At 40.7% G+C, this 57,671-nt stretch carries 49 protein-coding genes, 2 tRNA genes and 3 pseudogenes; 38 read left to right on the forward strand and 16 right to left on the reverse strand.

Features of this window, described 5'->3' with window-relative positions; all coding sequences use genetic code 11:
• Positions 1-123 precede the first annotated feature (123 nt).
• The 3 genes from BUB77_RS04795 (at position 124) to BUB77_RS04805 (ending at position 2,760) form a co-directional block, all read left to right on the forward strand.
• Positions 124-1,062: an ABC transporter substrate-binding protein gene (locus tag BUB77_RS04795; RefSeq protein WP_073273454.1), complete on the forward strand. Its 939-nt coding sequence runs from the start codon at positions 124-126 to the stop codon at positions 1,060-1,062.
• Positions 1,063-1,137: 75 nt separating this feature from the next.
• On the forward strand, positions 1,138-1,887 hold the full coding sequence (locus BUB77_RS04800) for an ATP-binding cassette domain-containing protein (protein ID WP_073273456.1): 750 nt from the start codon (positions 1,138-1,140) through the stop codon (positions 1,885-1,887).
• Positions 1,888-1,998: 111 nt separating this feature from the next.
• On the forward strand, positions 1,999-2,760 hold the full coding sequence (locus tag BUB77_RS04805; protein WP_073273458.1) for an ABC transporter permease: 762 nt from the start codon (positions 1,999-2,001) through the stop codon (positions 2,758-2,760).
• Here the strand turns inward: BUB77_RS04805 and BUB77_RS04810 are convergent.
• Both BUB77_RS04810 and BUB77_RS04815 read right to left on the reverse strand, forming a co-directional pair.
• A pseudogene (locus BUB77_RS04810) lies at positions 2,752-3,117 on the reverse strand (ABC transporter permease); the annotation flags it as partial. The gene BUB77_RS04805 and the pseudogene BUB77_RS04810 overlap by 9 nt on opposite strands.
• Positions 3,118-3,133: 16 nt before the next feature.
• On the reverse strand, positions 3,134-4,474 hold the full coding sequence (locus tag BUB77_RS04815; protein WP_073273460.1) for a recombinase family protein: 1,341 nt from the start codon (positions 4,472-4,474) through the stop codon (positions 3,134-3,136).
• A gap of 641 nt (positions 4,475-5,115) precedes the next feature.
• On the opposite strand from BUB77_RS04815, the gene BUB77_RS29770 reads away from it, so the two are divergent.
• From BUB77_RS29770 to BUB77_RS04825, 3 genes are all read left to right on the forward strand, one after another.
• Positions 5,116-5,262: a hypothetical protein gene (locus BUB77_RS29770; protein WP_170866579.1), complete on the forward strand. Its 147-nt coding sequence runs from the start codon at positions 5,116-5,118 to the stop codon at positions 5,260-5,262.
• Between the two features lie 126 nt (positions 5,263-5,388).
• Positions 5,389-5,643, forward strand: a complete 255-nt coding sequence (locus BUB77_RS04820; protein ID WP_073273462.1) for a hypothetical protein — start codon at positions 5,389-5,391, stop codon at positions 5,641-5,643.
• 125 nt (positions 5,644-5,768) lie between these two features.
• Positions 5,769-6,419 carry a lysozyme gene (locus tag BUB77_RS04825; protein ID WP_073273463.1) on the forward strand — a complete coding sequence of 217 codons (651 nt, stop codon included), beginning with the start codon at positions 5,769-5,771 and terminating at the stop codon, positions 6,417-6,419.
• Positions 6,420-6,499: 80 nt separating this feature from the next.
• Here BUB77_RS04825 and BUB77_RS04830 read toward each other — a convergent pair whose 3' ends face one another.
• From BUB77_RS04830 to BUB77_RS04835, 3 genes are read right to left on the reverse strand one after another with little or no spacing between them, the layout of a single operon-like run.
• A complete protein-coding gene (locus tag BUB77_RS04830) occupies positions 6,500-6,979 on the reverse strand; it encodes an ABC transporter permease (RefSeq protein ID WP_073273465.1) in 480 nt (159 codons plus the stop codon).
• On the reverse strand, positions 6,960-7,133 hold the full coding sequence (locus BUB77_RS29775; RefSeq protein WP_170866580.1) for a hypothetical protein: 174 nt from the start codon (positions 7,131-7,133) through the stop codon (positions 6,960-6,962). The genes BUB77_RS04830 and BUB77_RS29775 overlap by 20 nt, the downstream gene beginning before the upstream one ends.
• A 31-nt stretch (positions 7,134-7,164) precedes the next feature.
• The gene (locus BUB77_RS04835; protein ID WP_073273467.1) at positions 7,165-8,802 is read right to left on the reverse strand and encodes a recombinase family protein; all 1,638 of its coding nucleotides are present in this window, start codon (positions 8,800-8,802) and stop codon (positions 7,165-7,167) included.
• A gap of 224 nt (positions 8,803-9,026) precedes the next feature.
• Here BUB77_RS04835 and BUB77_RS29780 point away from each other — a divergent pair, with 224 nt between their 5' ends.
• Complete coding sequence (locus BUB77_RS29780) at positions 9,027-9,203, forward strand: hypothetical protein (protein ID WP_170866581.1); 177 nt, start codon at positions 9,027-9,029, stop codon at positions 9,201-9,203.
• 90 nt (positions 9,204-9,293) lie between these two features.
• On the opposite strand, the gene BUB77_RS29785 is transcribed toward BUB77_RS29780, so the two are convergent.
• Positions 9,294-9,590: a hypothetical protein gene (locus tag BUB77_RS29785; RefSeq protein ID WP_170866582.1), complete on the reverse strand. Its 297-nt coding sequence runs from the start codon at positions 9,588-9,590 to the stop codon at positions 9,294-9,296.
• 116 nt (positions 9,591-9,706) lie between these two features.
• Positions 9,707-10,306 (reverse strand): annotated as a pseudogene (locus BUB77_RS04845) (ATP-binding cassette domain-containing protein); the annotation flags it as partial.
• A gap of 388 nt (positions 10,307-10,694) precedes the next feature.
• Between BUB77_RS04845 and BUB77_RS04850 the strand changes: the two are divergent.
• Entirely contained in the window at positions 10,695-11,570 is an 876-nt protein-coding gene (locus BUB77_RS04850) for a DegV family protein (RefSeq protein WP_073273917.1), read from the forward strand.
• Between the two features lie 104 nt (positions 11,571-11,674).
• On the opposite strand, the gene BUB77_RS04855 is transcribed toward BUB77_RS04850, so the two are convergent.
• Positions 11,675-12,973, reverse strand: a complete 1,299-nt coding sequence (locus tag BUB77_RS04855) for a LysM peptidoglycan-binding domain-containing protein (RefSeq protein ID WP_073273471.1) — start codon at positions 12,971-12,973, stop codon at positions 11,675-11,677.
• A 164-nt stretch (positions 12,974-13,137) separates the two neighbouring features.
• Here BUB77_RS04855 and BUB77_RS04860 point away from each other — a divergent pair.
• Both BUB77_RS04860 and BUB77_RS04865 read left to right on the forward strand, forming a co-directional pair.
• A tRNA-Pro gene (locus BUB77_RS04860) sits at positions 13,138-13,211 on the forward strand.
• Positions 13,212-13,221: 10 nt separating this feature from the next.
• Positions 13,222-13,294: transfer RNA gene (locus BUB77_RS04865), tRNA-Thr, on the forward strand.
• A gap of 706 nt (positions 13,295-14,000) precedes the next feature.
• Here the strand turns inward: BUB77_RS04865 and BUB77_RS04870 are convergent.
• The 4 genes from BUB77_RS04870 to BUB77_RS04885 form a co-directional block, all read right to left on the reverse strand.
• Complete coding sequence (locus tag BUB77_RS04870) at positions 14,001-14,210, reverse strand: hypothetical protein (RefSeq protein ID WP_073273472.1); 210 nt, start codon at positions 14,208-14,210, stop codon at positions 14,001-14,003.
• A 191-nt stretch (positions 14,211-14,401) separates the two neighbouring features.
• On the reverse strand, positions 14,402-14,839 hold the full coding sequence (locus tag BUB77_RS04875) for a DUF3888 domain-containing protein (RefSeq protein ID WP_073273474.1): 438 nt from the start codon (positions 14,837-14,839) through the stop codon (positions 14,402-14,404).
• A gap of 794 nt (positions 14,840-15,633) precedes the next feature.
• Positions 15,634-16,068: a hypothetical protein gene (locus BUB77_RS04880; protein ID WP_073273475.1), complete on the reverse strand. Its 435-nt coding sequence runs from the start codon at positions 16,066-16,068 to the stop codon at positions 15,634-15,636.
• Between the two features lie 391 nt (positions 16,069-16,459).
• Entirely contained in the window at positions 16,460-17,104 is a 645-nt protein-coding gene (locus BUB77_RS04885) for an Ig-like domain-containing protein (RefSeq protein ID WP_073273477.1), read from the reverse strand.
• A 569-nt stretch (positions 17,105-17,673) separates the two neighbouring features.
• Between BUB77_RS04885 and BUB77_RS04890 the strand changes: the two genes are divergently transcribed.
• From BUB77_RS04890 to BUB77_RS04915, 6 genes are all read left to right on the forward strand, one after another.
• Positions 17,674-19,599, forward strand: coding sequence for an ABC transporter substrate-binding protein (locus tag BUB77_RS04890; protein ID WP_073273479.1), 1,926 nt, complete (start codon positions 17,674-17,676; stop codon positions 19,597-19,599).
• A gap of 257 nt (positions 19,600-19,856) precedes the next feature.
• A complete protein-coding gene (locus BUB77_RS04895; RefSeq protein WP_073273481.1) occupies positions 19,857-20,843 on the forward strand; it encodes an ABC transporter permease in 987 nt (328 codons plus the stop codon).
• A 14-nt stretch (positions 20,844-20,857) separates the two neighbouring features.
• Positions 20,858-22,684 (forward strand): ABC transporter permease subunit, encoded by a 1,827-nt coding sequence (locus BUB77_RS04900; RefSeq protein WP_073273483.1) that lies wholly within the window; start codon positions 20,858-20,860, stop codon positions 22,682-22,684.
• An 11-nt stretch (positions 22,685-22,695) separates the two neighbouring features.
• Entirely contained in the window at positions 22,696-23,691 is a 996-nt protein-coding gene (locus tag BUB77_RS04905) for an ABC transporter ATP-binding protein (RefSeq protein WP_073273485.1), read from the forward strand.
• Positions 23,681-25,228 carry an oligopeptide/dipeptide ABC transporter ATP-binding protein gene (locus tag BUB77_RS04910; protein ID WP_073273487.1) on the forward strand — a complete coding sequence of 516 codons (1,548 nt, stop codon included), beginning with the start codon at positions 23,681-23,683 and terminating at the stop codon, positions 25,226-25,228. Before BUB77_RS04905 ends, BUB77_RS04910 begins: the two co-directional genes overlap by 11 nt.
• A 17-nt stretch (positions 25,229-25,245) precedes the next feature.
• Positions 25,246-25,560 carry a hypothetical protein gene (locus tag BUB77_RS04915; protein ID WP_073273489.1) on the forward strand — a complete coding sequence of 105 codons (315 nt, stop codon included), beginning with the start codon at positions 25,246-25,248 and terminating at the stop codon, positions 25,558-25,560.
• A gap of 256 nt (positions 25,561-25,816) precedes the next feature.
• On the opposite strand, the gene BUB77_RS04920 is transcribed toward BUB77_RS04915, so the two are convergent.
• Positions 25,817-26,440 (reverse strand): response regulator transcription factor, encoded by a 624-nt coding sequence (locus tag BUB77_RS04920; RefSeq protein ID WP_073273491.1) that lies wholly within the window; start codon positions 26,438-26,440, stop codon positions 25,817-25,819.
• Between the two features lie 31 nt (positions 26,441-26,471).
• Positions 26,472-27,596 (reverse strand): sensor histidine kinase, encoded by a 1,125-nt coding sequence (locus tag BUB77_RS04925; RefSeq protein ID WP_242962375.1) that lies wholly within the window; start codon positions 27,594-27,596, stop codon positions 26,472-26,474.
• A 136-nt stretch (positions 27,597-27,732) separates the two neighbouring features.
• Here BUB77_RS04925 and BUB77_RS04930 point away from each other — a divergent pair, with 136 nt between their 5' ends.
• The 6 genes from BUB77_RS04930 (at position 27,733) to BUB77_RS04955 (ending at position 34,006) form a co-directional block, all read left to right on the forward strand.
• Positions 27,733-28,665 carry an ABC transporter ATP-binding protein gene (locus tag BUB77_RS04930; RefSeq protein WP_170866583.1) on the forward strand — a complete coding sequence of 311 codons (933 nt, stop codon included), beginning with the start codon at positions 27,733-27,735 and terminating at the stop codon, positions 28,663-28,665.
• A gap of 2 nt (positions 28,666-28,667) precedes the next feature.
• Entirely contained in the window at positions 28,668-29,792 is a 1,125-nt protein-coding gene (locus BUB77_RS04935; protein ID WP_073273493.1) for an ABC transporter permease, read from the forward strand.
• Positions 29,793-29,817: 25 nt separating this feature from the next.
• Positions 29,818-30,960, forward strand: a complete 1,143-nt coding sequence (locus tag BUB77_RS04940) for an ABC transporter permease (RefSeq protein WP_073273495.1) — start codon at positions 29,818-29,820, stop codon at positions 30,958-30,960.
• Between the two features lie 89 nt (positions 30,961-31,049).
• Positions 31,050-32,639 (forward strand): putative DNA modification/repair radical SAM protein, encoded by a 1,590-nt coding sequence (locus tag BUB77_RS04945; RefSeq protein WP_073273925.1) that lies wholly within the window; start codon positions 31,050-31,052, stop codon positions 32,637-32,639.
• A complete protein-coding gene (locus BUB77_RS04950) occupies positions 32,636-33,421 on the forward strand; it encodes a TIGR03915 family putative DNA repair protein (protein WP_084123924.1) in 786 nt (261 codons plus the stop codon). The genes BUB77_RS04945 and BUB77_RS04950 overlap by 4 nt, the downstream gene beginning before the upstream one ends.
• Before the next feature lie 60 nt (positions 33,422-33,481).
• Positions 33,482-34,006 (forward strand): hypothetical protein, encoded by a 525-nt coding sequence (locus tag BUB77_RS04955; protein WP_073273497.1) that lies wholly within the window; start codon positions 33,482-33,484, stop codon positions 34,004-34,006.
• Between the two features lie 94 nt (positions 34,007-34,100).
• Here the strand turns inward: BUB77_RS04955 and BUB77_RS04960 are convergent, their stop codons facing one another.
• Positions 34,101-35,297, reverse strand: coding sequence for a GNAT family N-acetyltransferase (locus BUB77_RS04960; RefSeq protein ID WP_073273498.1), 1,197 nt, complete (start codon positions 35,295-35,297; stop codon positions 34,101-34,103).
• 386 nt (positions 35,298-35,683) lie between these two features.
• On the opposite strand from BUB77_RS04960, the gene BUB77_RS04965 reads away from it, so the two are divergent.
• Entirely contained in the window at positions 35,684-36,712 is a 1,029-nt protein-coding gene (locus BUB77_RS04965; protein ID WP_073273499.1) for a LacI family DNA-binding transcriptional regulator, read from the forward strand.
• A 143-nt stretch (positions 36,713-36,855) separates the two neighbouring features.
• Positions 36,856-38,928 (forward strand): beta-galactosidase, encoded by a 2,073-nt coding sequence (locus tag BUB77_RS04970; protein ID WP_073273500.1) that lies wholly within the window; start codon positions 36,856-36,858, stop codon positions 38,926-38,928.
• 100 nt (positions 38,929-39,028) lie between these two features.
• Here BUB77_RS04970 and BUB77_RS30970 read toward each other — a convergent pair.
• Positions 39,029-39,112 (reverse strand): annotated as a pseudogene (locus tag BUB77_RS30970) (transcriptional regulator); the annotation flags it as partial.
• Between the two features lie 395 nt (positions 39,113-39,507).
• Between BUB77_RS30970 and BUB77_RS04980 the strand changes: the two are divergent.
• From BUB77_RS04980 to BUB77_RS05050, 14 genes are all read left to right on the forward strand, one after another.
• Positions 39,508-40,443 carry an ABC transporter permease gene (locus tag BUB77_RS04980; RefSeq protein ID WP_073273502.1) on the forward strand — a complete coding sequence of 312 codons (936 nt, stop codon included), beginning with the start codon at positions 39,508-39,510 and terminating at the stop codon, positions 40,441-40,443.
• Between the two features lie 11 nt (positions 40,444-40,454).
• Positions 40,455-41,372 (forward strand): carbohydrate ABC transporter permease, encoded by a 918-nt coding sequence (locus BUB77_RS04985; RefSeq protein ID WP_242962377.1) that lies wholly within the window; start codon positions 40,455-40,457, stop codon positions 41,370-41,372.
• A gap of 101 nt (positions 41,373-41,473) precedes the next feature.
• Positions 41,474-43,045 (forward strand): ABC transporter substrate-binding protein, encoded by a 1,572-nt coding sequence (locus tag BUB77_RS04990; protein ID WP_073273503.1) that lies wholly within the window; start codon positions 41,474-41,476, stop codon positions 43,043-43,045.
• Positions 43,046-43,170: 125 nt separating this feature from the next.
• A complete protein-coding gene (locus BUB77_RS04995; RefSeq protein ID WP_073273504.1) occupies positions 43,171-44,148 on the forward strand; it encodes a LacI family DNA-binding transcriptional regulator in 978 nt (325 codons plus the stop codon).
• Between the two features lie 78 nt (positions 44,149-44,226).
• Entirely contained in the window at positions 44,227-46,254 is a 2,028-nt protein-coding gene (locus BUB77_RS05000; protein ID WP_073273506.1) for a beta-galactosidase, read from the forward strand.
• Between the two features lie 443 nt (positions 46,255-46,697).
• On the forward strand, positions 46,698-48,047 hold the full coding sequence (locus BUB77_RS05010) for a glycoside hydrolase family 53 protein (RefSeq protein ID WP_073273510.1): 1,350 nt from the start codon (positions 46,698-46,700) through the stop codon (positions 48,045-48,047).
• Positions 48,048-48,176: 129 nt separating this feature from the next.
• Complete coding sequence (locus BUB77_RS05015; protein WP_073273512.1) at positions 48,177-49,511, forward strand: arabinogalactan endo-1,4-beta-galactosidase; 1,335 nt, start codon at positions 48,177-48,179, stop codon at positions 49,509-49,511.
• A gap of 830 nt (positions 49,512-50,341) precedes the next feature.
• On the forward strand, positions 50,342-51,544 hold the full coding sequence (locus BUB77_RS05020; RefSeq protein ID WP_073273513.1) for a class I SAM-dependent rRNA methyltransferase: 1,203 nt from the start codon (positions 50,342-50,344) through the stop codon (positions 51,542-51,544).
• A gap of 1 nt (position 51,545) precedes the next feature.
• Entirely contained in the window at positions 51,546-52,907 is a 1,362-nt protein-coding gene (locus BUB77_RS05025; RefSeq protein WP_073273515.1) for a bifunctional folylpolyglutamate synthase/dihydrofolate synthase, read from the forward strand.
• A gap of 84 nt (positions 52,908-52,991) precedes the next feature.
• Positions 52,992-54,119, forward strand: coding sequence for a prephenate dehydratase (gene pheA, locus BUB77_RS05030; protein ID WP_073273517.1), 1,128 nt, complete (start codon positions 52,992-52,994; stop codon positions 54,117-54,119).
• Positions 54,120-54,242: 123 nt separating this feature from the next.
• Complete coding sequence (locus tag BUB77_RS05035) at positions 54,243-55,535, forward strand: S1C family serine protease (RefSeq protein WP_170866584.1); 1,293 nt, start codon at positions 54,243-54,245, stop codon at positions 55,533-55,535.
• Between the two features lie 454 nt (positions 55,536-55,989).
• Positions 55,990-56,418 carry a hypothetical protein gene (locus BUB77_RS05040; RefSeq protein ID WP_073273519.1) on the forward strand — a complete coding sequence of 143 codons (429 nt, stop codon included), beginning with the start codon at positions 55,990-55,992 and terminating at the stop codon, positions 56,416-56,418.
• A gap of 128 nt (positions 56,419-56,546) precedes the next feature.
• Positions 56,547-57,323 (forward strand): hypothetical protein, encoded by a 777-nt coding sequence (locus BUB77_RS05045; protein ID WP_073273521.1) that lies wholly within the window; start codon positions 56,547-56,549, stop codon positions 57,321-57,323.
• 16 nt (positions 57,324-57,339) lie between these two features.
• Positions 57,340-57,564, forward strand: a complete 225-nt coding sequence (locus BUB77_RS05050) for a hypothetical protein (RefSeq protein WP_073273522.1) — start codon at positions 57,340-57,342, stop codon at positions 57,562-57,564.
• Positions 57,565-57,671 lie beyond the last annotated feature (107 nt).

Consider the following 57,671-nt stretch of genomic DNA (forward strand, 5'->3'; position numbering starts at 1 on the left):
AGGCAGTACCGCAGACAAGCCTGCGGTATGCAATGGGAGCAAGTGTGAAAGAAAGGAGCTTTTCACACTCTATTATTTAAGGCAGTACCGCAGACTAGTCTGCGGTATGCAATGGGAGCAAGTATGAAAAAAAGGTTCTTTATTATAATGGTAATAGCAGGACTGCTCTTGACCGGCTGCGAGAAGGTCAAAAACAGTGAAAAGGATACGGAGCAGACGACCCTGCGGATTGGTATGATGTCTTCCCTTGATGTTATACCCTATGAATTGATTAAGGAAAAGAAGCTGGATGAAAAATATGGCTTTCAGCTGGAGCTGGAAGTTTTTACTGCGGCAAAGGACAGGGATGCGGCTTTTACGGCCGGCGAACTGGACGGCGTGCTGTCAGATTACATCGGAGTCTGTATGTACCAGAATGGAGGCTTTGACGTCAGGATAACCGGCATAACGGACGGGGACTATCTGCTGCTGGCAGGAAAAAATGCCGGAATTAAGGATGTCAGCGGAATAAAGGGAAGAAGCGTGGCAATATCGGAAAATACATTAATTGAATATACCCTGGACAGCATACTTGGGAATAACGGTCTACAGCCGGAGGAGGTCAAAAAGGAGGCAATACCCAGAATTCCGGACAGACTGGAAATGCTAAGGAATGATAAGATTGACCTTGTACTTCTGCCGGAACCCTTTGCGACCCTTGCCTTAAATGACGGGGCTGTGTACCTGGGCAGTGCCAACGAGTACGGCCTGTACCCTGCGGTATCAGCCTTTTCCAAGAAAGCCCTTGGAGAAAAGGAAGAGTCTGTCAGAAGCTTATATAAGGCTTATAATGAAATGGTGGATTATATCAACGGGACTGATGTATCAGAATATGAGGATGCCGTAATAAAAGCGGCGGGCTATCCGGAAGAAATGAAAGGACACATTGAGATAAAACAATTTCGTACCAGCAAGCTTCCGGAAAAAGGGGAAGTTGAGGCAGCGATAGCCTGGGCGTCGGATAAAGGCTTATGCTCGAAGGAGCTTACCTATGATAAGGTCGTATATGACGTATATAAATAGTCCTGATTGCAATCGTTAAATAGTATCCGGGCATAGGATAGTGATTACCTGTGGACTGGAAAGGCAGGTGGTAGGATGTTGGTCCTGGAAGATGCCTCCCTGGGGTATCAAAGCAAAAAGAATAAAAAGATAGTGATACATAACCTGACGCTGCAGATAGAGGATGGAGAGTGCCTGGCAATTCTGGGCCCGTCAGGCTGCGGTAAGTCCACCCTTGTAAATGCCCTGGCCGGTATGCTGCCCTTTGATTCCGGCGGCGCCTTTTATGAAAAAGACGGGCTAAAGGAAGTACTGTCTCCCAAATTACATAGAATTGGAGTGATACCTCAGGGCAGCGGTTTGCTGCCCTGGAAAACTGTCAGGGAAAACTGTCTGCTGCCTCTTAAAATAAGGAAAGAGGATAGGGACAGGGAAGGTATAAAGGAGCTTGAGGAGATTAGCAAAGCACTGCATATAGAGGAGCTTTTAGACCGCTATCCGGGAAGCTTAAGCGGAGGACAGGCTCAAAGAGCTGCCATTGCCAGGGCTTTTCTGCGAAAGCCCGATCTGCTGTTAATGGATGAACCCTTTTCCAGTCTGGATGCCATAACGGCAGAGGAGGCAAAGAAACTGTATCTGTCCCTATGGGAAAAATACAGGGTTACAGTTCTGCTTGTAACACACAATATCGAAGAGGCTTTATATTTGGGCAACAGAATTGGGGTAATGAGCAGGGAAAGAGGCAGCATTCAATATTTGGAGAGTAATCCTTATTTTGGAAGTGTTGTAAAAAGCAACGATGAGTATGATAAAACAAAGGATATTCTAATGAAGCATTTATTATAAATTACCGGTTAATTTATAAGTGCTGCATAATGAAATACCGATAAATTTATAAGTGCTGCATATAAAATGCCGATAGATTCGTAAGTGCTGCAAAGAGAGGGGGATAAGGGAATGAAGACGATAGGAAAACAATGCCTGACATTTCTGAAGGGCTTTCTGGTTCTGAATATTATCTGGCTGATTTTTTCATATTGGATGGATACAGCTGTTGTTCCCAGCCCCTTTAAGGTGTATGGGAATTTTATTACTGTATTTTCCGACGGCATATTCCTTCATATCTATTACAGTCTGAGAAGGATATTTATCGGGCTGGCGCTTTCTCTTATCATTGGGCTTCCCACCGGAATACTGATGGCCTATTCGGAAAAAGCAAATTCTTTTCTCTATCCCCTGGTATACTTTGGATACCCGGTACCAAAAACCGCCCTGCTCCCCATTGCTATGCTGCTTTGGGGAATGCGGGACGGTTCCAAGATTGCCATTATCTTTTTTATTATTGTATTTCAGGTGATAGTCTCTGTCAGGGACAGTGTCGTAAATATTGACAATTCCCTTTATCAGACGGTAATCAGCTCGGGAGGAGGGCGCTTCCAGATAATCAGGCATATTACCCTGCCCGCCATTCTGCCCCAGTTGTTCACCAGCATAAGAGTTTCCCTTGGTACTGCTGTTTCTATTCTTATCTTTATCGAAGGCTATGGAACCGGCTATGGTATGGGATATTATATCCTGGATGCCTGGTCACGCATTAACTATATCCAGATGTATATGGGGATTCTTGTGATATCTTTCGTCGGCTTTGCTCTCTTTGTTTCGGCGGATATCCTTATCAGAAGCTTATGTCCCTGGCTAAAAGGGAATGAGCTACAGTAGCTTATATCTCTTTTCAAAATGGGTAAGCAGCTGGTACAGAAGAGTTGCCAGTATGCAGAGAAGGACAATTGACATAATTACATAATCCAGCTTAAATATCTGGCTTCCATAAATAATCAGGTAACCCAGGCCCGCTTTTGCCGCCAGGAATTCTCCGATTATGACACCCACCAGAGATAAGCCTATATTCACCTTCATAATGCTGATGATTTGCGGGATATTGCCAGGGATAACAACCTTCAGCAGGACATCCTTTTTCTTTCCGCCTAAGGTTAATATCAGCTTTTTCTTATCTTCCTCCACATTAATGAAATTGGTATAGAGAGTGATAATAGTACTGAATACGGCAACTGCGAGTGTAGGAAAAGTACAATTATTCCTGCAGAAAGAAATCGATGCGGTTCTCTTTATCAATCACAATCCGGTCAACAATTCCCAGCCAGAAAATCTTGCGTTCCTCGGGGGACATCTCCTGGTAAAGACTATTGATATCCTGCTCGAGATATATACCGCACTTTTCGGAAGGGGCCGGCTCCACAGGAGCGGTAGAATCCAATTGGGCGGTGAGCAGCTTATATTCCTGTTTATAAGAATCCTTGTCTATCAAATCATCCAGGTAGAGGTCTTTTAGTTTTTCCAGCTGCTTCTTAATCTTAGCGGTATCAATTCTTCTGTTCCTAACGGAGAGGTGCCGCTTTTTAATGACCACTAAGGTTTCTCCCATTTCACGTTTAATACTATCAAGGAGATAGCGCTCCAGGGCTTCTTCATTCATGCGCTTTCTGTGGCAGCAGGTGTGGTTGACAACTGCTTCACGGCAGCGGTAATAGTGGAATTCCTTCGGGCCGTGCTTCTGCTGCTGGATGGAGAAGCCGGCTGTCATAGCATGCCGGCATTCCTCACAGAGTATGAGGGCAGAAAAGAGATAGGTCCTACCGGCTGCCAGCTGGTTTTTAAATTCTCTGACGTTCCTGTAGTTTTGTATCCGGTAAAATAAATCCTTATCCACAAGAGGTTCACAAAAGCCTTCATAACCTCTGAATTCGCCTATGTAAATGGTGTTTGCAAACATCCTCCGGATAGAGTAATCATATATTTTATAGCCATATTTTTCTCTGGCAAGACGGACACAGCCAAGGACGGAATGGTGGGTATCATAATACTCAAAGATATCCAGGGAAATCTGGCGGGTATCTTCCTCTATCAGCAGCCTGGAATTCTCTATTTTGTATCCGAGAGGAGCTCTGTTAGACGGCGTTTCTCCCTTGGACCGTTTATTTTCAAATACTGCCTTTATACGTTCGCTGGTGCGGTCCGCCTCATCCTGGGCAATGGAGAGCATAATATTGATATGTAGCCTGCCATTGGCCGTTGAGGTATCATAGCTTTCAAGGACGGTTTTCCAGTTGACCTTATAGTCATCCAGTCTTTCCTGAACCTTATAATAATCGGCTATATTACGGAACCAGCGGTCAAGCTTTGTAAAGATAATCAGGTCAATTAATCCCTTTTGGGCATCTTCCAGGAGCCGGAGGAGCTCCTTCCTGTGGGAGAGCTTCTTTCTGGCGGTCAGTCCGGCATCAATGTAATAACCTACGATTTCCAGGTCGTTTTTTCTGGCATAGTCTGTCAGGACATTTCTTTGTGTCTCTACGGATAAGCCGTTGATTTTCTGTTCCTCTGTGGAAACGCGGATATAAATGGCAGCTCTCATACTAATCCCCATGCATATCGCAAGTCCGCTTGCGATATTGCTTAATTAGAAATCTGAAAAATGAAACGCGTTTTTCAAACTAATTCCTATGCATATCCCAAGCTTGCATGGGATACTGCTTAAATAGAAATTTGAAAAATGCAACACATTTTTCAAATTATTACCCTTTCTCTGCAATCTATGATTTTCAGGCATAAAAAATGCACCTGTAGGGGTGCAGAGATTAGTGTGAAAATTAAAAAAGCAATTTTCACACACAAGATTGCGCCTGCGAAATCCTTGGTACGATCTTGCGGCACGCTGGGAAGTGGATAGCAGATTTTTTATTGCCAGACTTTGACGGGAAGTCCGGCAATATCTTTGAAGGCTCCGGCTAATATAAGGATGAAGTCAACCACCAGACCCAGGCCAAAACATCCAAAGGTAAAGAAATACAGTATTCCCTCTTTCTTATGTGTGTTTTATAATAATTTATACTAATGATGTAACTTTCACAAGTTACCATATGGGATAAAATAGTATAATTAAGGAGTGAATAGATTGAACTCAGCAGCCCTGGATAATGAAAAACAGGAAAATAAAAAAATCTGCAAAAAGTCCAAACAGTAACAATATCAATATAGAAAGGGAGGTTAATTGGCATGATGTATGGAAAGCTTAATTCAGACAGAATTTGCAGGGTCATAGAACAGATTTTGAAAGCCAGGGAAGGCAATGTTGAAGTTAGTGTAAGCTTAATTCCCAGGGAAGAATCAAAAGGCAGGAAACAGCAGGATAAAACTGCTTAGGCGGTCTGGGATGAAGGACAGAAATAAATTTAATCAATTGACGGACATTGGAAGCTGAAAATGTTGATAGTTGCCTGAAAATAAGTTATGCTATAAACAAATACTGGTTTGCAAAGGAGCGTACATATGAAAAAGAAAAAGTTGTTTATTGTTTTAATGATTCTGGGTATCCTGTTACTTATTCCGGTTAGTTTTACTATAATCGATAAAATCCGTTATGATAATGGGAAAAGTGCGATATTTGTTAAGGAATCGGGTGGATGCGAAGAAATTATATATGCTGGCGTCTTCTACTCCATTCATTACTCCGTTCCCCAAATCGGGCCAGAGGATGATTCTGGGGGAGACAATTCCAGTTGGGTCTGGTTCTGGGAACATTAAAAGGAATACACCCCGTCTTTTTATAAAATAGGATATCAGGGCTCTTATCATGGCAGAAGCTTTCGTTATGGCATATATTGTTGGGGTAGGGCTTGTTGATAAGGGGAATAGGACGGTGGTCAGCTATGAGTAAAAAGACATCAAAGGCCGGAATAGCACTTCTAAAACAGTTTGAGGGCTGCCGGCTGAAAGCATACAAAGCCCTGGCAACTGAAAAATATTACACTATCGGTTATGGCCACTATGGGGCTGACGTAAAGCCAGGCATGACAATCACCCTTGCTCAGGCAGAAGCTATGCTGAAGAATGATCTAAAAAGCTACGAAAGGACAGTAAATAACTACGTGATAGTTGAGATCACCCAGAATATGTTTGACTCCTTAGTGAGTTTTTCGTATAACTGCGGAGGGGCGGCACTAACGAAAAGCACACTGTTAGCGAAGCTCAATAGCAAGGATTATATTGGAGCTGCCGATCAGTTCATGGAATGGAATAAATCCGGAGGGAATGTGGTTCCGGGCTTGACAGAGCGCAGGGCAAAAGAAAGGGAGCTTTTCCTGAAAGGTTTCTGTGATAAACCGAAAGCCCGGATAACAAAAACTACAGCTAAGCCCTCAGAAGTGCGATGGATACAGTGGAAGCTTGGGGAGAAATCGGACGGAGTATGGGGGGAAAAGACTGCTGCCGCCGTCCGGGCAAAAAGAAAATCCCTGGGATGGGCAGAAACAAGTGGATATATCTGTACTCTTAACCTGATAAAGAAGTTAGAAAAATAAGGACTGTTTCAAAAGGTATCCAACAGCCCCCTTATACAGGATCCCTGTATGGCAGGAGTTAATTTCTCTGTTATACAGGGTTATTGTATTTTTACAGCAGCCACAACTGACACCGCAGCCACAATAATTGTTTTAACATTATTTCCGAGCCATACAATAAATACCGGGGCAAGGGCGGATTTTGGAAGGCTGTTCAGCACTACCAGATAAGGCTCCAGCACTTTGGCAAGCCTGTCATTCCACCATAGCAATATGGCAATTGCAATACCGAAAATATTTACTATGGCGAAGCTGACAAAGGTCTCAAGGAGAGTAATACCGGTGTGATAGAAGATAGTACCGTCAGCTGCCATAGTAAGAAAAGTCCCTGCCACCCTGGAGGGACTGCTGAATATAAAGGAATCCACCCATCCAATTCGGGTAGTAATTTCCCAAAGTGCCATAAAAATTATAATAATAAGAAGCTGCAGGATACGGATGGAACGTTTTCTGCGGTAATATTGTTTCAGGAATTTCTGGTGGGAAGGAGAGTAAGTGCTGTTAGCTGCTGATTTTGCCATGACTTAACTCCTTCCAGATCAGATTGAAATAGTCTTTGAATTCCGGAGCACTTCTGGCTTTAAAGGGGGTTCGTTCATCCAGGGTAAGATCCACATCTATCTCACATTTTATGGATGCCGGGCGGCAGCCGAACACAATGATACGGTCAGCCATAGAGACAGCTTCCCCTATCAATACCATAATGCTAAATGTCCGGTGTCCGAAAGCTTATATAGGCTGCCTTTCCGTTCCATTCCACTGAGTCGAGCATTGCATTGATAACCATTTTTTTACTATTAATACTTGCTTTGTCCAGGATGGAGCTTAACTTTTCCTTATTATGAATAAAGAAAGGACTTCCCTCTATTTGCCCATCCCCGCCTGAGGAGTATGAAAGCTTCGTGATTTTCTGGTCTAACAGGCTTATCCGCCGATCTAATTCTTCAAGCCTTGGCAGAAGATACTTCTTCAGAAGAGGAGAGGAATCTTTGGACAATTGCTCTATTATAGTATTTATTTCATTCCGGTATTCTTCCTTTTCTTCTTTTAACGCTGCAGGAGCAGTGGTATTGCCGTATACTTCAAACACTGCCGGTATGTTTTTTTGCTCCAAAAATTTTAATATTTTACGGTAGTCAACAGAGTCTTCCAGATAGCTCCATAAAACATTTGTCAGAGCTTTATCGAATTCCTTCCCATTGATATTTGAAATCGTACATTTACTGCCCTTTGACAGTACTTTCATTTCGCAGGCATAGCTAAAATGAGTGCAGCCATTGCTATTTCGAATGTTTTTTATCCGCATTTTGGAACCGCAGTTTTGACATTTTATTTTGCCTGAGACCAGGGAAAAGGAGGAGGTATCCTTTCTGGGAGAGGCTTTTTCTTTATTTTGCTTTAATTTTTTTTGAACCTTAACATAGCTCTCCCCGGTAATTATTCCCTTATGCTTGCCTAAGGCGACTATCCATTGATCAGGAGGGCGCCTTTTGCGGCAGGACTTTGTCTGCTGGTTGGTACGGTTATAGCAGAGAATGCCTTTACTTCCGTCAAATTCATTTTTAGAAGATGTTACGCAGCAGCCAAGCTCTGAAAAATAATGATAGGATGTTTCATCTCCCATGCAATAGGTGGGATTTTCAAGAATCTGGGCAATACTGCTCTTATTAAAGAAACAGTTTTTTTGAGATTTGATATCATGAGTCAGGCAATAGCTTTCAACAGCAGAAAGGCTGCCAACTTCCAGGTACTTTTTAAAGAGAAGGGAGACGGTTCGTAATTCCTCTTCCCGGGGTACAAGCTGATACAGCTTTCTTTCTCTGAGTTCAGAATCCAGATAAATGACTTCACTGGAAGAGAAGCCAAGAGGAGTAAGACCTCCCAGCCACCTGCCGGTTTTGGACAGAGCAAGCATATTGTCCCGGACTCTCTCGGCAATGGTTTCCCTTTCCAGCTGTGCAAAAACAGATGCGATGTATATCATAGCCTTACCCATTGGTGTGGAGGTATCAAAATTTTCAGTGGCAGATATGAATCCCACATTCATTTTCTCCAATAGCTCCAGAGTTTTCGAAAAGTCCGATACCTTTCTGGTAATACGGTCAAGGCGGTAACACATTAGCAGCTGTATTTTTCCGCTCTTAATGTCCACTAAAAGCTTTTGAAATTGTGGGCGCATGGAAGTGGCTGCAGAGAAGCCTTCATCTTCGTAAGTAAAGAAAATCTTCTCAGGGATATTTATTAAATGAGTATCGGCATAAGCTTTACAGTATTGGATCTGATTCTCTACGGATTCGCCCTTTTCGGAAAATTTGGACTTTCTGCTGTATATGGCAATGTTCATCGTATTCACCCCCTGACTAATGTATATCCTAAAGCAGGGGCCAACATGACGTATTCTTACATAAATCAGAAGGTGCGGGAATAATCTGTGATAATTAAAGCAACCGGGAATATATAAGCTGAATTCAGTTTTCAGATTTCTATCAGTTATAAAAAAGCTATATATTTCAGCCTTTTTATAGCTGAAGGAGGATAAAACTAAAATTCAATTTATATAAAGAGAATATGGAGATTGTTATTAATAATCCGGAGGATGGGAGGCGGCTGGCTGCTGAAATCGGTAATCAGCTTATAGCAGAAATTCTTTATCAGATGGTATTAAGTGAACCGGAACCGGACAGATGCAAAATTTATGAACAGCTGATAAAATATATGGAGGAATTATGTGAAAGGCATATGTAAAATGAAGATATATTAAATGAGGATATATAAAAGAGCTGTTACATAGTTTCCTTATTTAACAGGCTATATAACAGCTCCTTATTTCTTAAATCAAATGCAAACGTTTTTTGAAGTTTCGTTCAAGAATGCACTTTTGCAGAATATATGATTAACGCCCCCATGGGCCGGGACCCCATGGACCAAATTTTCCGGGAGGTCTGCCAGGACCCCATGGACCAGGTCCATGGCCCCAGGAACCAGGACCAGGACCCCAGGAACCAGGTCCAGGTCCCCATGAGCCAGGCCCAGGCCCCCAGGAACCACGACCGGGTCCCCATGGACCAGGGCCGGGACCCCAGCGGTTCGGCCAACCGTCACCGCAGCTGGGACAGCCTGCCTGCTTAACATCTTTATCGTCTTCATTATAAGACATATTGAATTCACTCCTTTACTTTTTTATTAATATATGAAAGAAGTAGAAAAAAGGTGAATTATGTTGAAAATAGAAATAGCAGTTTGGTTGGCATTGCTTCTGATATGTCGTGGGTAATGAGAATAGCAGTTTTATGCTCTTTTCTTATAATTCCCCATATATCATCAGAGACTTCAATTCGAGTTTGGTAATCCAGAGCGGAAAAGGGTTCGTCTAACAGAAGAATATCAGGCTCCAGCAGAAGTGTCCTTATAAGGGCAGCCCGTTGTCTCATGCCGCCGGACAGGGAAGAAGGTTTAGAGTTACGAAAGGTTATAAGACCATAGGTAGAAAGCATTTCATTGATACAGACATAGCTGCTGTCGGTCAGCTTATGCTGGATTTCCAGGCCAAGAGTCAGATTTTTCTGCGTGGAACGCCACTCCAGCAAGTGGTCCTTTTGCAGCATATATCCGATATTTTTACCGGATGATTTTAAATTCTTCCCATCTATTAGAATTTCACCGGTATCAGGGGAAATCAACCCTGCTATCAGTGAAAGTAAAGTAGATTTACCGCATCCACTTGGCCCGACTATTGCGAGAAATTCACCGTCATTCACGTGAAAAGAAATATCTTTTAGAGCCGTTGTTTCTCCGTCTAAACTATGATAGGTATAGCCTACATTATTTATTTTTAATAATTCGCCCATGGGCTCCTCCGATTTTATTATACTGTATTATATGAAAATATGACGAATTGTGTGAAATAAAAGTCGTTTGAAAAATAATTCTTATGTTAATTTGTCAAAATGCAAGATTTTAAATTATCTGGTGTATAGGTAGGAAGAAAAGGGAGGGTATACGTGGGAAAGCTGGTATTCACATATGACACTTAAATCGATGTTAAATAATTACATATAATGCTATACACCAAAGCACCTATCGGGTATAATATAATTGAATGTTTACATAACACAAGAGGGAGATGAAGGTTGAGAGAAAATTTAAAAATGAAAGGATGCCATGCTGCAATTCTTTCAACCGGTTTTATTTATGGCAGTACCGCAGATTAATCAGTGGTATGCAAAGGGTGTAAGGATGAAAGATTTTGTTATAACAACAGATTCAAATTGTGATTTATTACCCGGTTACATTAAGGAAAAAAGGGTAGGAATCATTCCCCATTATTACGAGTTGAATAATACGGTGTATGGAGAAGAAGTCAATCTTACGCCAAAAGAATTTTATGACAGCATGAGGAATGGATTAATGCCTACTACCATGGCTAGCAATCCGGCTGTGATTCATTCCACCTTTTTAGAATATATAAAAGAAGGAAAGGATATTTTGCATATAAGCTTTTCCTCTGCATTAAGCGGCGGGTGTAATAATGTGGAAGCAGGTGCGAGGGAATTATGCGAAGAATATACGGATGCTGAAATTGTAGTATTTGATACATTAAATGCCTCCCTGGGACAGGGACTTATGGTAATGAAAGCAGTGGAGCTGAAGGAAGAAGGAAAGAGCCTTAAGGAGATAGCGGCATGGCTTGAGAAGCACCGCCATAACTTTTGCTTACAGTTTACGGTAGATAATTTATTTCATTTGCAAAGAGGCGGAAGAGTTTCCAAGATGACTGCTATTGTTGGTACCATGATCAGTATCAAGCCTATTCTTATTATTAATAATGAAGGAAAATTAATTTCTTCAGGTACCGTAAGAGGGCGCAAGAAATCTTTGTCAACCATTGTATCCAATATGGTAAAGCAGATGGGGAGCTACCTTGGCAATCCGGGCACTATTTGCGTTGTTCATGGTGATGCACTTGAAGATGCCGAGTATGCCGTTAAGCTTATAAAAGAAGAAGTGAAAGATGCCAGCGTAATAGTAAATGTCATAAGCCCAAGCATCGGAGCACATTCCGGGCCCGGGGCAATTGGCATCTGCTTCTGGGGAGAGAACAGAGCAAACTAGAGATATAGTTTATATATTAATAAGAAGGAATCCAGGTTGTACTGCAGCTTAGATTCCTTCTTAGCATTATAACCCGCTTTTTGTCAGCAGGTTTTAAATTGTAGTTATATACTGTCAAAAGGACCGATGATTTCATATTGGGTATTAATGATAAACCACATTTGGTTAAAAAAGTGCATGATATTCCAGATTGCTGCTCCGGAAAGACTGTATTCCTGTATTAATCCAAATAGGACATCGATACTTCTGGCATCCTTAAACCATACGATATGATTAACTTCCATGTTATTATCTCTGCTGGTATAGGTGAAAAAAGGTGCCATAGCATCGGAGTCAAACTGGATAACGGCTCCGACATCGGAAGCCAGTAAAATTGCTGCGTCAGAAGTCAGGGCATAAGCTACGGCATATTCAGCTTGCTCTGTGAAATGCCAGTCATATCCAATAGTTGGTACCCCTAAAAATATCTTGTGGGCTGGAATCTGAGTGACAGCATAAATTAAGTTTCTCCTTACAATATTGACCGGCGTCACAGCGGCAGGCGGGCCGTAGGTATATCCCCAGCTATAAGAGAGCAGGAGAATATAATCCACAAGTTCAGCCAGGACACTATAATCCACATTCAGATAAGTGACACCCGGAGGAAGTTCAAATATTTCAGGGGTAAGTGTCAGCATAAGGGTAAAGCCTATTTCTTTTAAAATTGCGGAAAAAGCTTTAAGGTTTGCAGTAAGCACTTCCAGCGTTTCTTCTGTTATTTTTTGTACATAAATATTGACACCAAGATACCCCTTCTCAATCATTTTTTCAATGATGGCTGTGAAGGTGGTCCTGTTGAATTCGTCTGAATTCGTTTGAGTAAAATAGGAAGCTGTTCCGCTGCCATCCGTAGAATTGTAGGAGCTTAGTACCATAATCGGAGCAACCCCATAAAGCTTTGCCATGTTAATAAGAGGTTCGTCTTCATCCCCGGTCAATGTGCCATCGGGAGAGAGCCTGTATTCAAATATGGTAAGAAAGCTAAGATAGGGCAAAGTCTTTTTTAAAATGTCACTGTCGATAAAGTGATAGGCATAGCCATTGGTTTTTAAACGTCCTTTGTTGTTATTATACTTTATGGCCAGTTGTTCACCGGGATAGAGGTAACTTCTGTCTGACAATTGCGGGTTATTTCGCAAGAGCGTAAGGGGCGTGACACCGGTAGATGCAGCTATGCTATATAAAGAATCTCCCTTGACAACAGTATAGACTTCCTGTGGATATACGATTACAATAGTCTGACCGACTACTAAATTAGTATAGTTTATAATTCCATTATCACGGATGAGAGTTTCCGGTGATATTTTATAGGCTTCAGCAATAGAATATATAGTATCGCCCGGTTGTACCACATAAATTGTCATAAGAGACCTCAAATACAAGTTTCTAATTAAATATATATTCCGCATTCTTAAAGTAATACATATAATTACAGTATTATTTGGCAAAATATATTATTTTTAGCTTGACTTTTTGCTCTCAAAGTAGCATAATAGTTTGGCGAGATTAATTTAGAAGTATGCTATAACGAGGTGTGGCTCAGATTGGTAGAGCGCTGCGTTCGGGACGCAGAGGCCGTGGGTTCGAATCCCGTCACCTCGATTTTTTATTTGCTGGAATAACTCAGTTGGTAGAGTACCTCACTCGTAATGAGGAAGTCGTGGGTTCGAGTCCCATTTCCAGCTTATGAAAAACTTTGGAAAATCAAAGGTTAGAGAGTTTGAAAGAAAAAGTCAAGGCACCTGGAAGGGTGCTTTTTTCATGCTGTTGTGACTTTTTTGTGAATGTTTAACTAAAAAAATACCAGGGCACACTATTTTGCGTCCCAGCCTGGCCGATACTGTTTTGATATCATTGTTATCTGGCAGCCTATCCTCTTCAAAACTACTAATTCACCTTTTCGTATTCCACCAAACAATGCAAGATTAAGTATTTAAAAAGCAAATAAACTTGTTCCAAAGTAAAATGCTTTACCTCGGTTGTCATTTTATTATCCTTTGGAGGAGATACCCGGTCACAGGGATTCGATTCTATAAGCTGCTATTATATCAAACATTTTAACACGTTGACTCTTTAGTACTAAAGTTGTATAATATACTTAGCAAGACAGCCGGAGGATAGATGAAGCCTATCCGTCTCGGCGAAAACTAAGAACTTATAAAAATAGTCGCCCTAACTTTTGCAGAGACTGGGACGGCTATTTTTTGTGCTTGTCATTACTGACAAGTGTTATTATAGCTACAATCATAATTACAAAGGTGAATAAATCACTATATGTAATGTACATAAGCACCACCCCTTTCGCAAGACTCGAAACGGATGGCATGACCGTCCTACCGGCTGCCTGGGTAAGTATATTATTTTGTCAACGAACAGTGCCATTTTTTTATTTTAACTCATTGTATAATCAGCGTTCAGCATACCAAGGCATTCTATTTCGCCCCTCCTATAGGATGTTCCAGCCACATAATGATTTTCTATTTTATTATTTTTAGACTCATTATTCGGATTTATTTTATTGTGAGCATCACCATTTGGGATGGATTTTGCGTCTTGATTTGCTAACCAAACTCCGATAAAGATTTTAATTCCTTTATTCATATAACCCTCCTGATAGTAAAGTTATACTATCAGTATGAAACTTTTGTTATATTATGTCAATATAAGAACCTTATTGAATGCACTTATTCGCCGGCTTTTCCGTCACCATCTCTATCCGTGTGTTATTTTTAGTAGCAGACTATATAATATGTATTAAAGTATTGCATTATATATTTACGAATAATTATCTTTCAATGTAAATATAGATCCTTATAACGCTCTGGCAATGGATGGTCTTCTACATGTTCAAATTTTAGTATTTCAGGTATTCCAGGGTATGAAAGATTTATTGAAATCTTGTCTTTACCCACCGTTATGTGTGGTCCGATAAATGGTTCAACTTCTATATTAATGATAAAGTGCGAAGTACGATTGCCATTTGGTCGTTCAATATTCAAAATTTTTATAAATGAACTATCATAACCTGGTAAATAACTCAAAACATTTTTATAATATTCGTCTATTGCTTTATCAATCGTAGGAGCAAGAGCAGTAATGATAACATCCTGATATAATATAGTCTGATCTTCTTCGGCTTGCTTTGCCGTAGTATTAACAAAAGTATTTTTTGTAGTGATGGCAACTACAATTAAAATAAATATGGTTACCAAAATTCTCTTTTTTTTCACAAACTAAATCCATTTCACTGTTTCCTTTTATGTGGTATAATAATACAAAATTAGAAATAGACCAATATTAACGCTATAATATTAAACGCAAACTACTCCAACAACACAACAACTGTCCAAGGGTTTATTGCCAACCCCAGATGATTTTGGCTTACCTTTCGTAATTTTCTATTGAGGAGTTCCCTAATGACACTTAAATGGCAGCAGCTGTTCCTAGGTAAAATTATACCACTGTCTGAGCTCACAGCCCCACACAAAAACAACCTTCCAGCGAGTTTGGTATAATTTCACCTGCCAGGAACAGCTGCCGGCATTTTAGTGGAATTCGGAACCCCGAACGAGAAAATCACGAAAGGTAAGCCAAAATCATCGTCCATTCCCAATCCCCCTTATTACAATCTGTGGAGGTTCCTATAACATTGACATGCACTTAATGTTAGTGTATTATATGTTTAGCAAGACAGCCGGAGGATAGATCGCACCTATCCGCTTCGGCGAATGATTATGGACTAAAATAGCCGCCCTAAACTTTACCAGAGAGCAGGGCGGCTATTTTTTGTACCTGTCATTTCTGACAAGTGTTATTATAGCTGCAAGCATAATTACAAAGGTGAATAGATCACTATATGTAATATACATAAGCACCACCCCTTTCGCAGGACTCGAAACGGATGGCGTGACCGCCCTACCGGCTGCCTGGTTAAGCATATTATATTATAATAGTATATACGAACACTTAGGCAGAAGACGGTCTTAGGGGTAGAGGTCCTATGGATAGAAGATTAAGGAAGATATTAAAAGACGCATGATATGCCGGAAATATTCGAAAGTGGTATAAAAACATATACAGGGAATGGGGAAGGGAGTTGATTAATCCATAAAAATCCCATGAATCCAAAGGTACTTGCACCTGTCAGAAAAAAGTAAAAGGGGTACGGGCCGGGAGGAGCCGGAGGCATGGCTGTTAAATTGATAACGGACCAGCTATTTAGCAGGCAGTTATACAACTGAGTATTTTCTTTTTCTGAATTTAATTGCGGTACGGACGGCGGCAGCGGAATTAATAAATCAGCAGGGATTTGAGAGAGTAATGCTCCATATTGGTATACTATTTGCTGCAATTCGGGAAACGTGTAATTCTGACCAATTTCATTCGTTGTCTCACTTAAATAGCTGGGAGGATAAGCACCAATTGGACATACTTTTTCTAGCTGGCTGGCATGTATCATTTAAGGCCTCGAAATTGGTTTTAATATAATATATAGAGAATTTTTATTATTGTTACAAGGGGGAATAAGTGACATAAAATGCTTGTAAGCAATTTTACAAAGGAGGAGCCAGCAGGATAACCTGCTGGCTATTTATGAAAAAAGTTTATATTAGCAAGGTGGGGAACCTTGTTGTTATCTTATGAACTTAGTATATCGTTCATATGTGTACCAGGTATGAAGGTTTATTGAAAAGATTGTGAACAGTATAAGGGATAGGCTCATCTGTGACAGGCAGGTATCTTATGGACAAGAAAATAAAAAATACCCAGCCATAGCAAGCCAGGTATTCCTTCTATAAATATTATAATCTAATTACAGCAATCCCATTCCTGCATTTACAGGGCATTTATTACTCAAGCTTAGTCTGGGACTTGCTATAGAGCTTATCATTTGTAAAAATAACAATTGCTTTTGAAATTCCGTCTTTACCATACCAAACATAAGAGATTGTTGTTTTATCACCACTTCCAACAGTGGATAATACACTTCCTTCTGCTCCGATTATCTTAACGGCATCAGCATAGCTGATTCCATCACTGAGAGAATTGTATTTACTTAAGGAAATATAAGTAACACTTGAATTGCCTGAATTATCGCCTGGCTTACTGCCTGAATTATCATCTGGCTTACTGCCGGAATTATCGTCTGGTTTACTGCCGGAATTATCACCTGCCTTTAAAATAGCGTGGGTACTCCCCGTTACCTTAATATTACATTCATATTTAATCTTATTGTAGATTCCGGTAATAGTTGCTTTTCCCTTTGACTTTGCAGTGACCTTTCCGCTAACAGTAACTGCGGCAACCTTTTTATTACTGCTTATCCACTTGACTTTTGCTTTTATCGGCTCGTTATACTTAAGAATATTTAATTGTACGGTCTCTTTTGGAAAAAGAGCGTAATTTTCTGAACTTATAGTATATACAGTTGCTGCGTTTACCTTAATTGGCAATATCAATGCTAACGCTATTAATAATGTCATTAATTTTTTCACAAAAGCACCCCCTTATAGCCTTATTATACCATAAATAAACAAAATTGCCACTTACATTTTATTACGATTTGTTTACAATTAAGGAAGTGAATACAGCTTAAAATAATGTAAAAATTATTTTAAGCATTTTAACAATTTTTTAAGTAAATAAAAGTTATTTGTTGGTGAAATCCCTAAAATTCTATTGCATAATATTTCAAAAATCGATAAGTAATCACTTGGATTGTATTTTTCTACATAGAGAATACAGAAAAATTAATGAAATACAATGTGAAATATGTATAAATATAGATAAATGCAGCGATTGTAAAGATTCGTTGACAATCATGTAATTGTATTATATAATACAACTTGTGATGACGACTAAAGTCGTAGTGATATAGACCTATAAAAATTTGTTTGCGATGTTGCTTTTCTGAATCATTCCTTAGGAGTGAAGAAAGGCTTTTTTTGTATAACGTTTTAACAATTTAATGCTTTAATAGCTTAAATTGAAAATGTACATAATACAGCCGCAAGACAAATAGGATATAGGGAGATTATCAAGCAAATATTAAGGAGGAAATTTTATGCAAAAAAGAGTGTTAGCATTATTGCTGACCCTGGTCATGGTATTTTCCCTTGCAGGCTGCAAAGGAAAAAATGACACGGGAATATCAACAGAGCCAACTACAGCGCCTGCTGATAAAGATGACACAACAGCCACAGCAACTCCCACAGAAACATCCAGTGAACCTTCCGGACAGATTGTTATCGGAGACACAACAGAAATCAGCGGTGAATTTATTCCTTTCTTTCAAAATAATGCAGCCGACAATGTTATCTATACATTAACAAATGCTTATCCTACTGTTGATGTTACATCTACCGGTGAGTTTACCGTAAACAATACAGTTGTGACAGATAAAAAAGTTACAGATAATTCTGACGGTTCAAAGACCTATACCTGGACAATTAAAAAAGACCTTGTCTGGAATGATGGTTCTCCTATAACAGCAAAGGATTACGTTGCATCAGCACTTTTATGGTCCTCTAAATTAGTTGGTGATATGGGAGCCGATACTACGCAGGTTGCTAAATATTTAAAAGGCTATCAGGATTATTCCACCGGAAAATCCAAGGTGTTTACAGGCGTTAACTTAATTAGTGATGACAGCTTTTCAGTTACCATTGATAAACAATATCTGCCTTCCTTCTATGAATTATATTTTGCAAGCCTTCAGCCTGTTAAATTATCATTTTTCACAGATGATGCTGTAACCATTGCAGATGATGGCAAGGGTGCATATCTGTCCGACAACTTTACAAAGGCAAACTATGAAAAGAAGATCAATGCTGCCAGAACCAAGGTGCCTGCTATTACCTGCGGACCTTACAATGCAGTAAAATTTGATACTTCTACCAAAGAAGCAGTTATTGAAGTAAATCCTAAGTTTGTAGGAGATTACCAGGGTCAGACTGCTCATATTAAGACAATTGTTTATAAAAAGGTTGTTTCTGAAACTGCAATGGATGAGTTAAGAACAGGTTCTGTAGACTTATTGGCACAAATGACAACAGGAGATGAAATTAATGCCGGTCTTGATTTAGTAGATAAGGGTGGATTTGCTTATACTGCTTATGACCGTAACGGATATGGTAAATTACAGTTTTCCTGCGATTTCGGACCTACACAGTTCGTTGAAGTACGTCAGGCAATTGCCCATCTGTTAGACCGTAATGATTTCGCCAAATCCTACACAGGTGGTTTTGGTTCAGCTGTAAACGGACCTTATGGACCTGCAATGTGGATGTACCAGGATACAAAGGATGAACTTGATGGAAAATTAGACTCTTATCCTTACAGCCTTGATGATGCAGTCAAATTACTGGAAGACGGCGGCTGGGTATATGACAAGAACGGCAAGCCTTATTCTTCCGGTATCCGTTACAAGAAATTAGACGACGGAAAGTTAATGCCTCTTACAATTGAATGGGCTTCTTCCGAGCAGAACCCTGTATCAGAATTACTTGTAGTTAAATTACAGCAGAATCCCGATGTTGCTGCTGCCGGTATTAAGATTAACCAGACAGTAATGACATTCCCTGAATTACTGAACTATATATACAGAGATGGCTCAACTGATAAGAAGTATGGAGTGCCTACCTACCATATGTTCAACCTGGCAACCGGCTTTACACCTGTTTATGACATGGCTTCAACCTATACAACTGATCCTGAACAGTTTAAAGCGGGTACAAATTCTAATTATATCAAGGATGATGAGCTTGCAAAGCTTTCACAGGATATGCTTTTAGTTGAACCTTCTGATAAAGCTGGATTTGAGAAGAATTTTGTTTCCTTCATTGAAAGATGGAATAAGTTACTTCCTGATCTGCCTCTGTATTCCAATAATTATCATGATTTCTATAACGCTAAGTTAAAGAACTATAATCCGAATGGTATCTGGGATATGAGATATGCACTTTTATATGCTAATGTAGAAGAACAATAAAAATAAGTTTAAATATTGAATGATTGACGAAATAGGGTATGTTAAATACCCTATTTCTCATGATTAAAAACTGTTTATTGATTTAAACAAGTAAAGTCTTTCTGTGAGAATAGGATTCTTCACTGTGCTTAGAGGCGGACATTGCATGCTAAACGCAGTGAAGAAGCCTATTTATTCTTGATAGGAAATGTTCTGATAATCAGCATTGTAGAAGCAATTGTAAGACAAGTCAGTTAATTATTGTAGGAGGAATAAGGATGTTAAAGTATATTGGTAAGAGAGTGCTTTACATGGTGTTTGTATTCTTAATCATGTCTCTTGTTATGTTCTTTTTATATAACTTGATACCAGGAGATCCAGCGAGAGCTGAATTGGAACCCGCTAAGGCTACCCTGTCGGCGGAGCAGTATCAGCAGAGGTATCAGCAGTTAAGAAAACAGATGGGTCTTGATGATCCGATTATTGTAAAATACGGAAAGTGGATCGGTGGTATATTAAAGGGTGATCTGGGTATGTCAACGAGGCATAAAAAGCCGGTTGCCGACCTTATTAAAGCGCCTATGGGCAATACCATATTCATCAATATCTTTGCTACCATTTTAGCACTTGGTATATCAATTCCCCTTGGGATTATTTGTGCTGTGAAGCGCAATTCGGTTATGGACAATGTGGTACAGGTATTAACCATTGTGGGATATAGCTTGCCAATATTTATTATTACGCTAGTCAGTATTTTTATATTTGCAGTAACGTTGGGGTGGTTCCCCGTCAGCGGTATGAATTCACCTAATTTTCACGGCACTGGCATAGCCTTCTTTCTGGATAGGATGCATTATCTTGCATTACCTTTAATTGTTATGACTATTGGTTCCCTCGGCGGTATGACCAGATATGTCCGCGCAGCTATGATTGAATCACTTCGTATGGATTATATCAGGACTGCCAGAGCAAAAGGATTAAAAGAAAAAGTTGTTATCTATTCCCATGCCTGGAGAAATGCTCTTCTTCCGGTAATCACCTTAATTATTGGCTGGTTCATTAATATATTTGCAGGTTCTCTTGTTATTGAGCAGATGTTCAACTTAAACGGTATGGGTAAGTTCTATATGGATGCACTTATGAATCAGGATTATAATGTTGCACTTGCGGTACAGATGTTTTACATGGTAGTCGCATTAGTTGGTAACTTAATTATAGACTTAAGCTATGGTTTTGTAGATCCCCGTGTCCGGGTTAACCGTTAGAAGGAGGCAAAGTGATGGAAAATAAGAATACTCCCAAAAAGAAAAAAAGTTTTTTTAGCCTTCTTCTTATAAATACCTTTGGTGCCGGGAAGAAGAAGTTATCTGTCTTGGAAGAGGAACAGATGCAGGGACCTGTAAAGACCATTATTAAAAATTTCACCAGTAACAAGCTGTCAATGACAGGCTTGATTTTATTCCTGCTGATATTTGCCGTAGTTATAATCGGACCCTTCTTTATGAAGCTGGATTTATCCTATACGGAAACCAGTCAGCAGAATGTGGCACCGGGATTGGATTTAATGAAGGTGCCTTCCTCCTTAGAGGGAAAGGCTGCGGATATTTCTGTAGGACCTACCTATACCATTGCTGTTTCAGATAGCGGACAGCTGTATATGTGGGGAAAGACAAAGGTTACAAATGTACTGAACTTAAAATATGTTCCTTCCGATATGGGTAAAATCAAACGTGTATCAGCGGGCTTTGACCATATTCTGGCCTTAAATGAAGAGGGCAAGGTCTTTGCCTGGGGAAGTGACAGGCAAAAGCAGTGTGACATCCCGGATAAGGTCCAGCAGCTTACCAATATTGTGGATGTTATTGCCGGCTATCAATGTTCAATTGTATTAACCGCTGATGGACATACCTATTTCTTTGGCAATGATTCAAATAATGATTATAAGAATACACATGATTACCAGGGACAGATTGTTAAGGTCGCGGTAACCTCGGATGCTGTATTGGGCCTTACAAAGGATGGCAAGGCAGTATATCTTGGAAAACAGACCAATGGGTATACCCGTGTGCCTGAGAATATGGGGAAGGTTGTTGATATAGCGGCAACTGCTTCTACCATGGCAGCCGTAAACAGTGACGGCAAAGTATTCGTATGGGGCAACCTTTCCGAAAGAGGAGAAGGTAAAATACCTGAATTCAAAAGTAAGGTTGTGGGACTCAGCAACGGCAGATATCATTATACCGGAATTACGGAAGATGGAAAAGTGGTAGCATGGGGCTTTGACAATTTTAAACAGACCCAGGTACCTGCTTCGGTAAACAGCAGTAAGATTGTCAAAGTATATACGGGCTATTATCAGAACTATGCGATAACGGACACCGGAAAGATTCTGACCTGGGGCCTTAAGGGCTATATCTTAGGCTCCGACGATTTGGGAAGAGATATTTTGAATCGACTGATCAACGGCGGTAAGATGTCCATGACCATCGGAGCAATTGCAGTTGTAATTTCAACGATTATCGGTGTAATTATCGGAGGTGTCTCAGGATTTTTCGGCGGAAAAGTTGATATTATCCTACAGCGTGTGGTTGAAATTGTATCAGGACTTCCCTTCCTTCCCTTTGCCATGATTCTTTCGGCTTTGCTGGGTAATTCCCTTTCTTCCAATCAGCGTATCTATTTAATGATGATTATATTGGGATTATTGCAATGGCCAAGTCTTTCCCGTCTGGTTCGTGCCCAGGTGCTTTCCGAACGTGAGAAGGAATTTGTAACGGCAGCCAAAGCAGTTGGTGTAAAGCAACTTTCCATTGTATTTAAACATATATTGCCAAATGTTATTTCGGTCATTATCGTTACTGCAACACTTGATTTTGCAACCTGTATGTTAACAGAAGCAACTCTGTCCTATTTGGGATTCGGTGTTCCAGCTCCTCAGCCAACATGGGGCAACATGCTTTATAACAGCAATAACAGTATTGTTATACAGAATTACTGGTGGAGATGGGTATTTACGTCCATTGTACTTGGTATCTGTGTAATCTGCATAAATCTGACCGGTGATGGACTGCGTGATGCAATCGATCCGAAATCTCAGGAACGTTAGGAGGAAATACAATGGCATTACTGGAATTAAGAGACCTACACACATTCTTTACTACAAAAAAGGGAATAATAAAGGCAGTCAATGGTGTTTCTTACAAGGTTGAAGCAGGAAAGACTCTTGGTGTTGTTGGAGAGAGCGGAAGCGGTAAGAGCGTATCTGCCATGAGTATTATAAAGCTGTTGGACGGTAACGGTTATATTGACAGCGGGGAAGTAATCTTTGACGGAAAGGATCTTGCCGATGTTTCCGTTAAGGATATGAGCAAAATAAGAGGAAATGATATCTCTGTTATCTTTCAGGAACCAATGACCTCCCTGAATCCGGTATTTACCGTAGAGAGACAGGTTTCCGAACCTTTTATCATCCATCAGCGCATGAATAAAAAAGCAGCGGCTAAAAAAGTGGTGGAAATGCTAAAACAGGTTAATATACCCAATCCGGAGGCTGTGGCAAAGCAATATCCCCACCAGTTATCCGGCGGTATGAGGCAGCGTGTTATGATTGCCATGGCACTTGCCTGCAAGCCTAAGCTTCTGATTGCCGATGAGCCTACCACAGCCCTTGATGTTACCATTCAGGCTCAGATACTAAAGCTTATGAATGCTTTAAAGAAGGAAAACGGAACTTCCATCCTGTTCATCACCCATGATCTTGGAGTTATCAATGAAATGGCAGATGATGTGGCTGTTATGTACTGCGGACAGGTGGTGGAGATGGCTCCTGCCAAAGTTATCTTTGGCAAAGAAAACAACTACTCCCATCCTTATACGGAGGGACTTATGTATTCCATTCCCAGGCTTGATACACCTGCCGGAGTCCGCTTGGAGGCAATTCCGGGATCGGTACCTCATCCCCTGGATTTGCCCAAGGGCTGTAAATTTGCCCCCAGATGCAAATATGCAACGGATAAATGCCGTAACGAGGAGCCCCCTTTAGCAGAAGTGGAAAAAGGTCATCCTATTCGTTGTTTTTATCCGGAGAAAGGAGTGAGGGCAAATGGCAAATAAGGACAGAAAAGTATTAATACGTGTTCAGAATTTAAAACAATATTTTCCCATAAAGAAGAGCTTCGTTCAGAAAGAAAAGCTCTTTGTACGGGCTAATGATGATATAACCCTTGACATCTATGAGGGAGAGACCCTTGGATTGGTTGGAGAGAGCGGCTGCGGAAAATCCACCCTTGGCCGTACACTGCTGCAGCTTTATACCCAGACAGACGGAAGAACCATGTACTATGGAAGAGATGTGGATGAGATAGCACCTGCTTATGTGCTGGATATTCTGAAGTCCCTTGCAGAAAGAAAAAAAGAATACTTTAATCTGAAAGAAAAAGCGGACAGTGTCAAAAAGCAATATGATGCCTTGCCTGACGGTGATGAAAAGTATGCACTCAGAGCACACCTTCTGGAAACAGAAAAGCATGCCAGAGACAGCTTTTTGGATATTGTACAGTTAATCGGCGGTTTCTTTGTGGCAGATGACCTGGATCCCGTATCCGATATTCTGGTAAAGGAATACAAGGCAGGAGTTGAATGCAGCAGATTAAAGGAAAAACTGAATAATGCCCGTGTTGTATATGAAGGACAGCGTTCTTCCTTAAAAGAAAAAGGAAAAACAGCTAATCAGATTGATGATGCAACACAAAATGCTTTACAGCAGATAAAAAAGCAGGAAGAAATCATTAAGATAAAAGAAAGAGAACTGGAAGAAATCCGCTCAGAAATTTATAAGCTCATGAAGAAATATGAGGGCAATCCGGATTTTGCAAAGTATGAGGTATACAGGGATAAAGGAATTAATCTGGCCAGGTTAAGTGAAGAGGAAAGCCGTAAGCTCCGTAAAGACCTGCAATTAATCTTCCAGGACCCTTACTCCTCCTTAAATCCCAGAATGACAGTAGGGCAAATTATCTCAGAGGGCCTGCTGGCTCATAAGTATTTTGATAAAAATGATGATAAGCTTCAGAATTATGTTATGGAAGTTATGGAAAAATGCGGTCTTGCACCTTATTTCATCCACCGCTATCCCCACCAGTTTTCAGGAGGCCAGCGTCAGCGTATCGGAATTGCCCGTTCACTGGCACTGAAACCGAAATTTGTAGTGTGTGACGAGGCGGTATCTGCGCTGGATGTTTCCATTCAGTCACAGATTATCAATCTTTTATTGGACTTAAAGGAACAGGAGAACTTAACCTACCTTTTTATATCCCATGATTTGAGTGTTATTAAATATATCAGTGACAGAGTAGGTGTTATGTATCTTGGAAACATTGTAGAGCTTGCAGCAACAGAAGAGCTTTTTGCCCATCCCACCCATCCTTATACGGAAGCGCTGTTATCGGCTATTCCTACAACGGATGTAGATAATAAGAAGGAAGCAATTATTCTGGAAGGAGACATACCAAGTCCCATAAATCCCCCTTCAGGCTGCAAATTCCATACCCGCTGCCGCTATGCAACCGACATCTGCAAGAAAGTGGTTCCTGATTTTGAAGAAGTAAGGCCGGATCACTTTGTGGCATGCCACCATAAGATTAATCTTTAAACCGAAAGGAAGGTGAAATGGTGTTTTTTCAAAAGAAAAATGACAGGGCTATGAACTGGCTGAAAGAGCAGAATGAAATAGAGCTACAGAAGGAAAAGGATTTAACACCATCTTCACCGGAAGATGAAGAAGATATTATTGGAAGTGAAAATGCCACGGAGGAACCTCTGGCAGAAATGCAGGAAGGCAGACCAAGAAAGAAAAGGAAGAAGGGCATGGAGCTGGAAAGGCATGATATGACTGCATTATTCCTTTCAGCCATCCTAATATTTATGCCGGTAGCTATTCTGATATTAGGGCTGTTTGCATTAATTGCCTGGCTTTTCTTCTAATTAGCAGTATGGATTAGATTGATAAATGCAATTTAATCTGTTTAACAGTATCGCAAGTGGGCTTGCGATATGGATGGAATTAGATTGAATAATTTCACTATTTATAAATAATAAAAGAAGCCTCAAATCTTTCAAATGAGATATTACTTAGCAGTAATACCAGAAAGATTCGAGGCTTCTTTTAAGGCTCTGTGTCAAATAGTTGGGAGTATGTTATTTACACACCCAAATATTTATTATAGAACCTCTTTTAATATCAGGAATTCTTATAATAAAAAATCGCAATCTGTGTACGGTCCCGCAAAGAGAGCTTTTCAAGAATCAGACTGATATAATTTCTTACGGTACCTTCACTTAAGAACAGCAATTCCGCAATTTCTTTGTTTGACAAGCCGTCTGCTATTTTACATATGATTTCGTATTCCTTATCGGTTATTCCATAGTTTTCATAGTCCAGTCTGTTGCCAGGCTGCTGCAATAAGCTGGGCAGCTTTGTTATGATTTCATTTCCATAGACATTCTGTCCTTTGTGAACTGCATACAGGGCAGGAAGGATACTTTCAAAATCCTGTTTTAGCATATATCCTTTTGCTCCGATATTAAGAGCCTTGATGATATAGTCATCATCCAGAAAGGTAGTAAGATAAAGAATCTTTGCTTCCGGATGCTGGTTTAGTATATTTTCGCCGGCCACAAGGCCGGACATGGGCTCCATACGGATATCCATCAGAAGAATATCCGGTGAAGTTTCATCGAAGAGCTTTATAGCATCTTCGCCGCTGTTGCCGCTTCCGCAGACATTGACCTCCGCGTCGGAAGAAAGTATGATTTTTAAGGAGGAGCACACAAGTTTGTCGTCATCGATGATAAGAACTTTCATAGATACCTCTTTCTATGTCTTTTTATTTAATTTATTTTATATTCGGAGCTTCCGGTGTGACCGACTTTGGTATACTGATAAAAATTTTAAAGCCGTTATCGGCAGACAGGTTCATAATTCCCTGAAATCCCCTTACCCTGTCCAGCATATTCTGAACGCCCATTCCATCAAAGTAATTCTGGCTGTTATCCAGAGCCTTCAGCTTAATCCGTTTTTCCTCCGTGATATGTCCATTGTCGGATATGATCAGCTGGTACATGGCAGGGTGTTCCCTGAGGCTTATCTGAACCTTTGTGGCATCGGAATGCTTCATGACATTGGAAAGTGCTTCCTTTGTAATGGCTATGAAGGCATATTTTAGTTTGACATCCGGTGTATTTCGGACATCATAATCAAAATTCACCGTGCAAAAGGTAAAATCCTTCGTCAGGGTTTCTATGGAGGTGAACAAATCAATGGATTCATCGTACATATTGTGGATGCTTAAGCGGATACTGTCCATTCCCTGTGACAGGGAGGTCTTTAGGGAAGTTAATCCTTCTTTTTCCGTTTCATCCTTGGTAATCATAAGCAGGGCACCTATTTGTAACAGGGCACGGGAGAGGATGTGGCCGATATTATCATGGATTTCCTTGGAGATACGGTTCCTTTCGTTTAAGGTGGCAACATTTATTTCATAATCCTGATTTTCTAGCAGGCTCTGATTCCTCTCCTCCTGTAATAGGGATAATTCTTTTGAGGTATCCCGCTGCTCGTTGTATTCCCGCTTCATTTTTAAATACTGAAAGGATTTGTGCTTCATGAAGGTGGTGAGTATGAATAACAGAAGAAGGGAGGCCAAAGCCTTAACGCTGTAATCTGTAAAATTCATAAACAAAGGAATAAGCAGCAAAAAAACGAAGTTTCCATATATCTCATATACAACATCATAATATACAAGGGGCATAAGCAAAAGACAGGGAGGCCAGAACTGGCAAAGTCCTAATGCCAACAGAAACAGTGCCAATTTGATACGGTGGTTTTCCGTATAGGTGCACAGGCAGGTCAATATGATGAACAGCAGTATGTGTACCGGTGAATAAACAGCGGGGTAGGAAATAAGATATAAAAGTAAACAGGCTGCCCAAAGAATCATCTTATCGGTAATAAATTGCAAGCTGTATTTCCTCCTTCCGCGTAAGCATGATTTTTTCTATATCATAACAAAAGCAGTAATAAAAAGCAATTCATATTGCGAAGGGAAGTTACTTTCAGTATAATGAAAAAAAGACTTAGTAGGGCAGGGTATTCTCATGGTGATAGAAATTAAGAATCTGGTAAAAAGGTATGATAAGATTATAGCTCTGGATTACCTGAATTTGATGGTAAAAGAGGGACAAATCCACGGTATATTAGGCCCGGCTGGTTCCGGTAAGACCACGCTGACGGATTGTATATTAGGGCTTAAGAAGTATGATAAAGGTTCCATTCTTTTATGGGGAAAGAAAATGGAGAGGGATTCCTATGAGTTAAAGAGGGATATTGGTGTGGTGTTAGAGGAAGAAGCCGTTTTTGAAGAGCTGACCTTATATGAAAATATATCCTATTTTTGCAGTCTTTATCTGGGAGATAAGCAAAAGGTGAAAGAGTATACCAAAGAAACCATAGAATTTCTTGGTTTGGAGGATTTTATCAGACTTTATCCCAAGAAATTAAGTCCCGGCCTCTTAAGAAGGCTTAATTTTGCCTGCGGTATTGTGCATAAGCCAAAGCTTCTGATACTGGATGAACCTATAGAGGATACCGACCCTCACAGCAAAAAGAAAATAATGGACTCCATAATGGAGTTAAAGAACCGGGGAACTACCATTTTATATTTTTCCCAGGAAATCGATGAGATTGAACAGCTCTGTACGGAAATCACGATGCTGGACAAGGGAAAGGTTATTGCGCAGGGAACAAAAGAAGAATTAAAGGATATGATTTCGCTTGGAGAAAAGATAACGGTAGAAGTATATTCCCTTTCAGAAAATCAGCTTAAGGATATCTCGCAGCTTCCCAATGTATCGGGCGCGGAGTATAATAACCAGTCCCTGATTATGAGAGCTAAAAAGGGAAGGAATAATCTGATGACATTGCTGGATTACTTGCAGGAGCAGAAAATTCCCTTTGGCAGGATTATTACAGAGATGCCTACTCTGGATGATGTTTACTTAGAGATAACGGGTAAGGAGTTAAAGGATTAAGAATGAAGGATATGAATTATAGAGAGATTATTTTAAACAGAATAAAGCTCTTGTGCAAAAGAAAGAAAATTCTTATCTTTTCACTTGTTTTGCCCCTTTTAGTGATGGGAATCATCAACTTTACCATGGCTGCCCTGCCTTCCGGGAAGGAAGCCGGGAGCATAGAACTTGGAATTGTGATGGAAGAGCAGGAAGAGCTTCCCTTTTCCTTTCTTGATGCAAAGGAGTTTCATATAGTATATGGCACCAGAGAAAAAATGCGGACTTTACTACAGGAAGAGAAAATAGATGCATATATCGTCACCGGCAGTGAGACGGAGCTTTTCATTAACGACATGGGGCGTAAACAGACAATAATTAAGGGATATCTGGACAGTGAAATGCAGAGAATGGGGAGTAAAAAAGGCAGTGCAGAAGGCAGTTCAGGCGGAGCTAAAGCAGCAGAAGGTAAATATGGTTATGAAGCACAAAAGAATAATAAATTAATTATTGATATGACAGAGCCTATCGTTTTACCGGATAAGAAAAACCTGGCTTTTATTTATATAACCGCATTGCTTTGTATTCTGGGAGCCAGATGGAGCTTTGAGGAAATGAAGGAGCTGATGCCGGAATATTCCAGTATTGGAAAAAAGCTTCGTTTTATCCCAGCCCCAGGTTGGAAAATCCTGCTGCTTCATCTGGCTTGTGTTTATGTATTACAGACTGCCTGTATACTGGCTTTTTCTTTTATTATGTTAAAAGTCACAGGAATCTCCCTGCAGCTGAGAATGGAATTGTATCTTGCGACTGCTGCGTTAGGGTCACTTAGCGGCATCCTGACAGGGGCGCTTTTTGGAGCCTTTAAGAGGATTAATTTAAAGGTGAAGGATATATTGCTGAATGCTGTATTGGCTACTATGCTTCTGGCAGCCTTTTTTATACCAGCAGCTCCCCGTTACTTCATCCTTCAGACATTTCCATTGCTAAAGCTTGTAAATCCTCCTGCTCTTATTACGGAAATGCTTTACTGCATCGCTTTGCAGGATGGGCTTTTTGTGTTCCTGAAGGATGGATTGCTGTTGACAGTCTATACTCTGGCAGTTGGCCTGGGACTGCTTTTCCGGTACAGAAGCCAGGAAGAATAAGGAAAAGCGGAAAGGATAGAAAACAATGGCTACCGTATATAGAAAGCTATTAAAAAATTCCATCATAATACCAATCCTGTTACTGATTTTACTGGCTTTATCAGTGAAATATTCAGCATATAAAGAATCCGGAAGCAGAGCTTTGTCTGAGAGGAAGGCGGAGGTGCTTATTATTAACAGGGATATGGGAAGCGAGCTCAGCAGCAGCTTTTTAAAGTACCTGGGAAGGTACTGCAAGCTGGTGGTATCCGATTCTTCCGATGCTTATTTGGATTATTTGTCCAACATTCAATATGATTTTATTCTGGATATTCCCCAATACTATCAAAAAGAATTTATGGCGGGGCATAATCCTGTCATTAGTATGGCGGATACCGGAAAGAATGAGGCCTTGCCTTTAAAATATATGGTCGACGGGTATCTTGGTGCAGCACAGGCTTACCTTGATGAGAACAGGAATATTACCACGAAAGAGCTTATAAAAAGGCTGGATTCTGATATGCAGGGGCAGGTAAAGGTAAATCAGGAGCAGGCGGATAGAAAATACCAGAATACTCTTTTTATGGAAAGCTTCTTTTTGAAAGCATCCTATGCGCTGGTGCTGCTGTGTTTCTTTGCCATAGGGAGGATAAGCAGTTATTTTGGAGTAAGCGGAATTCGTAAGAAACATGAAATTGCTCCTATTTCAGCAGCCAGGAATAACTTTCGGCTGCTGCTATCTAATTTTTTCTTTGTTTTGGCCTGCAATTGCATCATTTTTATTCTGATGTTTTTATTAAAGCCCGAAATTGGGGTAAGCTGGAATACCTTTTTTTATTTTATGAATTTTTTTGTTTATTCCCTCTGTATCTTAGGCCTGTGCTCCATCGTGTCAGCCTTGGCATTCAAGCATGGGATAAATATTGTCTTAATTATATTTTTTACAGCTGCAATGGGATTTATTAACGGAGATTTGGTCCGGGCGGGAAAGGAAAGCCTGGTAAATATTGCAGAATTTACACCTGTTTACTGGTTTAAAAACATAAATAATCAAATAGGCCTTTTAAACAGTTTTGCCTGGACTGGCATGCATAAGATACTGTATATGCTGGGAGTAAATATCTTAATTGCAGGTGCATATTTCAGCGTTTCTCTGGTAATCAATAAGAGCAGAACCGAAAGAATATAATGTGAACGTTTGTTCGAAAAAATCTTGAATTATTATAAGAAATGTGCTACACTGATACAAACAAATGTTTGCAGGAGGATGGCATGAGTATAGTTATTCAGGAAGATATGACAGTACAAAAAAAGCTTGAGGTGCTTTCGGATGCTGCAAAATATGATGTGGCCTGCACCTCCAGCGGTGTGGACAGAACGGGAAACGGAACAGGAATCGGTAATTCGATTGCCTGTGGGATATGTCATACCTTTTCAGCTGACGGAAGGTGCATATCACTGCTTAAGATATTGCTTACCAATGAATGTATTTTTGATTGTAAATACTGCATGAACAGGGCTTCCAACGATGTACTGAGAGCCACCTTTACTCCGGAGGAAATCTGCAGCCTGACCATAGAATTCTATCGAAGGAATTACATTGAAGGACTGTTTTTAAGCTCAGGTGTGCTTAAGAGTCCGGATTTTACAATGGAATTGATGCTTAGAACCCTAAGGATGCTTCGGGAGGAGTATCATTTCAACGGATACATTCATTGCAAAGCCGTTCCGGGAGCGGACCCTGTTATTGTTGAGATGACAGGCTGGTATGCGGACAGAATGAGTGTGAATTTAGAGCTGCCTACGGCGGACAGCCTTCGAAAGCTTGCCCCTAATAAAACCCGGAAGAATATCCTGAGGCCTATGAAGCAGATTCAGATAGGGAGATTGGAGAATAAAGGAAAGCCTTCCTTTAGCCGTATTCCTCTTATGGAAGAAGAGGGATTCGGGGAGCTTCAGATTACAAAGCCAGAACTAACAGGATTAACGGACTTTGGCAGCAGTGGAGAGGCTAAGCCATATTCCTCTTATGAGAATAAACTGATACTGCCGGGACAGACAGCCCGTAATACAAGGATGGCGGGAGGAATGCCGTCTGCATCACCAATGATTCAGGATCTGCAAGAGATTATGGCAGCAGATGGCATAAAGGCACCCTTTGGAATCATTAAGCCGCCAAGCATCAACAGAGGCTTTGTACCGGCAGGGCAGAGTACCCAGATGATTATTGGAGCAACACCGGAGAGTGATTACCAGATCATATCGGTGGCAGAAGCCTTGTACCAGAAGTTTGATCTAAAAAGAGTATTTTACTCTGCCTATATCAGCATTAATGAAGACAGTTCTTTACCAGCCGTAAATCAGGGACCGCCCCTTTTAAGAGAGCACCGCCTATATCAGGCAGACTGGCTTTTGCGGTTTTATGGTTTTAGAGCCACGGAATTATTATCAGAGAACAGGCCGAATTTCAACGTGTTAATGGACCCCAAATGCAATTGGGCTATCGGACACCTGGAACAATTTCCAGTAGAAATCAATAAAGCGGATTATTATACCATACTCCGGGTTCCGGGAATTGGCGTTAAATCGGCACAGCGAATTGTGAAGGCCAGAAAGACGGCGACCCTGACCTTTGAAGATTTAAAGAAAATGGGAGTGGTATTAAAGCGTGCCATTTATTTTATTACCTGTAACGGCAGAATGATGTATCCGGTAAGAATTGAGGAAAATTATATTACCAGTATGCTTTTAAAGGTAAAGGAAAAGCTTCCCTTTGATATGGAGGCTTCCAATGCCTATAAGCAATTATCACTGTTTGACGATATGAATTTTACTGCAGCCAATCCGCAGATGAGGAGCTTCCTATGATGAAGAGAGTTTACTTTTGCGAAGACAGCCTGGAAGGCATATTCAGTGCTGTTTATGATGCCTGGAGTGATAGAAATGGACATGCCAATAATGAAATCCGCATTCTTACCGGAGAGGATCAGGGAAATATGGAATTGTTCACAGAATATCTCTATATCAGAAATTCCGATGAGAAGATTTCAAAGGTGGTAAGAGCTGTCTACGGAAAGATATCGGAAGAAGCCTATGAGCTTATCTGCGGTGCATCCTGTTCCTGCGAACTTTCAAGGGGAGATGATATTTACCGTTTTTTGATTATTGGATTTTCAATGGGAAAAGGTGTGGTTGACTGTCTTTATAACAAAGATGTCATGCGGATTTTTGAATTGAACAGGAACGTATCCAATGAAGCTCATCATTACAAGGGGTTTTTACGCTTTCAGGAGATGGAGGATGGAATCCTGGTTGGCAGAATAAAGCCTAAAAATGATATTATCAGATTACTGGCGCCTCATTTCAGCGACAGGTTGAATCAGGAAAATTTTGTGATTTATGATGAGAATAGAAATACTGCAATCATTCATCAGAAAGCCGAAAGGTGGTTTTTTACAGGCGGTGAAATCTTAAACCTGGAAAAAATTAAAAAAATTACGGAAAAAGAAGAAAGCATCGACAGCATGTGGAAAGCTTTTTTCTCCTCCGTATCCATTAAAGAACGTGAAAACAAAGGACTTCAAAGAAATAATCTTCCGCTTCGTTTCCGCAGTAACATGCCAGAGTTTAAATTACCGGGGCAGGAATAATATCAATGTAATGAGAGATACTAAACGAGTAAAATTAAATCATTTTATAGGAGGAATATCATGAAAAAAAGTTTATGCCTGTTATGCTCAATATGCTGTCTCACATTATTAACATTCACCGGATGCGCCACTACAGATAGAAATAATTCTGCCACGACGAATGATAAGTACAAGACTGGTACGGATTATAACAATACTGGTACAACCGGAAAAACCAACGGGACTTATGACAATGGAACCACCAACGGAACTACTAATGGAACCACTACTAATGGAACCACAAATGGAACTACTAATGGTACCACCAATGGTGTAACAAACGGAACTACCAATGGAACCACAAACGGTACTACTAATGGTACTTTAAATGGAACCACAAACAGAACTACCAATGGTGTAACAAACGGAACCACAAACAGAACTACTAATGGTGTAACAAATGGAACTACGAATGGAACTGGTACCACAGGTACTACCAGAGGTACTAATAACACCATTGGAAATGATGTAAAGAATGGTGTTAATAATGCTGTTGGTGATGTTGAAAATGCATTAGATAATACCAAAACCAGAACCGTTAAATAATTGCAGCAGAAATAAGGTATAATAGACGATTTAATTTTCAATAAATGGGACTGTCATGTGGCAGCCCTATTTATTTTGTGAATTATATTACAGCTCAGCTATGCCTTAAGATACTGTATTTTTCATAAGCAACTCCGGCTTTACTTGTACTTCCTTCTAATTTAAACCCTGTTTTTTCAGCAATATGCAGAGAGGTTTTATTTTCCGGAGCTATAAGAGCCGTGATTTTGTTTACGGCAAGGCAATTAAAGGAATATTGAAGCGCGGCAGTAACAGCTTCCGTAGCATAACCAAAGTGCTGGTAGTTAGGGGCAATCAGATAGCCAAGCTCCAGGATGTCTTCTTTATCCTGTTGATGGGGTTCAATACCGCATTGCCCAATGAGTTCACCGGTTTCTTTTAAATATATCCCCCAAAGTCCAAAGTCGTAAAAATGATACATATTCTTAATATAAGCCCTATGCTTTTCGATGGCTGTTTCCGTTAAGTCCAGAGAAGCTTTTTGAATTTCCGGAAGATAAAAATTTATTTCAGGATTTTTATAAAGATCCATTAAGGCAGGGATGTCTTCCACTGCAATTTCTTTTATAATAAGCCGGTCAGTTTCTGTTATGATAACTGGAAAATTATGATATCTGTTATAAACTTTCTCAAAGAAGGCAGCATCGATTTCTTCGAAGCCTTCAATAAGAATGGCAGCCTGGCTTAAATCCTGATTACCGGAGTTGGGATTAATTAAACCTACAGCAGGAATACCTGCTGCACAGGCAGCCTTTACTCCATTGGAGGAATCCTCCAGGATGATACATTCCCCGGTATTTAAGTTCAGCTCGGAGACTGCTTTTAAGAATACATCCGGTGCAGGCTTAGGATGCTGGACCGTAGCTCCGCTTACCAGTCTGGTAAAATAGGAGGAAATCTGCAAGGCCTCAGTAACAGCAGCAATTTCCTCGGGAGTGGAGGAAGAAGCAATGGCAAGTGAATAGCCTTTATGGTATAAGTGCTGTATTAGATTAACCACATAAGGGACTGGAGTATAACCTTCTTCCTGAATTAGCGCTGCTAAGGATTTATTATACAATTCATTCAGAGATTCTTCGCTGGCAGAAAGGTTAAAATCCTCTATCATAGTTTTTAGCATGTGTTTAGTTGTTGAGCCGATAAATCGGTAGGGATAGTCAAGAGTTATGAAGACTCCAAGTGCTTCTAATGTATTTACGGCAGCTTTCGCATGGGAAGGTTCACTGTCAATGATAACTCCGTCCATGTCAAATATAATACCCTTTAGCATAACTGATACCCTTCTTTCTATATTATTTGAAATTTAGTTTTTATCAATTGAATGTTAGGTTTTCTTCTTCCAGATGCAAAACGACTGGAAAAATTAAGTACAACTTATTATAGCAGACACCAGCTCCACTTTACAACAGAAAACAAGAGAGGAACATGAACTGGCTTTTTATTATAGCAGTATCACAAGCAAGCTTGTGATATGCACGGGTATAAAAATGGAGCGGATTATGGGCGCGCAATATAAATTGCGCAAAAAGTAGATGAATTATACAATATGCACAAATATATAGACAATAACAATGTATTATATCACAGTTGAAAACAATTGAATTCATGCTATAATAAAACAAGGACAACCGATTGACCAAATGCATGGAGGGACGAATGGCAGTACAAAACAAGGATGAGAATAGTTTGCCCGGAAGCAAATTGACCATTGCCGATATAGCAGCCGAGCTGGGCGTGTCAAAAACAACAGTATCCCGTGCAATTTCAGGGAAGGGCAGAATTGGAAAAGAAACAGTGCGAAGAGTCATGGAATGTATTGAAAAATATAATTACAGGCCCAGCGCAATTGCTAAGGGGCTGGCTACTTCCAAAACCTATAACATAGGAGTAGCTTTCCCGGCCGATACGAACTTAAGCAGTACCCCCTTCTTTCAGATCTGTTTGCTGGGAGTGTGCGAGGCGGCAGCGGCTATGGATTATGATGTTCTGGTAACCACTGTTAAAGAGAACGATATCAGCCAGCTGAAGAGGATTGTGGAAAATCATAATATTGACGGAATCATACTGACCAGAGATTTTATGAATGATATGGCTACGGAGTACCTAAAGCAGAAGGATATTCCCTTTGTACTGGTCGGCTCCAGTGAGGATAGCACCATTGTACAGGTTGATTCGAATCATAGGGAGGCCTGTGAGAAGCTGGTCAGTTTGCTGCTTGCCGATAAGATGAGCAGAATAGCACTGATTGCGGGTGACATGAGGCATATGGTAAATCTCTCCCGCTGTGAGGGCTATATTAATGCTTTAAGAAGCAGGCAGATTTCCATTGATACAGAGCTGGTATTTACCGATTGTGACAGTCAGGTGTCTATTGAACAGGCGGTCAACAGCATCCTTAAGCACCAGGCAGAATGTATTATATGTACGGATGATGTGATATGTACAAGAGTACTCTCACTGTTAAGAGAAGCAGGCGCTCATGTGCCGGGGGATATTAAGGTGGCCTCCTTTCATGACAGCATCTACTTAGAGAGCAATAACCCACCTGTAACGGCGGTTGGGATGGACGTCAAGGAGCTTGGATGTATTGCTGGGAAACGCTTAATCGAAATGCTTGGCGGTGATATAGATATACACAAGAAGATTTTGGATTATGAGATTCATTTAAGACGTTCGACACAATAAAGAGACAGAGCACCGGAAGCTTTAAGGATTGAAATTTAGAGTGCATTATGGTGAGGGAAAGGTAACGGCACAATGAGTTTTCAAACACGCCCTAGCTCAAAACAAATTATATAGAATATGTGCAGACAGCAGGAGGACAAAGAATGGACAGGATCAAGTATGGATTTACTCCAAGGTACATGACAAAAGACGGCAGGCCATGGTTCCCGATTATGGGAGAATTCCATTACAGCCGCTATCCGAGAGAGTACTGGAAGGAATCTCTTTACAAAATGAAGGCAGGCGGTGTGGAAACGGTGTCGACCTATGCTTTTTGGATACACCATGAAGAAGTGGAAGGGGAATATGATTTCTCCGGTCAGAGGGATCTGAGAGCCTTTGTAGAGGCAGTAAAGGAAACCGGAATGAATATGTTTTTAAGAATCGGACCCTGGTGTCACGGGGAAGCCAGAAACGGAGGTCTTCCTGACTGGCTGCTTAAAAAACCTTTTGAAGTAAGGACTAATAATGAAGAATATTTTGCCGTTGTAAAGAAGTATTATAAAAAGCTTGCTGAGCAGATGAAAGGACTTTTATATCAGGAGGACGGCCCCGTTATCGGGGTGCAGATTGAGAATGAATACGGTCACTGCGGCGGCCTTCAGGGGGAAGAAGGTGAGGAGCATATGCGCCGTCTGACAGCCATGGCAAAGGAAGTGGGGCTGGTGGTTCCCTACTATACGGCTACAGGCTGGGGCGGAGCAGTTACCGGAGGCTTACTTCCTGTTATGGGTGGTTATTGTGAAGCACCCTGGGATCAGAGACTTACGGAGATTGAGCCGAGTGGAAATTATGTGTTTACCACGGAGCGTAACGATCATAATATAGGCAGTGATTACGGCTTTGGTGTCGGTATTACCTATGATATGTCAAAATTCCCCTTCTTAACTGCGGAGCTGGGTGGAGGATTACAGGTGACCCATCACAGAAGGCCTGTGGCACATCCAAAGGATATCGGAGCCATGACCATGGTAAAGCTTGGAAGTGGTGTGAATCTGCTGGGCTACTATATGTACCACGGCGGTACCAATCCCAAGGGGAAGCTGACCACGCTTCATGAGTCCAGAGAGACCGGTTATCCCAATGATCTACCGGTTTTCAGTTATGATTTTTCAGCTCCTATAAGAGAGTACGGGCAGATGTCAGGAACCTTAAAGGAAATCAAGCTGATTGCCATGTTTATTCAGGATTTCGGGAATGCTTTATGTGAGATGGAAACCTATCTTCCGGAGAGCAATCCCCTGTTTCAGACCAACTTTACAGAGCTGCGGACTTCTGTGCGAAGAAAGGGTAAAAGCGGCTATTTGTTTGTAAATAATTTTCAGAGAAGGTACATTATGGAGGAGCATTTGAATACTGTTCTTACGGCAGAGACGGAGGGAGAAGTCCTACAGTATCCTGCCAGAGATATTCTTAACGGAGATTTTTTCTTCCTGCCTTTTTATATGCCGGTGGGAGATGGTGAGCTTAAGGCAGCCATGGCAACGCCTCTGTGCCTATTACATAACGGGGAGCAGGAAATCTATGTCTTTTATACGGACACGGAGCCTTCCTATGATTGGGTAAAGGAGCCGGGACGTGCGAAGGTGCTTACTCTGACCAGAGAAGAGGCACTTAATGCCTGGAAGATAGCACTGGATAAGGAATACTTAGTTATTACGGAAGGAGAAGTCATTGAATCAGAGGACGGTTATGTGCTGTTAAACCGTAAAGGAGGGTCCTTAAAGACTTATCCTGCATTGCCTTTAGCACCTGCCGGTTATGAATATAAGGGGGAGAAAGACGGCTATGCTGTATATGAGGGTATGGCACAGCGGTCTGCTGCTTCCGCCGATTGTAAGCTGGTAAGAGAAGAGAACGGTAAAAAGGTCTATGAAGTTACTCTTCAATATGCAGAGGGGGGGAATGACTGCTTTTTAAAGGTTGATTTCGGAGGAGATACGGCAAAGCTTTATGTTGATGGAGAATGGGTGGATGACTGGTTCTATACAGGAGAAACCTGGGAGATTGGTTTGAAACGCTATGGTTTTCCGCAGAAGCTGCAGCTTGAGATTGAAGAGCTAAGAGAGGGTGCAAAGCGCTATCTGGAAAAGTGGCCGGTGTTTACCAATGGAAAAGCCTGTGAGATTCATGGGATAGCGGCAGACACCGAATATGCCTATGTAATGAAGAAATAAAATAAGATACCGGGTAAAGCCTGCTTTGTGGATGATGATGCATAAGCAGGCTTTTACTTTAGTGCGGTCGGGTCAAGCATAAAAGGCTCGTCCACTTCGTTTACGGTATATTTGACAGCTTAAAGGCTAATAGCAGAGCGGGATCATATTTGTCATTTTCAATTGCATTTATGATTTGCCGTGTGACTCCTAATGCTGTAAAACTATTTTACATGTAAAATTCCTATGACACTACTGAACAACACGAAAACAAAAAAAAGTTGCGCACTTTTATAAAAATATTGGAGAAAACGTACAATATAAACAAAAAAATATTAGATGTTATGTAAATAGACAATAAAAAAAAGTAAAAGTATAATATATTTATAAATAAAATAACAAATGTGAGCAACATATATGTTGCGCAGCAGGGAAAGGCATAGAGTGGAAATTAATAGACAATTTCCGCTTTTGATTTCAGTGTGCGCTAAGGCGCGCCGCATGATGATTAGGTTGAAAAAACAAAAGGTGTTTTTCAACTTCGGATTAAGGAATACCGAATCATGGATTTGATATTCGCGAAAGGAGTTCAAGGAGCTTATGAAAACAAAAAAAGTTGAATGGAGAGGATTTGTAAAAAAACTCTACAAATACAGGGTATTTTTACTTATGCTTGCTCCGGCAGTGATTTATACATTGATTTTTGCGTACTATCCAATGACGGGAATTGTAATGGCATTTAAGAAATACAACTATGCAGGCGGGATATGGGGAAGCCCGTGGAATGGGTTTAGGAACTTTAAATTCTTCTTCCAGTCAGGACAGGCAGGACTGGTAACCAGAAATACGGTATTATATAACGCTTTATTTATTGCGTTCAATACCGTTTTACAGATTGCTGTGGCAGTCCTTCTTACGGAAATTCAGAACAAGCACTTTCGTAAGATTTCCCAGTCCTTTATGTTCCTGCCCTACTTTATTTCATGGGTTATCGTAGGTGTTATGGCATTTAACATTTTCAGCTCTGATTACGGATTCTTTAACCGGATTCTTGCCTACTTTGGGAAAGGAAAGATAGCCTTTTATACGACACCCCATGTATGGCCCTTTATTCTTTTGTTTTTTAGTGCATGGAAAGGAATCGGGTATGGCTCCGTCATGTATTTGGCGGCAATCATGGGCATTGATACTTCTATTTATGAAGCGGCAAAAATTGACGGAGCAAATGTCTTCCAGCGAATTTTCAATGTAACAATACCAATGATTATGCCTACCACAATTATTCTGCTTTTATTATCGGTGGGAGGAATCTTTAAAGGAAACTTTGATATGTTCTATAACCTGGTCGGAACCAACGGCCTGTTATTTAAATACACGGACGTAATTGATACCCTGGCTTTCCGGGCTCTAATCACCAGTAATGACTTTGGAATGTCGGCAGCCGTCGGCCTGTATCAGTCGGTTCTCTGCTTTATAACAATTCTGTTTGTAAATAAATTAGTCGGTCTATACGACAAAGAGTACACATTATTTTAGGAGGGAAAAAAGTGACAACCAAGCATTCAAACAAAATAAAAACAGGTTCGGACGTTATTGCACTGAACATCATTGCATACGTACTTTTGGGAACGATTGCGTTATTCTGTCTGGTTCCGTTTATCATGATTGTATCAGGCTCTTTTTCTTCCGAAGCAGCAATTACAAAAAACGGCTTTAGTATTCTTCCACAGGATTTCAGTCTGGAAGCCTATAAGAGCGTATTCAAAGATCCAATTGTTGTATTCAGGGCTTATGCTACAACCATTGGGTTAACGGTGGTAGGAACCGTTGTTGGCCTTTTGGTTCAGACTATGACAGCCTATGTTTTATCCAGAAAAGATTTCGGATGGAGAAATGGATTTTCCTTTTTCTTCTACTTTACCACATTGTTTTCAGGCGGACTTGTTCCGTATTATATCTTGATTACACAGACCTTACATCTTCGCAACAATTACCTTGCTTTATTACTTCCCTTAATATTCAGCGTCTATAATCTGCTGATTATGAAAAGCTATATTGTGGGAATTCCGGATTCATTAATTGAAGCGGCTAAGATTGATGGCTGCGGAGAGTTCCGTATCTTGTTTAAGATTATTTTTCCGCTGATAAAGCCTGCCCTTGCAACAGTTGGACTTTTCATCGCACTTGCCTACTGGAATGACTGGTATAATGCCATGCTTTACATAGAGGATAAGACAAAATATCCGTTACAGTACTTCCTGTATCAGCAGATCAATAACATTGAAGCCTATAAGAAGCTGCTTTCCAATTCAGCGGCCAGCAGTGCAGCCCAAGCGGTAAATCTTCCGACACAGTCCTTAAAGATGGCACTTACCATTGTTGTAACCGGACCCATTGTTTTGGCCTATCCAATTGTTCAAAAATACTTTGTTCAAGGCATTACAATCGGGGCGGTAAAGGGCTGAAGCAATTTTAAATTCATTCATTAGGGGTATTATTCCCATGAATAGCCTGTGTTTTGCAATACGGGTTAAGCAATAAATTATATAATTTAAAGGAGGATCTTATGAGAAACAGAATGAAAAGATTAGTATCTGTTTTACTGGTAGCTGCAATGATGGTAGTAATGCTTGCAGGATGCAGTTCTTCTAAGCCGGCAGACAGTAAGGAAAGCACGACGGCTTCTTCTGACAGTGGGGAGAAAAAAGCAACTGACACATCAAAGCATGTAGATTTGACCATGTATCTGCTTGGGGACAGAACACCCGATTTTGACGAGGTTTATGGGAAAATCAACGAGATTCTGGAGAAAAAATTGAACTGCTCCTTAAAGGTAGAATTCTTATCATGGGGAGAACATGATAAGAAGTATTCTCTTTTATTCTCTTCACAGACGGATTTTGATTTAATCTTTACGGCATCAAGCTGGGGACATTATGAGCAAACAGTTGCTTTAGGCGGATTTGCTCCATTATCAGAAGATTTCATCCAGACCTATGCACTTGATATCTGGAAGGTTGTGCCCAAAGTAGCATGGGATCAGGCAAAAATTAACGGACAGATTTACATGGTACCGAACTATACCAACGAATTTGGACAGGATGTTATGGCCGTTCGCGGTGATTTAATGAAGAAATACGGTTTTGATAATATTACAGGCTGGGATGAACTGGTTGCCTTCTATAAAGCTTGTGCTGCGGATGGTATTTACGCAAGCCAGAGCGATCTCTGGTATCAGTATTTCCAGTCAAAGGGTTATTCCACGACAGGCGGAGCACCACAGGGCGGAGAACTGGTTCTTTATAACGCACAGGATCCCAAGGATTTGAATTTTAACTATATTCTTGACTGGGATGGTTTCCGTGACTACTGTATTCAGGCAAAAGAACTTGCAGATGCAGGAGCCTGGTCAAAGGATATCTTAAATTCTACCGATGACAGACAGACCGGTCTTCTTACAGGAAAAACAGCAAGCTTAACCTGGAACCTGGGAAGCTGTATGACCTATGCAAAGCAGGCGAATAAAGAGCATCCGGAATGGAATGTTACAATCGTTGATCCAAACGCTTCTCTTCCTAAAAAAGTAAATTCCTACATTAACAATGGCGTTGCCATCAATGACAACAGCAAGAATAAAGAAAGAGCCATGATGGTATTAAATGAGTTCTATACCGATCCTGACGTTTATGATCTTGCAATGCTTGGTATTGAAGGAAAACATTGGGAAGCAGTAGGTGATAAGCAGTATAAGGTACTGGATGAGACTAACTATGGTGTAAGCAACAACTGTAACTGGGGATGGAACAATACAACAATCCAGAGAACCGAATTTATTGAGAACAGAGTAGCCTTAGATGATACCTATGATGCACTGCAGAAGGCATTTAACAGCAGTATCAAGGCAGAGCACGTATATGACGGATTTAATTTTAACTCCTCCAATGTCAGCACACAGTTTGCTGCGGTAGAAGCAGCACTCGGTACTTACTATAGTCCTTTGAAAAACGGATTGGTGGATGATGTTGATAAAACAATTGCAGAAATGAAAGCAGCCTTAAAGAGTGCCGGAATTCAGGATGTGTTAGATGAAATGAAGCGTCAGGCAGATGAATATGTAGCAGGAAGACAGGCGAATTAAATCAAAAGCTATGCAGGCGGAAGGGCTACTACAGAAACCGTAGCAGCCCTTCTTTAATTCTTAGGCGTGTATTGAAAAGGAAACCGTTCAGTTTAGACCTAAGGATTAAAAATAGGAGAGCAGGAATGACATTAGATAAAATTGCACAGGAATTAGGTATTTCAAAAAGTACCGTATCTAGAGCACTGTCCGGAAAAGGAAGAATCGGGAAGGAAACCGTGGAGCTGGTGCAGAACTTTGTATGGGAGCACAATCATGTGGAGGAAGAAAAAGAAATATTGAAAAACAGCACCCTTAATATCGGGGTAGTACTTCCGGCGGATATTTATAGGGGAGGAGGAAGCTATTTTCAGAACTGTCTGCTTGGAATCTGTGAAGCAGCCTCTATGTTCGGATATAATGTTCTGATTATAACCGGAAAACAGCATGATATATCAGAACTGATGTTTCTTGTAGAAAATAAAAGAGTTGACGGGGTTATTCTGACCAGAAGCTTTGAAGATGACAGGGCGCTCCGGTATCTGACAGAGAAGCATTTTCCCACAGCACTTACCGGAACCTGCCAGTATGAGGAGGTAATTCAGGTCGATACGGATAATGAAGAGGCAGCAGAAAAAATGACCTCCATGCTGATCGGTAGAAAATTTAAAAAGTTTGCTCTTTTAGTAAAGGATATGAGCTTTATTGCAGATAAAAAGCGGCATGATGGATTCTGTAAGGCGCTGTTCAAAAATGGAATTTCAAAACAGAGCCAGATTTTCTATAATGGTTCTGTTAAAATGGAATTTTTGGATTCCATCATTGGAAATCTCATTGCACAAAAGGTAGAATGTGTTATCTGCGGAGATGACGAAGTCTGTACTATGATTATGTCAAGACTTCAGGCAGAAGGCTATCGGATTCCCATGGATATTGCCGTTGCCTCCCTTTATAACAGTCCCAATTTAGAGTGCTATTCACCGGCAGTTACCGCAGTAAATGTAGCAGCGAGCCAGATGGGAAATGTAGCGGGCAAACAGCTCATTCAATGCCTGTTGGGAAGAAAATATGAAGCCAGGGTTATTTTGGATCATGATATTATATTCCGTAAATCAACAAATTGAGAACAACAAAAAGCATTTTTTCAACTACGGATTCAGGAATATCAAATCTTCGATTTGATATTCACGAAAGGGGATAATATGAAACAGACAGGATTTATATACGGCGGTGATTATAACCCGGAACAGTGGCTGGATACACCGGAAATTTTAAAACAGGATATTGAATATATGAAGGCAGCCCATATTAATGAAGTAACGCTTGGTGTGTTTTCCTGGTCAGCTCTGGAGCCCCAGGAGGGTGTCTATGAATTTAAGTGGTTAAGGAATATTATTGATAATCTTTATGAAAATGGAATTTCTGTTATTTTGTCAACACCCTCTGGAGCAAGGCCTAAGTGGCTGGCAGACTCTTATCCAGAGGTTCTGCGGGTTAATGCGGACCGTACCAATAATTTATTCGGGGGAAGACATAATCACTGCTATACCTCGCCTGTGTACCGTGAAGCGATTTATAAGATTGACCGAAAGCTTAGTGAACAGTTCGGAAACCATCCGGCCGTGACCATCTGGCATATATCCAATGAGCTTGGCGGAGATTGTCACTGCCCGTTGTGTCAGAAAGCGTTCAGGCAGTGGATTGAAAAAAAATATGGAACCATAGAGGCTTTGAATAAAGCCTGGAATACGGCCTTCTGGAGCCACACGTACCCAAGCTTTGAACAGGTGGAAAGTCCGTCTCCAAGGGGAGAACAGGAGCTGCATGGATTGAATCTGGACTGGAAGAGATTTGTAACAGACCAGACCGCAGATTTTGTATCCTGGGAGAAAAAAGCCATCTGGGAGGGCGGTTCAGAACTGCCGGTCACGATTAATATGATGTATGATTATAAGGGGCTTAATTATCATAAATTCAAGGATTTGATAGATTTTGCTTCCTGGGACAGTTATCCGACCTGGCACAAAGAGGAGGAGAAGGAAACGGCCCTTGATACGGCTTTGCAGCATGATTTTATGAGAAGTATTTTGAAAAAACCATTTCTGTTAATGGAATCCTGTCCGACTGCAACGAACTGGCAGAGTGTCAGTAAATTAAAACGTCCCGGAATGTTAGGCGCCGCTTCTCTGCAGGCGGTTGCCCATGGAGCAGACAGTGTCCAGTATTTTCAGATTCGCCAGAGCCGTGGTGCCAGCGAAAAGTTCCACGGAGCGGTTATTGACCATTATGGCGGCATGGATACCAGAGTATTTGAAGAGGTCACAGGAGTGGGAAGCCAGCTGCTGGAGCTTTCAGAGATTGCGGGAAGTACCGTAAGAGCAAGAGCTGCCATACTGCATGACTGTGAAAGCCGTTGGGCCATGGAGGATTCCCAGGGGCCAAGAAACAAGGACCTGCATTATATGGATGTGCTGAAAAAAATATTTCATGGCCTGCGAAAGCTTGGATTAGATGTGGATATTCTAGACATGGAAGAAGAGTTAAAGGGTTATGACCTGGTGTTTGCACCAATGCTTTATATGTTCCGCTGCGATATTGAAACAAAAATTCGTAATTTCGTAGCGAAGGGCGGAACCTTTGTCATGACCTACTGGTCGGGAATTGTAAATGAAAATGATCTGTGTCATCTGGGTGGTACACCGCATCAGCTGATGGAGGTTTTTGGACTTCGCAGCACCGAACTGGATGCTCTTTACGAGGGAGAACGAAACAGCGGTAAATCAACAGGAGCATTTTTTGAAAAGGAAAAGCGATATGAATGCAGGAATTTCTGTAATCTGATCAGGACAGATTCCGCAGAGACACTTCTTAGCTTTGAAACGGATTTTTATGAGGGTTATCCGGCATTCGCAAGAAATTCGTATGAAAAGGGCAAGGCTTACTACATCTGTGCAGATTTTGAAGAGAGCTTCTATGATGATTTGTGCCTGAAGCTAGTAGAGGAGAAAGGGTTGCTTAAAGTTCCGTTTGACATACCGGAAGGAGTAGCGGTTACTTCAAGGGAGAATCCTTTAAAAAAATTCCTGTTTATACAAAATTTTAGAAAAGATAAATTTTTAGTCAACCTGCGGAATACGGAGTGGAAGCTTCTCATGGGTGATGATACCGGAGTAATCGGACAGTATGGGACAGCCGTATACTGGACGGTAAATCAGGAAGAGCGGGCGTGACTAAAAAATTCTTAATATACAATCTGGACGCCTTATAAATCTATTCGGTTATCTTTATCACACTAGTTAAAAGTTCTGGGTATATTTCACAATCATGATGAAGGGATATGTTAATTGAATATTCAACCACAGCTTCCAGAATATCCGGGCAAAGCCTTAATATTCTGGAAGGTAGTATGGAAACAAAAGATATTTCACACTTTTTATTTAGGCAGATTCGCAAACGAGCCTGCGAAATGCATGGGTGGTATTATGAGATATTCAAAAACAGAAAAATCCCTTCTGCTATGATAAAGCTTTATTCAACAAAAACAGGGAGGTGAATACGGGCCAGAGTGTATTATCTGCGGGAATTATGAGAAGGCTTTAAGCTGGTTTTCATAAAAGGTCAGATAATGCTTATTAAAATCACATAAATTTTATTTTGTAAAGGGGGTAATACAATGAACAGAGTACTCAAAAAATTAGGTAAGACGGTGATTTCGTTAATACTTGTTTGGACTTTAGTACTTGTCGGCAATTCAGGTATAACGGAAAAGGCTTATGCAGCCACTTCTATTTCGGGGGTACCGCAAATCTCTAATATGACAGGCGATTTTTTTCGCGGTGTGGATATATCTTCCGTTCTTGCACTGGAGAACAGCGGCGTAAAGTATAAGTATTTAGACGGTACCGGTGGTGATATTTTTAAGATTCTTGCAGGTGCGGGTGTGAATTATGTCAGAATCCGTATCTGGAATAACCCGTATGATTCTGTTTCTCCCTATAAGGGATATGGCGGAGGAAATACGGATCTGTATACTGCTAAGGTTCTTGGCAAGAGAGCAACCGATGCCGGAATGAAGGTTTTTATTGATTTCCATTATTCTGACTTCTGGACAGATCCGGCGAAGCATTATGCTCCAAAGGCATGGGCTAACTACAATCTTAAATACAAAAAGGATGCTGTTTATAACTATACCTATGATTCCCTGAGGGAATTGATAGATTATGGTGTTAATGTGCAGATGGTTCAGATTGGAAATGAGACGAACGGCTCTTTGTGCGGGGTTGGCGGCTTTGCAGATAATGTCTGGGATTTAAGTTCAGGCGTTGCAGATTTGATGAAGCAGGGATGCTATGCGGTGAATGATATTAATAAAAAGTATGGAAGAAACGTACTGAAGGTACTGCATTTCACACGTTTGATTGCCGATGGGGAATGGTATGCAGAGCAGGTCAATAAGATGGGTGTGGATTATGATGTATTTGCCGCATCCTTCTATCCTATGTGGGATGGTACGGTTGAAAACATGACAACGGTTCTGACTAACATTGCAAAAAAGTATAACAAGAAAGTAATGGTAGCGGAAACAGCTTATCCATACACATTTGATGACGCGGACGGCTCGATGAACAGCATCTATGGCACCGCAGCGATGAACTATTCTAATTATCCTGTCAGTATTTCCGGCCAGGCTCAGGCTCTTTACGGTGTATTTAACGGTATTGCCCAAATAAACAGCACATTACCCGGCTATGGTCTGGGTGCTTTCTACTGGGAGCCGGCATGGATCGGAACTGACAAATCCGCATGGGGAACCTATGGAACGGGCTGGGCCTCTTCCACATCGGAAAAATATGAAAGATTATTCAGCTCAACGGCATCGGAATATTCTACAACAGATCAGGGAAGTTCCTGGGATAATATGACCTTGTTTGACAAGAACGGAAGGGCGACCAACGCTCTGTATGTATTTAATGATATTCGCGGCGTGAAAAGCGTGACCACAGCAGGTAGTTCCGGTAATTAAAGTATGTTTGAAGTGTAATACTAATAGCTGGGGAACGGTGGATGATTTTGCATTATATAGAATTTCTGATTGATAATGCAGCCTAAAATCCGCTATGATAGGCCACTTTTTTAAATTGGGAGGATAGTTATGAGGAAATCTCGCATAAAATTATTAGCATTCTGCATCGGTGCCAGTCTTTGTTCCGTAGCTCTGTCAGGCTGTGGAGCAGGCAGTACGAAACAAGATGCAAAAACACAGGATGTAATCACATTTCCGTTGCCGGAGGGCCCTGAAAAATCCGAAATCTATGTTGAACCGGTTGCAAATATTTCAGATGATTTTATACGGGGTATGGATGCATCTTCTGTACTTGCCCTCGAAAAAAGTGGCGTAACGTATTATAACTATGAAGGGAAGGAACAGGATGTCTTCATGACGCTAGCCCAGTCCGGTGTAAACTATATACGTCTGCGTGTATGGAATGACCCATACGACGAAAATGGCAACGGCTATGGCGGCGGTAATAATGATGTTCCTACTGCCGTCAAGCTTGGAAAGCGGGCAAGTAAGTATGGCATGAAGGTATGTATTGATTTTCACTATTCAGACTTCTGGGCCGATCCTAACAAACAGCATGTACCAAAAGCATGGGAAGGCATGAGCAAGGAGGAAAAGAGCAAGGCACTCTATGATTTTACAAAGAAAAGCCTTAAGAAAATGCTTGATGCAGGTGTAAATGTGGGAATGGTGCAGATTGGAAATGAAATTAACAATGGTATGTCGGGAGAAATAGGTCTTCCCGCAGTTGAGAAGCTTTTACAGTCAGGAAGCCTTGCCGTGCGGGAAGTAGCTAAGACCTACAAAAAGGAGATTCAGGTTGCTGTACATTATACAAATATCGAGAACGATACAGAAATAGATCATATTGCTTCAAGCCTGTCAGACTTTGGCCTTGATTATGATATCTTTGCATTATCCTATTATCCCTTCTGGGATGGTACGAATGAAAATATGCAGAAGGTTGCCAAAAACATTCAAGAGAAATACGGGAAAAAAGTGGTGATTGCAGAAACCTCCTATTGCTATACTTCCGAAGACGGTGACGGCTCCGGGAATAGCTTAAAAGGCACGGACGATATTGTGGAGGGCTATCCTGCGACCGTACAGGGGCAGGCCAGTATGATAAGTGATATCTGTGCGGCGGCAAATGAAGCCGGTATTCTCGGTATCTTCTATTGGGAAGGAACCTGGATTCCGGTGGGTAAAGCAACAGAGAATAATTCGCCCATCTGGGAAAAGTACGGAAGCGGCTGGGCAAGCAGCTATGCGGCAAAATATGACCCGGCAGATGCGGGCTTGTATTATGGCGGTGACTCATGGGACAATCAGGCCATGTTTGATTTTGATGGTCACCCGCTTGCCTCCTTAAAGGTGTTCCGGTATTTAAAATATGGTACAAGTACAGGCAAAGGAAACAATTGAATATTTGGGTTAAATCGTTTTTAAATCATCAAGCTGATTTCATATAGAAATTCAGTAAGCTCTTAATTACTATGGCGTATTTATTAGTAAATCCAATGATGTAAGATAAAGCTATTCATTCAATTATTATTGTTTGGATAGCTTTTCTTATGTACTCTGTCCTTTCGGTCAAATGTATAAACCGGTCGATAATTCGCAGCTTACATTCCCACTGGACCGTTGTTATGCTGACACAGAAGTTGATTGAACTAAAAATCGTAGAGGATATCAGTGATGAAACAGTCCGTCTTACTTTAAAAAAAGGAACCTCTAGAGACAAAATGCCAAAACAACCCCCTTGGTCATCTGTGCATATCCATTATTTGGTCTTTTGCGTTAGCCGTGCCCAAAACCCTATAAGACCAAAACAAAATAACTGTCCATGGGTTTATTGCATACCCTCAGATGATTTTGGCTTACCTTTCGTAATTTTCTATTGAGGAGTTCCCTAATGACACTTAAATGCCGGCAGCTGTTCCTAGGTAAAATTATACCACTGTTTGAGCTCACAGCCCTGCACAAATACAACCTCCCAGCGAGTTTGGTATAATTTCACCTGCCAGGAACAGCTGCCGGCATTTTAGTGGAATTCGGAACCCCGAACGAGAAAATTACGAAAGGTAAGCCAAAATCATCGTCCGTTCCCAATCCCCCCCTTTCACCCTTACTACAATCCCCACAAAATAAACACACGAGTAAATAAATTGTGCAGTCGAAGGTTAATTAGCTTCGTTGACTTTCACCATCACTATGATATAATTGGTGACAAAAGCAAAAGACAGGAGATATTCATGGAAAAAGCAATTGTAACCTTAAAAAAGGGAGAAGGAAGAACCTTAAAGGCCGGAGGCATGTGGGTTTATGATAATGAAATTGCAAGTATTACCGGGGATTTTGAAGACGGTGATTTGATATATGTTCATGATTTTGACAGTTATTACATGGGCTGTGGATTTATTAATACCAAGTCTAAAATAACTGTCAGGATGCTTACAAGAGTTAAGGGGGAAGAAATCGATAAAGCTTTTATCAGAATGCGCGTACAGGCTGCCTGGGATTACCGCAAAAAGGTGGTAGATACCAGTAGCTGCCGTATTATATTCGGAGAAGCGGATTTTTTGCCCGGTATCGTGGTGGACAAATTCGCCGATGTGCTGGTAGTACAGTCTTTGGCCCTTGGAATTGACAGGCTAAAGAAGGATATTTTGGACGAGCTTGTTGATATATTAAAAAAAGATGGAATTTCCATTCGCGGTATTTACGAACGCAGTGATGCCAAGGTCCGGGAAAATGAGGGGATGGAGAGAAGCAAAGGCTTTATCGGTGACCCCTTTGATACAAAGGTAGAGATTATTGAAAACGGTGTGAAATATATGGTGGATATAGCGGAGGGGCAGAAAACCGGCTTCTTTTTGGACCAGAAATATAACAGAGAAGCCATTAAGAAGCTGTGCAAGGACGCCAGAGTACTTGACTGCTTTACCCATACAGGCTCTTTTGCCTTAAACGCCGGACTTGCCGGGGCAAGGGAAGTAACAGGGGTGGACGCCTCTTCCCTTGGTGTCAGCCAGGCAGAGGAAAATGCTCTTTTAAATGGCTTACAGGATAGGGTGCATTTTACCTGTGAGGATGTATTTGAGCTGCTTCCAAGGCTTGAGAAGGAAGGGGAGCTCTATGATGTGGTCATTCTGGACCCTCCTGCCTTTACCAAGTCCAGAAATTCCGTGAAAAATGCAATAAAGGGATACCGGGAGATTAATTTAAGAGCTCTTAAACTGATCAAGGATGGCGGGTTCCTGGCAACCTGTTCCTGCTCCCATTTTATGACACCGGAGCTTTTTACAGAGACAGTAGGACAAGCGGCTAAAAGTGCGAAAAAAAGACTGCGCCAGGTAGAATACCGGACACAGGCTCCGGATCATCCGATACTTTGGGCAGCAGACGAATCTTATTACCTGAAGTTCTATATCTTCCAGGTGTGTGAGGAAAAATAAAATGGATTATAAGGAAGCCTTGGATTTTTTGGAAGAAATAAAAAAAGTGGGCAGCAAACCTGGACTTACAGCAATAGGGCAGCTTTTAGAAGAGCTCGGCTCACCTCAGGAGGGAATGGCCTTTGTGCATGTGGCAGGGACGAATGCGAAAGGCTCGGTAAGTGCCTATATTGCATCCATACTGGCCTGTGCCGGCTATGTTACCGGAAGATTTTCTTCCCCGGCTGTTTTTGTGTATGAGGAAATGATACAGGTATTGACGGGAGAGCCGGAGAGCAGTCTTGATAAAGCAGCTGCTGGTGAAAGCCTTGCCCATTCCCCAATTCACATTTCTCCCATTGAAAAGGAAGAGCTTGCTTCCTGTATTGAAGTGATTAAGGCAGCCTGCATTAAGATGGCAGAGGAGGGGAAGGAGCATCCCACTGCTTTTGAAGTGGAAACGGCTATGGCATTTTTATATTTTCGCAGGAAGAACTGTGATATAGTGGTTCTGGAAGTGGGAATGGGCGGAAGGCTGGATGCTACCAATATCATAGAGGCTCCTAAATGCTCGGTGCTTACCTCCATCAGTATGGATCATTGGGAGTATCTGGGGAATACCTTAAAAGAAATAGCCTGGCATAAAGCAGGGATCATAAAACCTGGCATACCGGTTGTTTCCTATAAGCAGGAGGAAGAAGCGGAAAAAGTTATAAAAGAGGTGGCGGAAGAAAGAAAGGCTGTTCTTACGACTGCTGATTTTTCGGATATTACAATTCACAAGATGGATATGGACGAGACTCTCTTTGATTATGGGGCTTTCAAGAATTTAAAAATTAAGCTTCTTGGCAAACATCAGGTTTATAATGCGGCTACGGCAATTACAGCAGCAGAGGCCTTAAATAATAATGGAATTCCCATAGACAGAAAGGATATTTACAGGGGACTTCAATGTACGGAATGGGAAGGCAGGTTCCAGCGCATTAACAGTAACCCCTTAATTATAATAGATGGAGCCCACAATGAAGGAGCGGCCGGGGTTCTTGCAGAAAATATACGGATATATCTTAAGAATAAGACCCTGTACTTTGTTATGGGAATGTTTAAAGACAAGGATTACGAAGCTGTTTTACGTCTTACGGCGGAATATGCGGAGGAGATCTACTGCATTACCCCGCCCGGTCCCAGAGGCCTGCCCTCCAGTCAGCTTGCAGAGGCAGCAGCAAGGCAGGGGGTTAAAGCGGTGAATGCGGTAAATGTAAAGCAGGCTCTTTCCGGGATAAAGGAAAAAGCCGGGGAAGCCGGGGAATATGCCATTCTGGCCTTTGGTTCCCTTTCTATTCTGAAAGAAGTAAAGGAAGAAGTAAATTGTTTATACCAGTAACCACAAACTTAAGATGCGGTTTCTTTCATTGGATTTTGTGCCGCCGTAGATATGCCGTTTTGGCGGCAGAATGTGAGGTAATGAATGATAGATTTACAGGATAGCAGGGACGAAATAGACAAAGTGGATAAGGAAATCGTCCGGCTTTTTGAACACCGTATGAAGTTAGCGAAGGATGTAGCAGAATATAAGATTCAGACAGGAAAAAAGGTTTATGACAAGGAACGGGAGGAAGCAAAAATTGCCTCCCTGAAAGCCCTGGCAGGAAATGATTTCAACCGTCATGGTATAGAGGAACTATTCATACAGATCATGTCCATGAGCCGTAAGATGCAATACAGCCTGATAAATGAAAAGGATATGGGTATTCCCTTTGAAGAAATAGACGCCCTTCCGGTGGACTCCGCCACAAAGGTGGTGTGGTTTGGAGTGGAAGGCTCTTACACAGAGCAGGCTTTTAAAGAATATTTCGGGGAGGAAGTCAGGGCCTTTAATGCTGCTACTTTCAAGGAGGTAATGGAGAAAGTAAAGGACGGAAGCGCCGATTATGGTGTTCTGCCCATTGAAAATACATCCACAGGAGGAATTACGGATATTTATGATCTTTTAATTGAATATGACAATTCCATCATGGGAGAACATATACTTAAAGTAAACCATGTGCTTTTAGGCCTTCCCAAGGCAGAGTTAAAAGACATCACAAAAGTGTATTCCCATCCTCAGGGGATTCTCCAGTGCAATAAATTTTTAGAAGCCAATCCTCAGATAAAGCCGGTGGAATATGAAAGCACCTCCGGCGGAGCCAAAAAGGTGTATATGGATGGTGATATCACTCAGGCAGCCATAGCGGGAAAGCAGACTGCTGAAATATACGGATTGAAGATATTAAAAGATAATATCAACCATGAATGTAATAATTCCACGCGCTTTATTGTTATCGGCAAGAATAAAAAGTACAAAAGAGCTGCGAAAAAGGTGAGTATCTGCTTTGAACTGCCCCATGAAAGCGGAAGTCTTTATAATATGCTGTCCCATTTCATCTACAACAACCTGAATATGACCAAAATCGAATCCAGGCCTTTGGAAGGCAAGACCTTTGAATACCGTTTTTTTGTGGACTTTGAAGGCAATTTAAAGGATGCCGGAGTAAGAAATGCCCTCTATGGGATTAAGGAAGAAGCAATCATGTTAAAGATTTTGGGAAATTACTAAGAGTTCTTCATATTTTTTTCAATTTCTCTACACAAAGAGGACATAATTTGATGTTAAACTTTAGTCATAAACAAAAAAGAAACAAATGAAATAGATAGCTAAAGTTTGAAAGGAGAAATGATTATGAGTGAATTTAATGATTTTAATCATGAAGATACCGATAAGATTATTGAAGGCCAGGGAGTTATCCTGGATGATATCCCTCAAAAGGAAAAGAAAAGAAGAAGCAGGGGCAAGGGAAGAGGTAAGAGCTTTGCCAAGCTGGTAGCCTCTGCATTGGTATTCGGACTTGTAGCAGGTGCCGCTTTCCAGGGCTTTAATATGGCAGCAGGCGGAAGCTCCTCCAGTGTAAAGGTTGGCAGTGTTTCCACGGACAACAAATCAAATGGTGATGTAAACGCTGTTGAGACAAGTACCTCACAGAATAAGGATTCCAGCAGTGTATCCACGGTAGTAGCCAACGTAATGCCATCCATTGTTGCAATTAATTCTACCATTAACCAGACTACAACAGATTTCTTTGGAAGGCAGTACGACCAGAAGGAAGAAGGCAGCGGTTCCGGTATTATTATCGGACAGAATGATAATGAGATTTTAATAGCAACCAACAACCACGTAGTTGAAAATGCAAGCTCCGTTCAAATTGTATTTGGTGATGATACAAAGGTTAATGCGACCATCAAAGGTACGGCGCCTAATTCAGACCTTGCGGTTGTTGCCGTAAAGACAAGTGAATTAAGCAAAACTACCCTGAGTGACATTAAAATAGCAACCTTAGGTGATTCCAGTTCCTTAAAGCTTGGTGATATGGCAATTGCAATCGGTAATGCCTTAGGATATGGCCAGTCCGTAACAGTAGGATATGTCAGTGCTTTGAACAGGGAAGTCACGGTTAATAATGTTACTCTTAAGCTTATCCAGACAGATGCGGCAATTAATCCCGGTAACAGCGGCGGAGCATTGTTGAATTCTAAGGGTGAAGTTGTTGGTATCAACTCCGTTAAATATGTAGATGACAGTGTTGAAAGTATCGGCTATGCTATTCCTATTTCTGATGCTATTCCGGTCATCAATGAATTGATGAACAGCAACTCTACCGATAAGACAGAATCCGCTTTCCTTGGTATTCAGGGAAAGGATGTAACCAGTGATTATGCTGCAAGCTTTAATATGCCGGAAGGTGTTTACGTTGGCAAGGTATCTAAAAACTCTGCGGCAGAAAAAGCCGGCTTACAGATTGGAGATATCATTACAGGAATAAATAATGTGAAGGTACAGTCTATGACCGATTTACAGCAGGCATTGAGCTATACCAAAGCCGGTTCCGCCGGAACCATCAAGGTAGAAACTCTGCAAAAGGGTAAATATGTGGAAAAGACATTAAATATTACCTTTGATTCCAAGACTGGTAAATAAACCGATATTACATGAACCACAATAGCCGGTTAAACAGACGAATCCTATAAAACGGCAAAGGATAAATTTAAACCGTACAGGGAATGTGATATGCTCCCCTTAATGTCATTGACTTTAAAGGAGAGCATATCACATATCCTTGTACGGTTTTATTTTTTTGCGCAAAATCACCCCAATGATAAGTAAATTGATAAATAAGTTATATAAAAAGTATAATGGTTATCAAAATAATAAGATCGAATTGATGAAATTAAATCGAATATCAAAAATATGGAAGATTTTTGACTGAAATATCCTAATACGTTATAATTATGTCGTATTAGTATTAGAGAAGTAGCAGGTAAAAAGTTTGTTTTAATTTGTTTGCTTTAAGTATTTTTATAGTAAATATAATTTGAGATGTTTTATTTTAATAATGATGCAGTAAAACAATAATTTTAAAAGGAGGAATGTTATGGCAGGTATATATTGGTATGAATGTAGAATCGAAGAGGCACAACGTAAGATAGCTTCTTTGAAAGATAAATTGGATAATTTAAATTCGATGAAGAGTGAAGTATCCAATGGTGCAGATATAACGCAGGGCCAAATTGAGAAGAAACGCAAAACAGCAAAGGATTTATTGATGATGGAATCAAGATTGCCACTCGTTCGTAGCTTAAATGATAAAGTTCAAGAAAATGTTGATGATACTTTTCGGTATAATATGTTATCTAAATTTGATGATGCAGATGCAGAGGTTAACTCTGCGATACATAAGGTACAAGAAGAGATAGAGGAACAAAATGAGATTATTAGGCAATGCAGATTAGAAATAATTCGTATCCAGGAAGAAGAAAGAAGAGAGGCAGCAAGAAGAGAATCAGAAAGAAACAAAATATAACAGGTATTAAATTTTATTCCTGAGTGGGATTTTTGAAACTTTCAGAAATTAGAAAAAAACTAGAGTACATATAAGAGTTGTATACATCAATAAGAAAGAAAATAATTGTAATTTAAAGGAGAGAATCTGTGACGAAATATATGAAAGTGGGGATTTTAATTATGGCGATTTCAATGTCAATGGCAGGATTAACAGGATGTAAAATGGCAAAAGATAAAATTGAAAATAAAATTGAGGATAATCTAAAAGTTGAAATAGGTGAAGAGTTTAAAGTTTTTTGGCTACAAGGCTCGAACTTTGATACGGAATATAAAGCATATGTATCACCAGTGAGTAATCAGGAAATACGCTTTACAGTATTTGCAGATAAAGATGGAAAATTAGATGGTTCTTATAAAAGTAGTTATTATACAGCTAAAGTCTGGAACGACTTTGCACAAGAGATAATAAACGAGTTTGACGTAAATGGGCTGGAGGCATTCTGTAAAGCAGAAGCAGGGCCGGCTACAGAAGAAGAAATGTCGATTGTGCCAGAAGTAACTTCACTTGATACAACAGTAAAAGAGTATTTAGAGTTGATTCCAAACTGCGAGTTTGGCATATATGTGATTTTGAATGAAAGTGATGCAATGAATAAAGAAACATTAAATAAGATCGTAAAGGTATTAGAAAAGGAGAATGAAATATATCCTGGAATTAGTATTTATGCTAAGTTTTATTTTTATGATGAAGAAGGGTATAAAAAAACCAAAGATTATTTTAAAAGTACAGTGCATCCTTCCAGTACGGTATTGAAAGAGAATAATTTGAAATATTCATTAAATAATGGAATAAAGGATGGGATGGTAAATTATTCAGTCCAAGAGATGTTAGAAACATTGGGAGAAAGTAATGTAACTCAATAGCGTATAGGAGGTACAGATGGGATATACGGATAAAGAACTAAGAGATGCAACGCAGATAGCATATATGGATTTGAGTTATGGATATAATTATCTGGTAGAAATAAAAAATGAAAAACCGCCATTTTCCATTAGGCAAATAATAGATAGTACAAAAGAAACAAAGATAAAAAAAAATCTGGAGGATAAAATAAAGGAAGGCGATATATCGATTGATTTATACAAAGACCATAAATTTTATTGATGACGTTGCAGAGAAAGATGATTTATAATAAAAGTGAATTGCACGGGATTTAACGCTGCAACCCAGTATTCAGGGTGGTGGCTTTTTTAGTTATTTTTAAGTAAATC

Source organism: Anaerocolumna jejuensis DSM 15929, from assembly GCF_900142215.1.
GTDB lineage: Bacteria > Bacillota > Clostridia > Lachnospirales > Lachnospiraceae > Anaerocolumna > Anaerocolumna jejuensis.

Coding starts and splice junctions, on each gene's coding strand:
- BUB77_RS04795 (WP_073273454.1), top strand. CDS start 124: ATGAAAAAAAGGTTCTTTATTATAATGGTAATAGCAGGACTGCTCTTG.
- BUB77_RS04800 (WP_073273456.1), top strand. CDS start 1,138: ATGTTGGTCCTGGAAGATGCCTCCCTGGGGTATCAAAGCAAAAAGAAT.
- BUB77_RS04805 (WP_073273458.1), top strand. CDS start 1,999: ATGAAGACGATAGGAAAACAATGCCTGACATTTCTGAAGGGCTTTCTG.
- BUB77_RS04815 (WP_073273460.1), bottom strand. CDS start 4,474: ATGAGAGCTGCCATTTATATCCGCGTTTCCACAGAGGAACAGAAAATC.
- BUB77_RS29770 (WP_170866579.1), top strand. CDS start 5,116: ATGATGTATGGAAAGCTTAATTCAGACAGAATTTGCAGGGTCATAGAA.
- BUB77_RS04820 (WP_073273462.1), top strand. CDS start 5,389: ATGAAAAAGAAAAAGTTGTTTATTGTTTTAATGATTCTGGGTATCCTG.
- BUB77_RS04825 (WP_073273463.1), top strand. CDS start 5,769: ATGAGTAAAAAGACATCAAAGGCCGGAATAGCACTTCTAAAACAGTTT.
- BUB77_RS04830 (WP_073273465.1), bottom strand. CDS start 6,979: ATGGCAAAATCAGCAGCTAACAGCACTTACTCTCCTTCCCACCAGAAA.
- BUB77_RS29775 (WP_170866580.1), bottom strand. CDS start 7,133: ATGGCTGACCGTATCATTGTGTTCGGCTGCCGCCCGGCATCCATAAAA.
- BUB77_RS04835 (WP_073273467.1), bottom strand. CDS start 8,802: ATGAACATTGCCATATACAGCAGAAAGTCCAAATTTTCCGAAAAGGGC.
- BUB77_RS29780 (WP_170866581.1), top strand. CDS start 9,027: ATGGAGATTGTTATTAATAATCCGGAGGATGGGAGGCGGCTGGCTGCT.
- BUB77_RS29785 (WP_170866582.1), bottom strand. CDS start 9,590: ATGTTAAGCAGGCAGGCTGTCCCAGCTGCGGTGACGGTTGGCCGAACC.
- BUB77_RS04850 (WP_073273917.1), top strand. CDS start 10,695: ATGAAAGATTTTGTTATAACAACAGATTCAAATTGTGATTTATTACCC.
- BUB77_RS04855 (WP_073273471.1), bottom strand. CDS start 12,973: ATGACAATTTATGTGGTACAACCGGGCGATACTATATATTCTATTGCT.
- BUB77_RS04870 (WP_073273472.1), bottom strand. CDS start 14,210: ATGAATAAAGGAATTAAAATCTTTATCGGAGTTTGGTTAGCAAATCAA.
- BUB77_RS04880 (WP_073273475.1), bottom strand. CDS start 16,068: ATGATACATGCCAGCCAGCTAGAAAAAGTATGTCCAATTGGTGCTTAT.
- BUB77_RS04890 (WP_073273479.1), top strand. CDS start 17,674: ATGCAAAAAAGAGTGTTAGCATTATTGCTGACCCTGGTCATGGTATTT.
- BUB77_RS04895 (WP_073273481.1), top strand. CDS start 19,857: ATGTTAAAGTATATTGGTAAGAGAGTGCTTTACATGGTGTTTGTATTC.
- BUB77_RS04900 (WP_073273483.1), top strand. CDS start 20,858: ATGGAAAATAAGAATACTCCCAAAAAGAAAAAAAGTTTTTTTAGCCTT.
- BUB77_RS04905 (WP_073273485.1), top strand. CDS start 22,696: ATGGCATTACTGGAATTAAGAGACCTACACACATTCTTTACTACAAAA.
- BUB77_RS04910 (WP_073273487.1), top strand. CDS start 23,681: ATGGCAAATAAGGACAGAAAAGTATTAATACGTGTTCAGAATTTAAAA.
- BUB77_RS04915 (WP_073273489.1), top strand. CDS start 25,246: ATGGTGTTTTTTCAAAAGAAAAATGACAGGGCTATGAACTGGCTGAAA.
- BUB77_RS04920 (WP_073273491.1), bottom strand. CDS start 26,440: ATGAAAGTTCTTATCATCGATGACGACAAACTTGTGTGCTCCTCCTTA.
- BUB77_RS04930 (WP_170866583.1), top strand. CDS start 27,733: ATGGTGATAGAAATTAAGAATCTGGTAAAAAGGTATGATAAGATTATA.
- BUB77_RS04935 (WP_073273493.1), top strand. CDS start 28,668: ATGAAGGATATGAATTATAGAGAGATTATTTTAAACAGAATAAAGCTC.
- BUB77_RS04940 (WP_073273495.1), top strand. CDS start 29,818: ATGGCTACCGTATATAGAAAGCTATTAAAAAATTCCATCATAATACCA.
- BUB77_RS04950 (WP_084123924.1), top strand. CDS start 32,636: ATGATGAAGAGAGTTTACTTTTGCGAAGACAGCCTGGAAGGCATATTC.
- BUB77_RS04955 (WP_073273497.1), top strand. CDS start 33,482: ATGAAAAAAAGTTTATGCCTGTTATGCTCAATATGCTGTCTCACATTA.
- BUB77_RS04960 (WP_073273498.1), bottom strand. CDS start 35,297: ATGCTAAAGGGTATTATATTTGACATGGACGGAGTTATCATTGACAGT.
- BUB77_RS04965 (WP_073273499.1), top strand. CDS start 35,684: ATGGCAGTACAAAACAAGGATGAGAATAGTTTGCCCGGAAGCAAATTG.
- BUB77_RS04970 (WP_073273500.1), top strand. CDS start 36,856: ATGGACAGGATCAAGTATGGATTTACTCCAAGGTACATGACAAAAGAC.
- BUB77_RS04980 (WP_073273502.1), top strand. CDS start 39,508: ATGAAAACAAAAAAAGTTGAATGGAGAGGATTTGTAAAAAAACTCTAC.
- BUB77_RS04990 (WP_073273503.1), top strand. CDS start 41,474: ATGAGAAACAGAATGAAAAGATTAGTATCTGTTTTACTGGTAGCTGCA.
- BUB77_RS04995 (WP_073273504.1), top strand. CDS start 43,171: ATGACATTAGATAAAATTGCACAGGAATTAGGTATTTCAAAAAGTACC.
- BUB77_RS05000 (WP_073273506.1), top strand. CDS start 44,227: ATGAAACAGACAGGATTTATATACGGCGGTGATTATAACCCGGAACAG.
- BUB77_RS05010 (WP_073273510.1), top strand. CDS start 46,698: ATGAACAGAGTACTCAAAAAATTAGGTAAGACGGTGATTTCGTTAATA.
- BUB77_RS05015 (WP_073273512.1), top strand. CDS start 48,177: ATGAGGAAATCTCGCATAAAATTATTAGCATTCTGCATCGGTGCCAGT.
- BUB77_RS05020 (WP_073273513.1), top strand. CDS start 50,342: ATGGAAAAAGCAATTGTAACCTTAAAAAAGGGAGAAGGAAGAACCTTA.
- BUB77_RS05025 (WP_073273515.1), top strand. CDS start 51,546: ATGGATTATAAGGAAGCCTTGGATTTTTTGGAAGAAATAAAAAAAGTG.
- pheA (WP_073273517.1), top strand. CDS start 52,992: ATGATAGATTTACAGGATAGCAGGGACGAAATAGACAAAGTGGATAAG.
- BUB77_RS05035 (WP_170866584.1), top strand. CDS start 54,243: ATGAGTGAATTTAATGATTTTAATCATGAAGATACCGATAAGATTATT.
- BUB77_RS05040 (WP_073273519.1), top strand. CDS start 55,990: ATGGCAGGTATATATTGGTATGAATGTAGAATCGAAGAGGCACAACGT.
- BUB77_RS05050 (WP_073273522.1), top strand. CDS start 57,340: ATGGGATATACGGATAAAGAACTAAGAGATGCAACGCAGATAGCATAT.